At 65.7% G+C, this 57671-nt stretch carries 51 protein-coding genes and 3 pseudogenes (2 of these 54 running past the window's edge); 29 read left to right on the top strand and 25 right to left on the bottom strand.

Annotated elements, in window-relative coordinates; translation table 11 throughout:
* On the top strand, nt 1-269 hold the final stretch of the coding sequence (locus KHC28_RS03345; protein WP_512699544.1) for a sigma-54-dependent Fis family transcriptional regulator. 1591 nt of this gene lie to the left of the window's left edge; 269 of the gene's 1860 nt are visible here — the last part of the coding sequence; the start codon falls outside the window, past its left edge; its stop codon occupies nt 267-269.
* Between the two features lie 603 nt (nt 270-872).
* The gene (locus KHC28_RS03340) at nt 873-1772 is read left to right on the top strand and encodes an HNH endonuclease (protein ID WP_214006895.1); all 900 of its coding nucleotides are present in this window, start codon (nt 873-875) and stop codon (nt 1770-1772) included.
* A gap of 114 nt (nt 1773-1886) precedes the next feature.
* On the opposite strand, the gene KHC28_RS03335 is transcribed toward KHC28_RS03340, so the two are convergent.
* Both KHC28_RS03335 and KHC28_RS03330 read right to left on the bottom strand, forming a co-directional pair.
* Entirely contained in the window at nt 1887-2405 is a 519-nt protein-coding gene (locus KHC28_RS03335; protein ID WP_312893060.1) for a hypothetical protein, read from the bottom strand.
* 224 nt (nt 2406-2629) lie between these two features.
* A complete protein-coding gene (locus KHC28_RS03330; protein WP_214006941.1) occupies nt 2630-3379 on the bottom strand; it encodes an SDR family NAD(P)-dependent oxidoreductase in 750 nt (249 codons plus the stop codon).
* A 128-nt stretch (nt 3380-3507) separates the two neighbouring features.
* Between KHC28_RS03330 and KHC28_RS03325 the strand changes: the two genes are divergently transcribed.
* A complete protein-coding gene (locus tag KHC28_RS03325; RefSeq protein WP_214006894.1) occupies nt 3508-4410 on the top strand; it encodes a LysR substrate-binding domain-containing protein in 903 nt (300 codons plus the stop codon).
* 930 nt (nt 4411-5340) lie between these two features.
* On the opposite strand, the gene KHC28_RS03320 is transcribed toward KHC28_RS03325, so the two are convergent.
* Nucleotides 5341-6318, bottom strand: a complete 978-nt coding sequence (locus KHC28_RS03320; protein ID WP_214006893.1) for a LysR family transcriptional regulator — start codon at nt 6316-6318, stop codon at nt 5341-5343.
* Nucleotides 6319-6454: 136 nt separating this feature from the next.
* Between KHC28_RS03320 and KHC28_RS03315 the strand changes: the two genes are divergently transcribed.
* The 5 genes from KHC28_RS03315 to KHC28_RS03295 are packed head-to-tail and all read left to right on the top strand — an operon-like array spanning nt 6455 to nt 11196.
* A complete protein-coding gene (locus KHC28_RS03315; protein ID WP_214006892.1) occupies nt 6455-7435 on the top strand; it encodes an ABC transporter permease in 981 nt (326 codons plus the stop codon).
* A gap of 13 nt (nt 7436-7448) precedes the next feature.
* A complete protein-coding gene (locus tag KHC28_RS03310) occupies nt 7449-8243 on the top strand; it encodes an ABC transporter permease (protein ID WP_214006891.1) in 795 nt (264 codons plus the stop codon).
* 37 nt (nt 8244-8280) lie between these two features.
* Nucleotides 8281-9348 (top strand): extracellular solute-binding protein, encoded by a 1068-nt coding sequence (locus tag KHC28_RS03305; RefSeq protein ID WP_214006890.1) that lies wholly within the window; start codon nt 8281-8283, stop codon nt 9346-9348.
* Nucleotides 9349-9376: 28 nt separating this feature from the next.
* Nucleotides 9377-10495 (top strand): ABC transporter ATP-binding protein, encoded by a 1119-nt coding sequence (locus tag KHC28_RS03300; RefSeq protein WP_214006889.1) that lies wholly within the window; start codon nt 9377-9379, stop codon nt 10493-10495.
* A complete protein-coding gene (locus tag KHC28_RS03295; protein WP_214006888.1) occupies nt 10492-11196 on the top strand; it encodes an aspartate racemase/maleate isomerase family protein in 705 nt (234 codons plus the stop codon). The genes KHC28_RS03300 and KHC28_RS03295 overlap by 4 nt, the downstream gene beginning before the upstream one ends.
* 386 nt (nt 11197-11582) lie before the next feature.
* On the opposite strand, the pseudogene istB reads toward KHC28_RS03295, so the two are convergent.
* The 5 genes and pseudogenes from istB to KHC28_RS03270 all read right to left on the bottom strand — a co-directional run bounded on the left by istB (nt 11583) and on the right by KHC28_RS03270 (nt 15092).
* Nucleotides 11583-12381, bottom strand: a pseudogene (gene istB / locus KHC28_RS03290) (IS21-like element helper ATPase IstB).
* Nucleotides 12382-12406: 25 nt separating this feature from the next.
* A pseudogene (locus KHC28_RS03285) lies at nt 12407-12724 on the bottom strand (IS21 family transposase); the annotation flags it as partial.
* A gap of 56 nt (nt 12725-12780) precedes the next feature.
* Entirely contained in the window at nt 12781-13287 is a 507-nt protein-coding gene (locus KHC28_RS03280) for an IS3 family transposase (RefSeq protein ID WP_376772586.1), read from the bottom strand.
* A gap of 41 nt (nt 13288-13328) precedes the next feature.
* On the bottom strand, nt 13329-14087 hold the full coding sequence (locus KHC28_RS03275) for a class II aldolase/adducin family protein (RefSeq protein WP_214006887.1): 759 nt from the start codon (nt 14085-14087) through the stop codon (nt 13329-13331).
* 9 nt (nt 14088-14096) lie between these two features.
* Nucleotides 14097-15092, bottom strand: a complete 996-nt coding sequence (locus tag KHC28_RS03270) for a LysR substrate-binding domain-containing protein (protein WP_214006886.1) — start codon at nt 15090-15092, stop codon at nt 14097-14099.
* Here KHC28_RS03270 and KHC28_RS03265 point away from each other — a divergent pair.
* From KHC28_RS03265 to KHC28_RS03225, 9 genes are all read left to right on the top strand, one after another.
* On the top strand, nt 15085-15303 hold the full coding sequence (locus KHC28_RS03265) for a hypothetical protein (RefSeq protein ID WP_214006885.1): 219 nt from the start codon (nt 15085-15087) through the stop codon (nt 15301-15303). The two genes, KHC28_RS03270 and KHC28_RS03265, sit on opposite strands and share 8 nt — an antisense overlap.
* Before the next feature lie 39 nt (nt 15304-15342).
* Nucleotides 15343-16371, top strand: coding sequence for an ABC transporter substrate-binding protein (locus KHC28_RS03260; RefSeq protein ID WP_214006884.1), 1029 nt, complete (start codon nt 15343-15345; stop codon nt 16369-16371).
* The gene (locus tag KHC28_RS03255; protein WP_214006883.1) at nt 16371-17429 is read left to right on the top strand and encodes an ABC transporter ATP-binding protein; all 1059 of its coding nucleotides are present in this window, start codon (nt 16371-16373) and stop codon (nt 17427-17429) included. The genes KHC28_RS03260 and KHC28_RS03255 overlap by 1 nt, the downstream gene beginning before the upstream one ends.
* A gap of 11 nt (nt 17430-17440) precedes the next feature.
* Nucleotides 17441-18310 (top strand): ABC transporter permease, encoded by an 870-nt coding sequence (locus KHC28_RS03250; protein WP_214006882.1) that lies wholly within the window; start codon nt 17441-17443, stop codon nt 18308-18310.
* Entirely contained in the window at nt 18307-19104 is a 798-nt protein-coding gene (locus KHC28_RS03245) for an ABC transporter permease (protein WP_214006881.1), read from the top strand. The genes KHC28_RS03250 and KHC28_RS03245 overlap by 4 nt, the downstream gene beginning before the upstream one ends.
* A 231-nt stretch (nt 19105-19335) precedes the next feature.
* Complete coding sequence (locus KHC28_RS03240; RefSeq protein WP_214006880.1) at nt 19336-20802, top strand: 4-hydroxyphenylacetate 3-hydroxylase family protein; 1467 nt, start codon at nt 19336-19338, stop codon at nt 20800-20802.
* Nucleotides 20799-21464, top strand: a complete 666-nt coding sequence (locus KHC28_RS03235; RefSeq protein WP_214006879.1) for a DUF1028 domain-containing protein — start codon at nt 20799-20801, stop codon at nt 21462-21464. Before KHC28_RS03240 ends, KHC28_RS03235 begins: the two co-directional genes overlap by 4 nt.
* Nucleotides 21465-21477: 13 nt before the next feature.
* Nucleotides 21478-22626: an acetylornithine deacetylase gene (gene argE / locus KHC28_RS03230; protein WP_214006878.1), complete on the top strand. Its 1149-nt coding sequence runs from the start codon at nt 21478-21480 to the stop codon at nt 22624-22626.
* 20 nt (nt 22627-22646) lie between these two features.
* The gene (locus KHC28_RS03225) at nt 22647-23885 is read left to right on the top strand and encodes a M20 family metallopeptidase (RefSeq protein WP_214006877.1); all 1239 of its coding nucleotides are present in this window, start codon (nt 22647-22649) and stop codon (nt 23883-23885) included.
* A gap of 160 nt (nt 23886-24045) precedes the next feature.
* On the opposite strand, the gene KHC28_RS03220 is transcribed toward KHC28_RS03225, so the two are convergent.
* The 4 genes from KHC28_RS03220 to KHC28_RS03205 form a co-directional block, all read right to left on the bottom strand.
* Nucleotides 24046-24540 (bottom strand): DoxX family protein, encoded by a 495-nt coding sequence (locus KHC28_RS03220; RefSeq protein WP_214006876.1) that lies wholly within the window; start codon nt 24538-24540, stop codon nt 24046-24048.
* Nucleotides 24541-24550: 10 nt separating this feature from the next.
* On the bottom strand, nt 24551-25309 hold the full coding sequence (locus tag KHC28_RS03215) for an HvfC/BufC N-terminal domain-containing protein (protein ID WP_214006875.1): 759 nt from the start codon (nt 25307-25309) through the stop codon (nt 24551-24553).
* 21 nt (nt 25310-25330) lie between these two features.
* Nucleotides 25331-26215 carry an MNIO family bufferin maturase gene (gene bufB / locus KHC28_RS03210; RefSeq protein ID WP_214006874.1) on the bottom strand — a complete coding sequence of 295 codons (885 nt, stop codon included), beginning with the start codon at nt 26213-26215 and terminating at the stop codon, nt 25331-25333.
* An 81-nt stretch (nt 26216-26296) separates the two neighbouring features.
* On the bottom strand, nt 26297-26578 hold the full coding sequence (locus KHC28_RS03205) for a BufA1 family periplasmic bufferin-type metallophore (protein WP_214006873.1): 282 nt from the start codon (nt 26576-26578) through the stop codon (nt 26297-26299).
* A gap of 225 nt (nt 26579-26803) precedes the next feature.
* Here KHC28_RS03205 and KHC28_RS03200 point away from each other — a divergent pair, with 225 nt between their 5' ends.
* Both KHC28_RS03200 and KHC28_RS03195 read left to right on the top strand, forming a co-directional pair.
* The gene (locus KHC28_RS03200; protein ID WP_214006872.1) at nt 26804-27370 is read left to right on the top strand and encodes a sigma-70 family RNA polymerase sigma factor; all 567 of its coding nucleotides are present in this window, start codon (nt 26804-26806) and stop codon (nt 27368-27370) included.
* The gene (locus tag KHC28_RS03195) at nt 27357-27992 is read left to right on the top strand and encodes an NrsF family protein (RefSeq protein WP_214006871.1); all 636 of its coding nucleotides are present in this window, start codon (nt 27357-27359) and stop codon (nt 27990-27992) included. The genes KHC28_RS03200 and KHC28_RS03195 overlap by 14 nt, the downstream gene beginning before the upstream one ends.
* An 80-nt stretch (nt 27993-28072) precedes the next feature.
* On the opposite strand, the gene KHC28_RS03190 is transcribed toward KHC28_RS03195, so the two are convergent.
* A complete protein-coding gene (locus KHC28_RS03190; protein ID WP_214006870.1) occupies nt 28073-29383 on the bottom strand; it encodes an NtaA/DmoA family FMN-dependent monooxygenase in 1311 nt (436 codons plus the stop codon).
* A gap of 117 nt (nt 29384-29500) precedes the next feature.
* Nucleotides 29501-30862, bottom strand: coding sequence for an LLM class flavin-dependent oxidoreductase (locus KHC28_RS03185; protein WP_246564186.1), 1362 nt, complete (start codon nt 30860-30862; stop codon nt 29501-29503).
* Nucleotides 30863-31079: 217 nt separating this feature from the next.
* Here KHC28_RS03185 and KHC28_RS03180 point away from each other — a divergent pair, with 217 nt between their 5' ends.
* The 5 genes from KHC28_RS03180 to KHC28_RS03160 all read left to right on the top strand — a co-directional run bounded on the left by KHC28_RS03180 (nt 31080) and on the right by KHC28_RS03160 (nt 35896).
* Nucleotides 31080-31937, top strand: coding sequence for a substrate-binding periplasmic protein (locus KHC28_RS03180; protein ID WP_214006869.1), 858 nt, complete (start codon nt 31080-31082; stop codon nt 31935-31937).
* 45 nt (nt 31938-31982) lie between these two features.
* A complete protein-coding gene (locus KHC28_RS03175) occupies nt 31983-32699 on the top strand; it encodes an amino acid ABC transporter permease (protein WP_214006868.1) in 717 nt (238 codons plus the stop codon).
* Nucleotides 32700-32770: 71 nt separating this feature from the next.
* Entirely contained in the window at nt 32771-33523 is a 753-nt protein-coding gene (locus KHC28_RS03170; RefSeq protein ID WP_214006939.1) for an amino acid ABC transporter ATP-binding protein, read from the top strand.
* 77 nt (nt 33524-33600) lie between these two features.
* A complete protein-coding gene (locus tag KHC28_RS03165) occupies nt 33601-34911 on the top strand; it encodes an NtaA/DmoA family FMN-dependent monooxygenase (RefSeq protein WP_214006867.1) in 1311 nt (436 codons plus the stop codon).
* Between the two features lie 205 nt (nt 34912-35116).
* A complete protein-coding gene (locus KHC28_RS03160; RefSeq protein ID WP_246564184.1) occupies nt 35117-35896 on the top strand; it encodes a helix-turn-helix transcriptional regulator in 780 nt (259 codons plus the stop codon).
* Nucleotides 35897-35975: 79 nt separating this feature from the next.
* Here the strand turns inward: KHC28_RS03160 and KHC28_RS03155 are convergent, their stop codons facing one another.
* The gene (locus tag KHC28_RS03155) at nt 35976-37079 is read right to left on the bottom strand and encodes a LysR family transcriptional regulator (protein ID WP_246564182.1); all 1104 of its coding nucleotides are present in this window, start codon (nt 37077-37079) and stop codon (nt 35976-35978) included.
* A 292-nt stretch (nt 37080-37371) separates the two neighbouring features.
* On the opposite strand from KHC28_RS03155, the gene KHC28_RS03150 reads away from it, so the two are divergent.
* Nucleotides 37372-38682, top strand: a complete 1311-nt coding sequence (locus tag KHC28_RS03150) for an NtaA/DmoA family FMN-dependent monooxygenase (protein ID WP_214006865.1) — start codon at nt 37372-37374, stop codon at nt 38680-38682.
* 32 nt (nt 38683-38714) lie between these two features.
* Complete coding sequence (locus KHC28_RS03145) at nt 38715-39251, top strand: flavin reductase (protein ID WP_214006864.1); 537 nt, start codon at nt 38715-38717, stop codon at nt 39249-39251.
* 41 nt (nt 39252-39292) lie between these two features.
* Here the strand turns inward: KHC28_RS03145 and KHC28_RS03140 are convergent, their stop codons facing one another.
* From KHC28_RS03140 to KHC28_RS03115, 6 genes are all read right to left on the bottom strand, one after another.
* Complete coding sequence (locus KHC28_RS03140) at nt 39293-40057, bottom strand: amino acid ABC transporter ATP-binding protein (RefSeq protein WP_376772590.1); 765 nt, start codon at nt 40055-40057, stop codon at nt 39293-39295.
* Nucleotides 40057-40833 (bottom strand): ABC transporter permease, encoded by a 777-nt coding sequence (locus KHC28_RS03135; protein ID WP_214006863.1) that lies wholly within the window; start codon nt 40831-40833, stop codon nt 40057-40059. Before KHC28_RS03135 ends, KHC28_RS03140 begins: the two co-directional genes overlap by 1 nt.
* Nucleotides 40830-41561 (bottom strand): ABC transporter permease, encoded by a 732-nt coding sequence (locus KHC28_RS03130; RefSeq protein ID WP_214006862.1) that lies wholly within the window; start codon nt 41559-41561, stop codon nt 40830-40832. Before KHC28_RS03130 ends, KHC28_RS03135 begins: the two co-directional genes overlap by 4 nt.
* Before the next feature lie 25 nt (nt 41562-41586).
* Entirely contained in the window at nt 41587-42438 is an 852-nt protein-coding gene (locus KHC28_RS03125; RefSeq protein ID WP_214006861.1) for a transporter substrate-binding domain-containing protein, read from the bottom strand.
* A 44-nt stretch (nt 42439-42482) separates the two neighbouring features.
* On the bottom strand, nt 42483-43802 hold the full coding sequence (locus tag KHC28_RS03120; RefSeq protein WP_214006860.1) for an NtaA/DmoA family FMN-dependent monooxygenase: 1320 nt from the start codon (nt 43800-43802) through the stop codon (nt 42483-42485).
* Between the two features lie 376 nt (nt 43803-44178).
* Entirely contained in the window at nt 44179-51240 is a 7062-nt protein-coding gene (locus KHC28_RS03115) for an autotransporter outer membrane beta-barrel domain-containing protein (protein WP_214006859.1), read from the bottom strand.
* 125 nt (nt 51241-51365) lie between these two features.
* Here KHC28_RS03115 and KHC28_RS03110 point away from each other — a divergent pair, with 125 nt between their 5' ends.
* Nucleotides 51366-52238, top strand: a complete 873-nt coding sequence (locus tag KHC28_RS03110) for a helix-turn-helix transcriptional regulator (protein WP_214006858.1) — start codon at nt 51366-51368, stop codon at nt 52236-52238.
* 111 nt (nt 52239-52349) lie between these two features.
* Nucleotides 52350-52613: pseudogene (locus tag KHC28_RS03105) on the top strand (IS3 family transposase); the annotation flags it as partial.
* Nucleotides 52614-52717: 104 nt separating this feature from the next.
* On the opposite strand, the gene KHC28_RS03100 reads toward KHC28_RS03105, so the two are convergent.
* From KHC28_RS03100 to KHC28_RS03085, 4 genes are all read right to left on the bottom strand, one after another.
* The gene (locus tag KHC28_RS03100; protein ID WP_214006937.1) at nt 52718-53428 is read right to left on the bottom strand and encodes a L,D-transpeptidase family protein; all 711 of its coding nucleotides are present in this window, start codon (nt 53426-53428) and stop codon (nt 52718-52720) included.
* A 677-nt stretch (nt 53429-54105) separates the two neighbouring features.
* Nucleotides 54106-54882, bottom strand: a complete 777-nt coding sequence (locus tag KHC28_RS03095) for a class I SAM-dependent methyltransferase (RefSeq protein WP_214006857.1) — start codon at nt 54880-54882, stop codon at nt 54106-54108.
* Nucleotides 54883-55368: 486 nt separating this feature from the next.
* The gene (locus KHC28_RS03090) at nt 55369-56043 is read right to left on the bottom strand and encodes a pyridoxamine 5'-phosphate oxidase family protein (protein ID WP_214006856.1); all 675 of its coding nucleotides are present in this window, start codon (nt 56041-56043) and stop codon (nt 55369-55371) included.
* Between the two features lie 49 nt (nt 56044-56092).
* Nucleotides 56093-57094: an MBL fold metallo-hydrolase gene (locus KHC28_RS03085; RefSeq protein ID WP_214006855.1), complete on the bottom strand. Its 1002-nt coding sequence runs from the start codon at nt 57092-57094 to the stop codon at nt 56093-56095.
* 127 nt (nt 57095-57221) lie between these two features.
* Here KHC28_RS03085 and KHC28_RS03080 point away from each other — a divergent pair, with 127 nt between their 5' ends.
* Nucleotides 57222-57671, top strand: partial view of a LysR family transcriptional regulator gene (locus tag KHC28_RS03080; RefSeq protein WP_214006854.1) — the 5' portion only. The gene runs 447 nt beyond the window's last position; only the first 450 of its 897 coding nucleotides appear in the window; it begins with the start codon at nt 57222-57224; its stop codon lies beyond the right edge, outside the window.

Below are 57671 nucleotides of genomic sequence, written 5' to 3'. Positions count from 1 at the left end.
GGCCATGGCCGGGCAACATACGCGAGTTGCAGTCCTGGCTGCGGCGCGCGTTGATCGAAGCCGACGCTGAAAACATCAGCGATTTCGCTTGCGACGACGCGGTTTCTGCCACCGCGCAGACGTGCGCGCATTGTTCACGCAGCCCTTTGGACCGCACCAGATGCCGTCGCATCAGGGAGACCTATACGGCGACCGGCGGCAACATCCAGGCCACGGCGCGCCAGCTTGGGATCTCTCGTACCACCGTCTACAAACACATCGGCGACTGACGCCGACCTTGGCTTTCTCCCGGCGGCGGTAGCCGCAGTCAGAGTCTCTTGTTGGCAGGCCATCCCGAGGCAGTTTTTGGAGTACGCGTTTGTGGCAGCAGGCTCTCTGGAGCTCCTCGTAAGGAGGATGCCATGCGCGACAATCGATAGACCCGCCTGCAGCACGAAGCTTGGAACACGGGCCGGATCGTCGGCGCCACGCCTCCACTGGCTCAACACGACACCTGCACTCGCAGAGCCGGACGCACAGGCGGTAGGGGCAATGGTTGCCGATCGATATGCTGCCTATATGCGGGCGGCGACGGGACCGGCGACCGCGATGAAGCGGCTCTTCTTGACCTCCTGCTGCCGTGTAGCGAGTTCAACGAGGTTAAGGCGTGGGACCATGCGCGCGTCTATCACGAACCAAGTCTCCGATATCCTACGGCCTGAGAGTGAGTCCTGCGTTTTATCGATCCGCCCCCATGCGTTGATCACCAGAAGCCGACATTCGCCACAAGGGCCGGCAATGTCCGCCTCCCGGTAAGTCGCCAATGTCGGCTGTTGGGGCGACCCAGCTCCTTACGCCCTCGCCCGCGCGGAATAGCGCGGTAAGATCGCGCCATGGGATTCGGCGTTTTCATCCATCGTACCGATTCGATCTATGACGACAGTCCGGCAGAGCGGTACCAGTTCCCTCGGCAGTATCTCAGCCGCGTGGAGGCATGCGTCGGCGATTGGATCGTCTATTACGAGCCGCGGAAAGTGGCGGACACGCGCGGCTATTTCGCTATCGCCAAGGTGAAGCGCGTCGTGTCCGATATGACAGCGCCGGGCATGTTCCTCGCGCTGATCGAGCCCGGCAGCTATCTCGATTTTGCCTGCCCTGTGCCATTCAGCGAAGGCGACGGCGTTATCGAGCGCGGCGTCCTGAACGAGGATGGGCGGATCTCCGGCCGTGCCCAAGCCGCGGTTCGACCGCTCTCCCCGGGTGATTTCGACCGCATCGTCGCGCGTGGCCTCGATGACCGCGCGCCGCTGCTTCCGCGCACGGATGCGGATTTGCCTCCGAACGGATTCAACGAAGAACAGGCCCCTTTTGCGTTCGAGGAGATCCGGGAGCGTGTCAGCTATCTGTTGTCACGGATCGTCCGGGATCGCGTCTTCCGACGCATCGTACTGCGCGCCTATGACGAGCGCTGCGCCATCAGCGGGTTGAAGCTCATCAATGGCGGCGGGCGGGCCGAGGTAGCGGCGGCCCACATTCAGCCCGTTCAGTCAAACGGCCCGGATATCGTCAGCAACGGACTGGCTCTGTCAGGTACGGCGCACTGGATGTTCGACCGCGGGCTAATCAGCCTGTCGGATGATCTCGACGTGCTGATCTCCCGGCACGCCAACGATCCCGATGGTGTGCGTGCTTTCATCAACCGAAGCGGACGGGCCATTGCCCCGCAACGGGCGTTCGAGCGTCCGCATCCGCACTTCCTGCGTTGGCATCGGGAGCATTGCTTCAAGCAGTGAAGCCGACTCATTCGTGCCGGTGCAACTGCATCGAGCCCACGACATCCCTGCGGATGCGCCGCAATTCCGGCCAGGGAAACTGCCGCCCCTCGGCGCCATCGGCCCCGACGGCGATCAGCACGTGGAGCTTCCGGAGAGGCCGCGCAGAGGGGTGGCGTCCGCTGCACAGATGCGCGCCGCGTCCGAGCCGATAACCGCGACGGAGCCACCTTCGGGACCCTCCTCCCACCGAAGGACGCCGCGACCGTGATGGCCGACCGCCTTGCCGACCGGCGTGAAGCGGAAGGTCGGGCCGAACTGCCCGAGGAGTCGGTCAGCAACTTCCGAGATGGCCGCGCGTCCGTTCACGACGGCGGCAGGCTCGTACATCACCGGATCGGCGACGAAGAGTTCATCGATGGCCTTCGCGCGCTTGGCAGCATCGCGTTCATTGAAGACGCGCTCGATATCGGAGCGCTGCAGATGATCGTAGTCGGGTTCGGTCGTGGACATGGAAGCATTCCTCTGCGGGTAGAGGAGATCAGTCGATCTTGACGAGATCCAGTGCCGACAGCGGCCACCGGGGAACAGCACCGGCCGGCTGCCGACTGCGAGCCGGCTGAGATCGACGCCGTAGGAGCCGAGCGGGTCCATCAGCGCACCTATCCGCCCTTCGTGCGGGCATCGTCGCTGAATAGAACAGGACGCGCCGGCTCGCCGTCATGTGTCGGATCACCTGGGACGAGCGCCGGCTGAACGTGGTTGAACGCCTGCGGGGACGCGGCCAGGGTCTGGAGGTCTGCTGAGCGCATCGCCGCAGGGCTACCCCGGTAACGGCGGCCTGTGCCGCCGCTCCGCTTGCTCGTCGCCGCCGGTCGTCAGATCTGCGTCATGCCGCCATCGACGAAGAGTTCGGCACCGTTGATGAAGCTCGCGGCATCAGAGGCGAGGAACAGGACGGCTTGCGCGACGTCCTCCGGCTTGCCGACCCGACCGGCAGGAATGTTGGCGACCATGCCGGCCTTCACGCCGTCCGCCTGAGCACCCCCGCCGAACAGTTCGTTGAGGCCGGCCGTCTCGATCACGCCCGGGCTGACGACGTTCACTCGGATGTGGCGCTCCTTGAGGTCAAGGATCCAGTTCCGTGCGAAGTTACGCACCGCCGCCTTGGTGGCGCTGTAGACGCTGAACGCCGGATTGCCGGTCGAGCCGGTGACCGAGCCGGTCAGCACGATCGCGCCGCCATCGCGCAGCAGCGGCAAGGCCTTCTGCACCGTGAACAGCACGCCTTTCACATTGGTCGCGAAGATCTCGTCGAAATGCGCTTCGTCAATGGCACCGAGCGGAGCGAAACTGCCGCCGCCGGCATTTGCGAACAGGACGTCGATCTGCGCGTGCTGCTGCTGGACCGCATCGTAGAGCAGGTCAATGTCGGAGAGCTTCGACATGTCCGCGCGCACGCCGGTTACCCGACCGCCGATCGCCTTCACCGCTGCGTCGAGCGCCTCCTGCCGGCGGCCGGTGATGAACACCGACGCGCCGTCGGTCGCGAAGGCCTGCGCGGTTGCGAGGCCGATGCCACTGGTGCCGCCGGTGACCACGACGACCTTGTTGCTGAACTGAGCCATTGTTCGTCTCCTTGACTGTCTGGCGAGATCGTCTCGCACATGCAACAGAGATGAACCTGGAACGCTGGTGCGGATAGTCGGCGCTTGCGCCACACTGCGTTCCATGAATGGAACGATGGTGAGTGAATATGGCGGGCGATCTCAACGACTATGCCTTCTTCGCCGAAGTGGTGCGGCACGGAGGCTTTGCAGCGGCGGGCCGGGCGCTCCGGGTGCCCAAATCTCGCCTCAGCCGCCGGATCGCCGGGCTCGAAGCCCAACTTGGCGTTCGCCTGATCGAGCGGTCCTCCCGGCGCTTCCGCGTGACCGAGATCGGCGAGACCTTCTACGCACGCTGCCGGGCCATGCTCGAGGAGGCAGAGCAGGCCAACGCGCTGATCATCCAGGCCCAGAATGAGCCGCAGGGCCGCGTTCGCTTCAGCTGCCCCCATGGCATGGTCGCGGTGCTGTCTCCGGGCCTACCCAGATTCCTGTCCCGTTTTCCCAAAGTGCGGCTGCAGATGATCGCAACCGATCAGCCGGTCGATCTGATCGCCGAGCGTATCGATGTCGCTCTTCGCGTCCGGGTGGACATCACGACCGACGCGTCGCTCACTATGCGCACTCTGGGTCGGTCACGACGCATCCTCGTCGCGAGCCCGGCGCTGGCGAACCAGATGCAGGAAGGCATTGGCGCATTGGCGGGCCTGCCGACACTGGGCTCTTCCGATGAACCGGGGGAGATCGCCTGGGATCTCGAAGGGCCGCAGGGCACGCGTGTCAGCCACCGGCACGAACCGCGCCTGACATGCGGTGATTTCGCAGCGCTTCGCGACGCCGCGGCGGCCGGGCTGGGAGTGGCGCTCATCCCCGACCACATCTGCCGCGACGATCTCGCCAGCGGGCGCCTTACGCGTGTCTTCCCCGGATGGGGTGGGCAGAACGGCCTCGTGCACATCGTCTTCACCACACGGCGAGGATTGCCGCCCGCCGTGCGTGCTTTCATCGATCATCTCGCCAAGGTGTTCGGCGCCTTGAAGCTCGAGGAGTGATCGCTTCTGCCCCTCGCCTTAAGCACAATGTGCGAGTGCAGAAGCTGAAAGCACGCCGGAAGCGGATATCGGCACCGCTCCCATAAGCGGACACGCGCATCACGCCATCGGTGGTCAGGCTTCCACCTCGGTCCTTGATGAATTGCCCTTGACAAGGGCGGGGCCGGTTGGCCGTCCGGTCGGCGAGCCGCCTGCGGGCCCAGCGTCACATGGATTGGCCATGATGGCCGGCAGTCCCCCCTCCGTCAGATCGATGCTATGCATCACCTCGAAAAGGCTGGTACCGGGCCGCAATCACGATCCTACGGTGTTCACACCTGCAGCAACTTGCCCTCGGGCGCGTTCAGTGCCTCCAGCGTCACCAACTCGGTGCGGTCGTCGCGGAACGCGTGGATCAGAGTGAGTGGACACTTCCTGTCGGATATCATTCTCGCCGCCAGGAGCGGTGGACGGACGATGTCTCGGGTCCACACCGCAAAGCGCTTGCCACAGCGAGGTAGTCGTTCGCCATCGTGGTGAGCCTCCGCCATGCGCCATGCGGGACGAAGGTCCCACAGCGTGGCGAAGCGGCCCTGCCGCGTCGCTAAGGCGTTGGGCGTGGGTGGCGGAGTCGAGCTGTCGCAAGGCCGGCAATATTGGTTTCGCTTCACTGCCACACCGTCTCGGTTGGCGGCTTGGGCGCGACTGTCAGGTCGATCTCGATCAGGTTCCGCCGCCGCCACACCTACACGCGAACCGCTAAATCGGGATCGCTGCCCACATTGCCTCGGAGCGCGCTGACTGATCCTCGCTCTCCAGCGCCATCGGCTCGAAATCGTCCACCAGTCAGGTGCGGCTCTCGCCGCACGGCACATTGAGCGCCGGTAGCTCAGAATGGCGAACATCCATGCTGCGGGCTCACCGCTGGCCGGGTCAAAGCTACCGGCCTACTCACAGATCGGACATTCGCTCGCCCCGCACATTGCTAAGGCGGCTGGCATCAGCCGTCCGGGCGTTTCGCAGCGACGACTGTATTTCAGACGTCAGCATGTTCATTATGATTCCACCGATGCGTGAAAGCGGCTTCTTCGCATCGATGGCGATGGAAACGCTCTGCGGTTCGACGCTCTTGTCACGGACCGGCAAGAATCTGAGTTGGCCTGCCGCCAGTTCAGAGGCCGCGTCGAGCTCGGAAGTGAAGGCGACGTAGCGTCCGCCGCGCGCGAGTTGCTTGACCAGCTGGAGCGAATTGGTGACCAGCGCCTTCTGCGGGTCAGCAAACAGCCAACCATAGCGCGCGTCGAGATAACGTCGGATCATCAGCGCCCTGCTCTGTAGCGCGATGGGGTGCGCCACCACTTCCTGAAGGCTCACCGTCTCGGCTTTTGCCAGCGGATGGTTTGGAGCGACCACACAGCCAAAAGGCAGCTCCGCACTCCAGTGGACATGCACGTCGCGACGCGGCGTGAGATTGAAGATCGCCGCGATGTCGGCACTTCCGGCGAGCAGCGCGGTTACGGCATCGTCGGGGCTGGCGATCTCCACCTCCAGTGAGATGCGAGGCTGCTCGGCAGCGAGGCGCTCGACAAAGCGGGGGAGAAAGCCGTTGGCGTGGCTGTCCATCGCCACCAGCCGGATATGGCCCTGATCCACGCCCTGAAGCTGCTTGATCTCCGCCGCCACACGGCGTTCGTCCCCGCGCCAGCGCCGGGCGAGTGTCACGAGCGCATCCCCGGCAGCCGTAAGGCGCATGCCGCGCGGTAGCCGTTCGAACAGTTCGACGTCGAGTTCCTGCTCAAGCAGCAGGATCTGCCGATCGATCGCCGAGGCCGCAATGTTCAGCTCCTTCGCCGCCTTCTGGATCGACCCCGAGCGCGCCACCTGATCGAGGTAGCGCAGCGATGCGGGAACGAGAAAGGCGCGAGCCATTCGACCATCCTAATTATTCGAACGGATTGTTGCTTAATCTGCGCTGGACGGCAATGGCCGATTAACGGAACCTGACTTGCATGACGGGGCGGCAGTCCGCCACGCGACCTCCACCCGCCTGCAACGGGAAACGCCGATGAGCCATACCGAGAGCATCGACGTGCCCGAGCGCGTCACCCCGCATGTTACGAAGCTGAGAGCAAACGCAAAGGCGGGAGCCTTCGCGCAGCGCACGGCGAAGGTTTGGGAGCTCGCCACCGGCACCCGCATGGCGGGATATCTTCTCGTGGCGCCGGCCGTGCTCTTTCTCGCCGTCTGGTTCGTGTGGCCGGTGCTGACGATGGTGCATCTCAGCCTGACCAGCCGCGTCGTCGAGGGCGTGAGCGTCGAGGGTTTCACGCTGGAAAACTATGTCCGGCTGTTTTCCTCGGACCTCTACTTTCGCATCCTGCTGCGTACGGTGCGTATTGCGCTGCTCACCAGCCTGTTCGCGGCGCTGTTCGCCTATCCGCTGGCCATCGCCATCGCGCGGGGCGGCCCCACGCTCGCCCGACTGGTCACCATTACCATTCTCGCACCGCTGCTGGTGAACGTGGTGGTGCGCTCCTATGGCTGGCAGACCATCCTCAACAAGACCGGCGCCCTTGCCTGGGTCCTCAAGATGTTTGGCATCAGTAACCCGCCGGTGCTGCTCTACACAGAATGGGCGGTGCTGATCGCCTGCGTGCACGTCTATCTGCCGTTCATGGTGATGCCAATTGCCGGCGCTATCGGCCGGATTGACCGGTCGGTTGAAGAGGCCGCGCGTGTTGCGGGGGCGACGCGTCTTGCCGTCCTCATGCGGGTCATGCTGCCCCTCAGCCTGCCGGGTCTCGCTGTCGGTGCCTCGCTCGTGTTCTCGCTCAGCGCGGCGGCCTATGTCACCCCGCAGATCCTTGGCGGCAATTTCTCGCCGCTGCTCGGCACCCTCATCGAACAGCAGATACTCACCTTGAATGACTGGCCCTTCGGCGCCGCGATCTCGACCCTGCTCATTGCGCTCGTGCTCGCTTCTAACCTCATTTTCCTCAAGCTCGTCAGCCGGCGCTTCGCACGCTGGACGGCCGGCGCCCGGTGACGGAGACCGCGCGATGAACGAAACCGTCAGCCTGCCGCTCAAGATCACCGTGGGCATCATTCTCGCTCTGGTCGTCGCGCCGCTGTTCGTGCCGGTGCTGATGTCGATTTCCGACACGCCCTACATCGTGTTCCCGCCGCAGGGCTTCACGCTGAAATGGTACGGCGAAGTGCTCGCCAATCATGAAGCGCGTGGCAGCTTCCTGTTCTCGCTGGAACTCGCGACCATCGTCACCGTAGTGTCCCTGCTGCTGGGCGTGCCTTGCGCGGCCGGGTTGACACGCTACCGGGTGCCCGGACAGGACGCCGTGCTCGGTCTCATCCTCTCGCCACTGATCGTGCCGCTCATCGTCACCGGTGTGGCGCTGCTGCAGGTCTTCGCGCTGATGGGATGGCGCGCCACGCTCATGCAGCTCGTCATCGGCCACACCGTGGTGTGCCTGCCCTACGTGATCCGCTCGGTGTCTGCGAGCCTCCTGCTGGTCAACCGCAACCTCGAGGACGCCGCAGCCGTGCTCGGCGCCTCGCCCCATGTGGTGGCGATGAAAGTGATCTGGCCTCAGGTGAGGCCGGGCATCCTCGCCGGGGGCACCTTTTGCTTCATCGTCTCCTTCGACGACTACCCGGTCTCGATGTGGCTCGCCGACGGCAACCACTTCCCGGTGCCGCTTTATCTCTACACGGTCATTGAGCGCTCTTTCGATCCGTCGATCGCGGCCATCGCCTCGCTGATGATCTTCTTTGCGCTCCTCCTCGTGCTCGTCATCGAAAAGGTCTTCGGGCTCAGCCTTGCGCGCCTCGCGAGCTGACGCCGGCTCACATCAAATCAGAATAGGGGAACAGGTCATGACACAGATTTCGCGTCGTACGTTCGGCAAGCTTGTCCTCGGCGCCGGTGCGCTGGCGCCCTTGGGATACGTCCGCAACGGCTGGGCGCAGGGCAAGGAAATCCAGATCGGCATCTGGGGCGGCTCGCAGGGCGAGTTCGTGAAGAAGAACATCATCCCGGCCTTCGAGAAGGATTTCGGCGCCAAGGTCACGGCGGAGGAGGGCTTCACCCTCGCCAATGTCGGCAAGATGCGGGCCACCAGGGCCAACCCGAAATTCTCCGTCATGTTCATCGACGACGTCGCAATCCCGATCTGCAAGGCGGAAGGCCTGATCGAGCAACTGCCGGCGGGCGATATGCCGGCGCTCGCTAACCTCTATCCCCTCTTCGGTTTCAATGGCTGGGGCACGGCGCTGGCGATCTCGGTGGCCAGCATGTTCAACAACACCTCGATCACGCCGCCGGATAGCTATGCCGAGCTGTGGAAGCCGGAATTCGCCGGCAAGCTGAAACTCGTCAGCCCGAAGAACACACCTTCTGTGTTCTTCCTCATCGTCGCGGCGGCGGTGAAGTCGGGCAAGCCGTTCGCCGAGGCGCAGTACCTCGTCGATGACAGCTTCGATAAGGTCGCCGAGCTCAAGCCCAACATCATGAACCTCTTCGACAACGGCCCGCAGGCCGCGAATGAGGTGGCGCAGGGCCAGGCCGATATCGGCCTGCTGGAACTGTCGAAGTACATCTATCCCTACACCGCCAAGGGCGCGCCGGTGACGATGAGCTTCCCGAAGGAAGGCTCCTTTGCCGGCAACAACTGCCAGGTGCTGGTGAAGGGCGGGCCTAACCGCGACCTCGCCGTGGCCTTCATGAACCGGATGCTGGAGCCCGCCGTGCAGAAGGCGTTCTCCGAATATGCCTACACCGCCCCGCCGGTCTCCGGCATCGAGTTCTCGCCCGAGACGCTGAAATACATCGCCTATCCGGTTGAGGAGATGGACAAGCGCGGCCTGTTCACGCCGGACTGGGAATACATCAACGCCCGCCGATCAGGCTGGACTGAGAAGCTCAACGGCATCTTCGCCGTCTGAGCGACAGGCACCTCATCGGGAGATCGACATGGCAACGACAAGCGTTTCGGGGGGCGGCGAAGTCCGCCTCGCCGGCATCAGCCGATCCTACGGCGACACCCAGGTCGTGCGGAACGTCAACCTCACCGCCGCGAGCGGCAGCATCCTCGCTTTGCTCGGCCCTTCGGGTTGCGGCAAGACCACGACGCTGCGCATGGTCGCGGGCCTTGTCCAGCCATCGGCCGGAGACATCCTCATCGATGGTGTCTCTGTGACCGGCCAACCGGTGCACAAGCGCAACCTCGGCATGCTGTTCCAGAACTACGCGCTGTTCCCGCATCTCACGGTGCTGGAAAACGTCGCCTTCGGTCTCGCCATGCGCAGCGTCCCGAAGGGCGACACGGTGCGACGCGCCAAGGAGGCGCTGGCCCTCGTGCGGCTTTCCGGCTTCGAGGACCGCATGCCGGCGGCGCTGTCCGGCGGCCAGCAGCAGCGCGTCGCCATGGCCCGCGCCATCGCCTACCGCCCTCGCGTCCTCCTGCTCGACGAGCCGTTCGGCGCGCTCGACAAGAAGTTGCGCGAAGAGATGCAGATCGAACTGCGTCAGCTTTGCAATGAACTCGGCCTGACCACCATCCTCGTCACCCATGATCAGGAGGAGGCTCTGATCCTCGCCGATCAGATCGCGGTGATGCGTGGCGGGCGCATCGAGCAGGTCGACAATGCGCGGGCGATCTATGAGCGGCCCGTCTCACACTTCGTCGCTGATTTCATCGGCACGTCGAACTTCATCCCGGCCAGCATCGTCGACATGCGCGATGGAAGCATGACACTGCGCTCGACCGCCGGCCATGTGTTCGAAAGCACCGTTCCCAACGACTTCTCGATACAGGAGCGGGTCGCGGTGGCTATCCGCCCCGAAAGCATGCGCCTGACACCTGGCGAACTGCCTGCCGCAGCCAACATGCTCACCGGCACGATCGTACGCAGCCTGTTCAAGGGGCAGGTCCTCTCCGTTTGGATGAAACCCAATGGACAGGCGGAACTCCAGCCGGAGCTTCAGGTCTCAATCCCGATAGAAGACGCCGCCCGCATGAGCCCGCAACCCGGCGAAACGTGGAGTGCGCACTGGTCCGCCGCCCGCACGCTGGTGGTACGCGAACAGTGAGCCAGCCCCTGCGTTTCCCGCGCGCAATCGGGATTATCCTGCCGTCATCAAATCGCGTGGTGGAACGAGTGGCGCGATCGATTCTGGACGAACAGCCCGGCATCGATGCCTGTTTCACTCGTGTGCCGTATACCGGCCATCCACCGGACGGCTACGATATGCCTGCGTTCCACCGCGCGGCGGAAATGCTGGCCCAGGCGCGCCCCGATGTGATCCTGTGGAACGCGACGCGTGGCGCGCTGATCGGTTTCGAGCCTGATCGGCGTCTGGCTGCCTTTGTGGAGAAGGAGACCGGCATTCCCTGCACGACCACGGCGCTTGCGACGGTGGACTATCTTCGACGACGCAATCTCCGGCGCATTGGTCTGGTGGCTCAGGGTGCTGACTGGGAGGGGCCGCGGCTGAAGCAGACATTCGGCGCCGAGGGCATCGACATCGTTGCGGGGCACTGCCTCGGCATTGGAGATAATTTTGAAGCCGCTGGGATAACGCCTGAAGAGATTCGCTTGCACGCGATGCGGCTGGCATCGGTTCCCGATCTCGACGCTGTTCTCGTATGGAGCACCAATCTCGCAGGGCACACGCTTACAAGGCTAACGCTGAATGAAACCCACGTCCCTATGCTCGATTCTACCACCGTCGGATTCGAAAGCGCGCTTGACCATATGACGGGGTCATTTCGACCATTGGCGCATGCCTAAGGGAATGATTGCGCCAGGGACTGACGTCGGCATTCCTCCAGAAAGACGACGTTCAGGCTCCGTCGGCCGGAGGTGCTGAGGTGAAACTTTGAGCAATTGTTGCGGAGCAAGCGGTGTGTTACGTCACACCATTGAGGAAAACCTTTCAGGGCACGCAGACGGGCGCGGGGTCCAGTAGCGCGGCGTCTTCTTCCGAGAGCTTGGCCACACACCGCACCCATTCCTTATCGCGCCAGACACCTAGCTCCTGCAGCTTTTCGAGTGAAACCTTCGGGCGGTCCTCACGTTGTTTCGACATATGGGCAATGAATGAGTCGAGGTCGTTGAAGTCAGTGTTGGTGCCCGGCCTCCAAAATCTTGTATAGTCGACGGCTTCAAAATCGTTCTTAGTGCTCACATTCCGAAAGAAGTCTTAGAGTGTCGAACGGCGTTGAACGGGCTCTTTGATCGGCATGGACGCCGGGAAGGATCAGCGGCCGAGGTCGGATACTGTTCTTGAAGCGCCAGTTCTCGTTACCTATCTCGATGATGTTGCAGTGATGGGTGAGCCGGCCGAGGAGAGCCGTGGTCATCTTGGCCCCGCCGAACATTGACGGCCATTCGCCGAAGGCTAGGTTGATGGTGACGATGACCGAAGCCTGTTCGTAGAGCCGGCTGATGAGGTGGAACAGGAGCCGGCCGCCGGACTGGACGAAGGGCAGGCAGCCGAGCTCGTAGAGCACGATGAAGTCCATGCGGCCGAGATAGTCGGCCATGCGGCCCTGGCGCCCGGCGCGAGTTTCCCCTTCGAGTTTGTTGATGAGATCCACGACGTTGAAGAAGCAGCCACGAGCACCGCCTGGATACAGCGCGGGCGATGGCGATGGCCAGCTGGGTCTTGCCGGTCCCGGTGTCGCCGATCGGCACGGCGTCGCGCCGATGGGTGAGGAAGTTGCCGGAGGCGAGGTGGCGCACCAGGGTTTCGTTGATCGGTGTGTCGTCGAACACGAAGTCGTCGATGGCGCGGGCGAGCGGCAGCTTGGCGATGGTGATCTGGCACCTGATCGAGCGGGCCTGCTTCTCGCTGATCTCGGCGTTGAGGAGGTCGCCGACGACACGCTGAGGCTCATGCCGACGCCTCTCGGCGGTTGCGATGATCTCGTCGAAGGCGACCTTGCGGAATTCCCCCTCGTCGAGCGCCTCCAGGCAGGCGCCTCGACGGCGGGTAAGCCAGCCAGGCGTTCAGCTCCTCATAGCTCTTTACCCGCAGGCGCGGTGTGAGGAAGCGCTCGCGCATCGGGCCACAGGGTCGACGAGGTAGTGGCCGCACATCTGCAGAACGCGCCGATTATAGGCTCGTTCGCGCCCGACGAAGATCGTCTCCACCGCGGTCTCCATGTTGTCGTCGATGCCGCGCGTGCAGGCGCCCTTCAAGAAGGCGAACGCCCGGTCGTGAGCGTCGAACGCCATCTCCTGGGTCGCGCGCGGATACCCGCACGAACAGCGGGCGCTAGTGCCAGAGCCGGACATGGGCGACCGTCACCGTCGTGCCGGTGATCTGTGAGCCCCGCCGTCAGAGGGGTCCCGTTTGGACGCCGATCCCCCCTAGAACGGGTTCCTTATTCCACGCCGATTCACACTGTAGACCTCGCAGGTTGTCCACTCGGCCTTGAGCAACGAGAAAAAGCTTTCCATCGGCACATTGCCCCAGACATCGCCAGCCCGGCTCATCGAACAGGTGATGTCGTGGTCGGCCATCAGGCGCGGGAACTGTTCGCTGGCGTACTGGCTGCCCTGGTCAGAGTGGTGCAGCAGGTTGTCCGGCTTGCCTCCGCGCCGGATCGCCATGGCGAGGGCGCCAGTGACGAGCGGTGCCGTCATCCCCGCCTTCATCGCCCAGCCGACGACACGCCGTGAGAACGGGTCGACGACAGCGGCAACGTAGAGCCAGCCCTCGTCGGTCCAGATGCAGGTGAAGTCCGCCACCCATCTCTGGTTTGGGGTCGAGGCCTCGAAAGCGCGGTCGAGCAGATTGTCCGACGGGACCGTCCGCACGCCGATATCCTTCGGTAGCCCACGACGACGCGGACGGCGCGCGCAAGGCAAGACCAAGCCAGCGCAATCCCGCCTTCAGGGTGCCGCCCACCACCTTTTCAATCGATATAGTCCGGCTCGTGCCGATCGAGAATCCGGCGCACCTCGGCGAGGTGCGTGAAAGACGAATCCGTGAAGCTCTCCCAGTCGCGGGCGGTCTGCTCCGCCACCCCGTCGGACAGGACGGCGAGTTCCCGGCCGCTCGCATAGGCGAGCATCAGCGTGCGGCAGGCACGCTCCAGATGGTAGAGCGTGTCATAGGCCTCGGCGGTGCTCTTGCCGATGACGAGCACGCCGTGGTTGCCCATCATCATCACCTCGTTGCCGCCCAGCACATGGGCGAGGCGCATGCCTTCATCCACCTCGTCGGCCATGCCCGTATAACCGGTGTCGATGCTCACACGGTTGAAGAAGCGCGCGGTCGTCTGGTCGATGGGCAGGATGCGCGGGTCCTTCAGGCAGGACAGGGCGGTGGCGTAGGGCGAGTGGACGTGCAGGATGCAGCGGGCGTTCGGCAGAACGCGATGCATGGTGCCGTGGATCGCCCAGGCGGTCGGGTCTGGTGCCTCCGTGCCGGTCATGACGCTCGCATCGTCGGCGTCGAGCAGCAGGAGGTCGGATGCCGACATCAGCGAGAAATGGCGCCATTTCCGGTTCATCAGGAAGCGGCGGCCGGGGCCGGGCAGCGCCACGCTGAAATGGTTGGCGATGCCTTCATGCCAGTCGAGGCGGGCTACCATGCGAAACACCGCGGCGAGGTCGGCCCGCAGCGTCTGTTCACTGGAATCCATGTTGCGGAGCCGTGTCAGCGTATTCATGCAAACCTCTTATGACGAAATTTTCGCTTGGCTCGGCTTGCTGGTGAAGCCGGGGGGAATGGGGGCGGCGACATAGCCTTCCGGCGGCGCGATATGCGCGGGGATCTCGATATGGCTCTGGCAATGGTGCAGGAAGGTGCGGGTCAGCCGCGTCAGCGCCGTCGAGCCATGCCACGCCATCACGGTGCGCGATGGGATCATCCGGTCGGTGAGCGGGATGGTGACCACTTCCCGCCCATCGAAGGTCATGCCGTGCGGCGGCTCGGTGACCAACACGGAAAATCCGAGGCCCTGCCCGACCAATCCCCGCACCAGTTCGATCGACGGTACCCGATAGGCAACGCGCGGCGCGACGCCGGCCTCGTCGAACAAAGTGAGGAAATATTCGTTGCTCGGCCAGATATCGAGCAGGATCAGGTCGTCGTCGGCCAGCATGGAGAGCGACAGGCTGGTCCGCGAGGCGAAGCGATGGCTCCGCGGCAGCACCGCGCGCGGGTACAAGTCCGGCAGCAGCGCGACATGGTCGATGCTGGCGCTCAATCCCTGCACGTAACAGATCGCCAGATCATAGGCGCCGGAACGCAACCCCTCGATGATCTTCTCCTGCGCGCCGATGTGGAGCCGGATGGTGACGTCCGGGTAACGCTCCCTGAAGGAGGCGATCAGCCCTGGCGCGTAGAGCGGCGCCAGCGTCTCGAAGCAGGCCAGCGATATCTCGCCGGCGACGATGTCGTTCTCCCCGAGGGCGCGCTGCTCGAACTCCCGGGCATGTTTCAGAAGTTGCAACGCATGCAGATAGACCCGCTGCCCTACCGGCGTCAGCGTCATGCCGGAGGAGCGCTGCCGCACGAACATCTGCATGCCGAAGCTCATCTCCAGTTCCTTCACCGCAACGGATACGGAAGGCTGGGAGATGTTGAGGTGCCGGGATGCCTGCGCCACTCCCCCACCTTCGACCACGGCGACGAAATAGCGAAGCTGTCGCAACGAGTAGTTGGTGGCCAAGATACGCCTCACGGCTTATGCGCAGAAAAAGAGCAGGTCTAAAAACAGATCATTTACCATGGAGCGTCACGGGGCAAACCATAAAAAATCTAAGCCGCACTGCGGAAAATCCGTTGAGCCGAAAGCCTTGCCTCGTCTGGTCAACCCCCTTTGGTTCTGTAAGGATTTTTACGCAACAGATGGCCATGCGGCGCTCGCGCCTTCCCGCTGAGCTGCGCGGGCACATCCAAAAATCCAGAAGGGCCCCAATATGATGCAGTCCATTTTGCGGAAGTCCGCTTCCGCTCTCGCCGTCGCCGCGTTCGGCCTCGTCTCGGCCTTCGCCGGGCCTGCCGCCGCCGCCGACAAGGCAATCACCGTGCAGGCGTGGGGCACCACCTGGGAGCAGGGCCTCCAGGAAGTGGCTGATGGCTTCGAGAAGGAAACCGGCATCCATGTCGTGCCGGTGACGCAGTCCGGCTCCAGCGACGGCCTCGCGCGGCTCCAGTCGATGGCCGACGCGCCGAAGATCGACGTGTGGTTCTCCACCTCCTCGCTCGCCGCCCGCGCCACGGCCGACCGCAAGCTGTTCGCGCCGATCCCGGCGGACAAACTGTCCAATGCCAAGGACCTGATCGACGGCGCCAGGATGGACGCCTATGTCGCGGCCTACTACTACCCGCTGTCGATCATCTACCGCCCCAGCCTGGTCAAGAAGCCGATCGCCGGCTGGAAAGACCTGTGGGATCCGGCGTTCAAGGACTCACTGGCGACGCCTGATGTCGAGACCTATGCCGGCCGCATGCTGCTGGTCGCGGCGCTGCTGAACGGCGGCAGCATCGACAATGTGGAGCCGGGCTTCAAGGCGTGGAAGGAACTGCGTCCCAACATCGCGATGTTCTACGGTTCGGATTCGGACTCCCGCCGGGCGCTCGCCCAGGGCGAGGTGACCGTGCTGGTCGGCCCGCCCTCGCAGGCCGCGCCGCTGCGTACCGACGGCGTGGATGTCGCCGTGCTGAGCCCCAAGCCGGCGCCGGTGATGTTCGACGTCATGACGCTGGTGAACACGCCCAAGCAGGACATGGCATTGAAGTTCATCGACTACGTGCTGTCGCCCAAGGCGCAGGAGATCATCTCCACCAAGATCGACATGGGTCCGGTGAACAAGTCGGTGAAGCCCTCCCCGGCCCTCGCCGCCGTGCTGCCCGCCGTCGCCGATCAGGTCTCCTTCGACGAAGCCAAGGTCAACGCCGACATCGGCACCTGGAACGAGCGCTTCAAGGCTGAGATCGCCCGCTGATGCCTGCCGACGTCACTGCCCTCGAACTCGCCGGCCTGCGCAAGAGCTATGGCGGCCAAGCCGCCGTACGGGAGGTCGACCTGCGACTGCCGCGCGGCGCGCTGCTGACCCTGCTCGGCCCTTCGGGCTGCGGCAAGAGCACGCTGCTGCGCATGATCGCCGGCTTCGTCGAGCCGAGCGGCGGCGACATCCGGATCAACGGTCGCAGCGTGCTGGCGCTGCGGCCGGAGCGCCGGCCCACCGCCATGGTGTTCCAGAGCTACGCGCTGTTTCCCCACATGACGGTGTTCGACAACGTGGCCTTCGGGCTGCGGCTGCGCGCAACGCCGCGTGTGGAGATCGCCGACAAGGTGCGGCGCGCCCTTGCGCTCGTGCGCATGGATGCCTTCGAGGCGCGCTTTCCCTCCGAACTGTCCGGCGGACAGCAGCAGCGCGTGGCGCTGGCGCGCTGCCTCGTCGTCGAGCCGGAGATCCTCCTGCTCGACGAGCCGTTCGGCGCGCTCGATCGCCACCTGCGCGAAGAGATGCAGGTGGAGATGCGCAAGCTGCAGCGCCAGCTCGGCGTCACCATGGTGGTGGTCACCCACGACCAGGAGGAGGCGCTGGTGCTCTCCGACTACATCGCGGTGATGCGGGCGGGCGCCATCGAGCAGTTCGCCGAGCCGATCGAACTCTTCGACCGGCCAACCAACCGCTTCGTCGCCAGCTTCATGGGCGTCTCCAATCTCGTCGACGGCATCGTCGAGCGGGATGGCGAGGTGTCGTTCCGCTTCCCCGGCGGCGCGCGCCTGCCCGTGGTCAGCGATCTGCCGGCCGGCCCGGCGACGCTGGCGCTGCGGCCGGAGGCCGTACGGCTGTGTGCGCCCGACGATGCCGCCTGCCGGCTCACCGGCACCGTGGCGTTCACCTCGCTGGTCGGCAGCCGCATGAGCTGCGAGATCAAGGTGGGCGAGACGGTCGTCACCGCGCTGGTGCCGCGCCACGGCAGCGGCCCCGCTATCGGCGAACGGGTCGGGATGGCGCTCGCCGCCGAACAGCTCCAGCTGTTCGCGCGGTGAGGAGCGGTATCATGAGAGGCGGCGCGATGCCCTTGCTGATGCTGCCGATGGCAGTGCTGATGGCGCTGTTCTTCGGTGCCTTCGCGGTGTTCGGCTTCGTCAGCTTCCTGCAGCCGGCCTCCGGCATGCCGGGCTACCAGGGCCCGTTGGGGCTCTCGAACTATCTGCGCTTCCTCACCGATCCGGCGGCGCTCGCCATTCTCGGCGAGACCATCGTCTTCGCCATCGTGGTGACCCTCGCCTCGATCCTTCTCGGCTATCCGCTCGCCTACATCATGGCGCGCTCGCCCTATCGGGTGGTGCGCAGCCTGCTGCTCGGCGCGCTGGTGCTCACCTTTCTGTCCGGCAGCATCAACCGCGCCTATGGCTGGCTGATCCTGCTCGGGCGACGCGGGGTGGTGAACGACGCGCTGCTGGCGCTTGGTCTCGTCGACCGCCCGGTGGCGCTGGTCTACAACTGGACCGGCGTGTTCATCGCGCTGCTGCACTTCACCCTGCCCTATTTCGCCCTGACGGTGTTCGGCAGTATCCGTTCGGTGCCGGTGCAGGTGGAGGAGGCAGCGCGCGACCTCGGTGCCGGCCCGCTCTCCACCTTCTTCCGCATTACCGTGCCGATCACCGTGCCGGCGATCATCAGTGGCGCGGCGCTGGTGTTCTCGCTCGCCATCAGCGCCTTCGCCTTCCCGCTGCTGCTGGGCGGCGGCCGGGTGCGGCTGATCTCCAACTACATCTACGACCAGTTGTTCGTGGCCTTCAACCTGCCCTTCGCCGCCGCCAGCTCGACCATCTTCCTCGTCGTCGCCATCGCCACACTCTGCGCGTTCTTCTGGCTGGAAGGGGCGGTCACGCGGCGACGCGCCGCCAAGCGGGGGGCGGCATGAACCGGCTGGCCTCCCACACTTTGTGGACGCTCTTCGGCGCGGCGATGCTGGCGTTCCTATTGGCGCCGACGCTGTTCACCCTGCTGTATTCGTTCAGTGAGGCGCGCTATTTCAGCTTCCCCGTGCAGTCCTATTCACTGCGCTGGTACGTCGCCTTCTTCAGCGCCGCGAAATTCCAGAAGGCGGCGATCGAGACCGGGCTGCTGGCGCTCATCGTCGTGCCCTGCTGCCTCACGGCAGCACTCTGCACCTCCCATGCAGTGGCGCGCTGGGAGTTCCCCGGCCGGCGCCTCGTCGATGCGCTGATCCTGTCGCCGCTCATCGTGCCGGGGGTCGTCACCGGTGTCGCCTTCCTTAGCCTGTTCCGCATCCTGCACCAGGATATCGGCCTGGTGCGGATGGCGATCGCCATGATGGTGGTGTGCCTGCCCTATGCCGTGCGGGCGCTCGCCGCCAATTACGGCGGCGTCGACCGGTCCACCGAGGAAGCCGCGCGCGATCTCGGCGCCGGCCCGCTACAGGCCTATCTCAAAGTGACGCTGCCGCAGCTCAAACCCGGCCTGCTGGCGGGTGGGGTATTCGTGCTGGTGGAAGTCATCGACAATTTTGCGGTGAACGTCTTCCTGGTCGATCTCGACAGCAACACGCTGCCCATCGTCGCCTATCAGCACATCCGCGATTTTGACGACCCGGTCGTGGCGGTGATGTCGACCCTGCTGTCCGCCCTCGCGCTGACATTGGTGGTCGTCTTCAACCGTATGGTCGGCCTCGAGAAGCTGTCGCAGTCCCGCTGAGGAGGGCATCGGAAACTCCTAAGCACGGCTTCATCAAGAACAAATTGCCGGCGCCCCGTCCGGACCGCACAGTCCCGAAAAGCCTAGGGAACCCACCGGCGAACCGGCAACGGGGCGTCCCGTCCCTCCCACCGCCCACGACTCCCGCGACGGCCTCCCATCACCCGACCCGGCGCCTCCTGCAGACGCCCCGGCCATCGCCCGGCCGCTTCAGAGATTGGACAATCGGACATGCTTCGTACCGGCGCACAATATCGCGACTCCATCCGCGACGGACGTCGCGTGTGGATCAATGGCGAGCGCGTGACCGATGTCGCCGCGCATCCCGCGTTCCGTCCGCTCGTCGATATCCGCGCGCGCATCTACGACATGCAGCATGCCCCCGCGACCCGCGACGTCATGGTGACGCGCGATGCGCGGGGGCGCGACGTCGCCACCGGCCTCGCCTTGCCCTATGCCAAGTCCGACTGGCACGCCAAGCGGCGGGCGGTCGACACCATGATGGACGAGTTCGGCGGCGTGGTGTCGCGGCTCGGCGACGAGACCATCGGCGAGATGTGGTCGCTGCATGACGGCGCCAAGGTGTTGACCTCCATCGACACCCATTTCGCCGGCAACATCCAGCCGCATATCGACCGCATCCTCGACCAGGATCTGTTCCACGTCTCCGCCAACACCGATCCGAAGGGCGACCGCTCCAAGCGCCCGCAGGAGCAGGACCCCGACATGCTCTTGCACGTCGTGAGGGAAACCGATGCCGGCATCATCGTGCGCGGCGCCAAATACGAGACCGCCGCCGCCTATGCCAACCAGGCCTTCGTCAAGCCGACCATCGCCAACTGGGGCGATGCCAAGCTGTCGGAATATGCGGTGGGGTTCATCTCCAACTTCTCGGCGCCGAACATGAAGTTCATCTGCCGCGGCGGCTTCGCCGGCAAGGGCTCGCCGGAGGACTACCCGCTGTCGAACCGCTTCGACGAGATCGACACGCTGGTGATTTATGACGACGTGCTGGTGCCGTGGGAGAACGTGCTGTTCAACCGCCACACGGCGGCAGCGGCCTTCATACGCTCGACGCTGCACCGCTACGCGGCCTTCCCGTTCCTGCAGCGCATCCTGCGCTTCGCCGACCTCCTGATCGGCACCGCACTTTTGAACGTGCGCCAGACCGGCCTAGACAAGCAGCCGGCGGTGCAGGAGAAGCTCGTTCAGCTCGCCCGCTACCGCGAGGGGATCGAGGCGCATCTCATCGCCGCGGTCGAGGCGGCGCAGGAGAGCCCCGGCGGCCTGTGCATGCCGAACCAGTCGCTGCTCTATACCGGCCGCCTGCTTGGCTGCGGCGAAATGCACAACGCCGTCCACATCGCCCGTGAGCTGTGCGGCGGGCAGATCTGCGTCACCCCCGGCGCCGCCGACTTCGCCAACCCGGAAACCGCGGACTGGCTGAACAAGTTCTACTCGGTCAACGAGAACTGGCAGGCCGAGGATCGCCGCAAGCTCCTCGCCTATGCCCGCGACCTGATGAACTCGGACTATGCCGGTCACCGGCTGACCTTCCATTTGTTCGCGCAGAGCCCGCCCTATGCCCAAGCCGGTGCGGTGTACCGCAACTTCGACTGGGACCGTTCGGCCGGCATCGTCGCCAGGGCGGCGGGGCTTTCCGAAGCCGTCGACGGACGTAAGGAGGTGGCGGCGTGACCTTTACCCTCGTCGCCCGCTGCCGTGACACCGGCATGCTCGGGATCGCGGTCTCCTCCTCCTCGCCGGCGGTCGCCTCGCGCTGCATTCATGCCCGGGCGGGCATCGGTGCGTTCGCGACGCAGAACTTCACCGACCCGACGCTCGGCCGGCGCGGCCTCGACCTGATGGAGAAAGGCGCCAGCGCGGCGCAGGCCATCGACATCGTGTCGGCCACCGCCTCCGACGCGCCGTTCCGTCAGCTCGCCGCCATCGGTCTCGCCGGTGTTCCGGCTGGTTTCACCGGCGCGAGCTGCCTCGACAAGACCGCCGAGTGTGTCGGCGCCGACTGCGTCGCCGTTGGCAATCTCCTGTCCTCGAACCGCGTTCCCGCCGCCATGGTCGCCGCCTTCGAGGCAGCGACCGACCATCTCGCCGGCCGGCTGATCACCGGTCTCGCCGCCGGTCTCGCGGCGGGCGGGGAAGTGGAGATGGTGCGCTCGGCCGGCGTAATCGTCGTCGCCGACCTGCCCTGGCCGGTAGCGGACCTGCGCGTGGACTGGCACGAGGACGACCCCATCGCCGAGCTCGGCCGGCACTGGGCGGTGTGGGAGCCGCGCATGCCGCTCTACCACGCTCGCGCCCTGCGCCCCGCCGAGGCTCCAGCCTCCGACGACGTGTGAGGGGCGCCCGCCGATGAACGCCATCCCCGCCAGCATCGACCTGCTCGCCGACCTCGTTGCCTTCCCGACCATCAGCGCCGACAGCAACCTGCCGCTGATCGACTATGTGGAGGCGTTCCTCGCCGGCCACGGCATCGCGGCGACGCGCATTCTCACCGAGGACGGGGAGAAGGCCAATCTCTTCGCCATCATCGGTCCGGCCGAACGGCCCGGCGTGATCCTGTCCGGCCATACCGATGTGGTTCCGGTCGCCGGTCAGCCCTGGCTCGACGATCCGTTCCGGCTGCGCGTGACCGAGGATCGTGCCATCGGCCGTGGCGCGGCAGACATGAAGGGCTTCGTCGCCTGCGCGTTGCGCATCATGGCGAAAGCGGCAGGACGTCCGCTGACGCGTCCGCTGATCCTCGCTTTGTCGCATGACGAGGAGATCGGCTGCGTCGGGGTTCGCCGCATGCTGCCGGCACTCGCCGGGCTGGAGCCGAGGCCGGATCTGTGCATCGTCGGCGAGAATACCGGCATGCGGGTGCTCACGGCCCACAAGGGCAAGGTGATGGGCACGATCGAGGTGACCGGCGTCGCCGGCCATTCCAGCGAGCCGGACAAGGGCGTCAACGCCATCCTGCTTGCCAGCGACATGATCCAGATCACCCGCGGCATTCAGAAGCGGCTCAAGGCGGCGGCGCCGCCGGACCTGGAGCTGTCGGTGCCCTACACGACACTGCATGTCGGGGTGATCGCCGGCGGTACCAAGGTGAACATCATCCCGCAGCACTGCTCGGTCAGCTTCGAGATTCGCAACCGGCCCGAGGATGACCCGGATCTCATCCTTGCCGAGCTTGCCGAGGCAGGCCGGGCCCTCGCCGCCCGCCATCCCGGCAGCGCTGTCGAGGTGACTGTGACCAACCGCTATCCCGGCCTCTCGACACCGGCGGACGAGCCGGGCGTCGCCTTCGTGCAGCAGCTTGCCGGCGCGAACCGCACCGGCAAGGCCGCTTACGGCACCGAAGCGGGTCTGTTTCGCGAGGTGCTCGGCATCACGACCGTGGTGTGCGGTCCGGGCGACGTCGCCCAGTGCCACACGCCGGAAGAATATCTCGTCCTCTCCCAGATCGCCGCCTGCGACGACTTTCTCGACCAGCTGGTCGACAGCCTGTCGATGTAAGCGACAAGGAACCCGCGCCGATGACCGTCTCCGCCACCCAAGCCGCCGCCCTCTCGCTCGTCACTCGCGACGATCTCGTTCGCCTCACCGGCGAACTCGTCGCCATCCCGAGCTTCAAGGGCGAGGAAACCCCGCTGGCCCACCACGTCGCCGAATGGTGCGGCAGCCGCGGCTATGAGGTCGAGCTCGACGAGGTGGAGCCCGGCCGGCTGCAGGTGGTCGCCACGCTGAAGGGCGGCGGTGGCGGCAAGAGCCTGATGTTCAATGGCCATCTCGACACCAATTCGCTCACCCGTGGCTGGCAGCGCGATCCCTTTGCCAGCTGGGTGGACGGCGACAAGGTCTATGGCCACGGCGCGCAGAACATGAAGGGCGGGCTTGCCACCTTCATGGTGGCCGCCGAGGCGGTGCGGCGCTCGGGCGCCACGCTCTCGGGCGACCTCGTGCTCGCCTTCGTCGTCGGCGAGACGCAAGGTGGGGAAGGCATGAACCACCTGATGAACCGCGGCTTTCGCACCGACATGGCGGTGATCACCGAGCCGTTCGGCGCCGACAACATCGCGACCATCCATAGCGGCATCATGCATTTCGCGATCCATGTGATCGGTCGCTCGGGGCATATGAGCCAGGTGGAGAACACCGTCCACGCCGTCAACAAGATGGCGAAGGTGCTGCTGGCACTCGACGACATCCGCTTCGACTGCGTGCCCTACCCGCCGCTGCCGGCGCTGCCGCGGCTGAATGTCGGCAGCATCATCGGCGGGCGCGGCGAGACCTACCGCTCCGAGCCGCCCTACATTCCCGACATGTGCACCATCGTCGTCGACGTACATTTCGTGCCGACGCAGACCGTCGACGACGTACTGCGTGACGTGCGCAAGGTGCTCGACGGGCTGAAGGCGCAGGACCCGGAACTTGAATACCGCATCGAGATGCCGGTTCCCGACTTCATCGAGGGCCGCCGCCGGCTGGTGATGGAGCCCGTAGACTTGCCGGTCGATGCACCGATCGTTCAGGCACTGGCCCGCGCCTATGAGCAGCTCGAAGGTCGTCCGCCCCGGCAGATCGGCGCCATCCTGCCCACGGCCTATTCCGCCTGTGACACCTCGTGGCTGTGCAAGGCCGGCATTCCCGCCGTGAACTACGGTCCGACCGCCGCCTTCGCCGCCGGCGGGCCCGATGGTGCCTATGTGGTGCTGAGCGAGATGGAGAAGGTCGCGCAGGTGCTTACCGTAACGGCGCTGGATGTCTGCCGCTGACCTCGTGGACGAGGTGGCTCGGACCGACCTTCGGCGGGTGCCCCTCGCCCAGCTGGCCGACCGCCCGACAGGCCCGGCGTTGATCATCCGGCGACAGCGGGCACGTGCCTCGCGGAGGAAGGCCTTCGCGAGGCACGCCGCATGGTTGCGGATCCTTGATTCACGATGGTCGTGAGCCTGGACCGCGGACGAAACGCTTGGCAGCCAGGTAATCGAGCGACCCCCGCCCCGGTCCACGCGCGATGATGATGAGCAGGCAGGTGGCCCAGGTACCGTGGGTCGGCCAGGCATCCGGATAAACGAAAACCTCGATCACCAGCGTCATGCCGAGAAGCGCCAGCGCAGAAAGGCGACTACCGAGCCCGACGACGAGCAGTACCGGGAAGAGGTGCTCGGCAAGGGCGGCCAGGTGCGCGGCCCACCATGGGTCGATTAGCGGCAACCGATACTCGCTCTCGAAGAGGTAGATCGCGCCGTCGGTGACATGCCAGCCCTCCACCTTGGTCTGGCCTGACTGCCAGAAGACGGCGGCGATGGAGATGCGGGCGATCAGAGCGATCAGGTCGTGCGGGATGCGATCGAGGAGCCCGAAAAGCGAGCGGAAACGGCTCGGGCGCGACAGGTACCCGGCTGCGACAACGGCATTGTCAGCCATGATGGCCTCCCTAAAGACGAATGGCGGTGAAAGCCCCGCTTGCGAGCATCAGCGCGAGATGAGCGGTGAGATCGAAGTCATCCGCCTCCGCCGTGGCGGCGCATGCGGCATCGCCCAACGGCCTGCCCTGCACGAGTGTGGTGAAGAACGCCGCGCCTCCGGCACCGAGCCGATGAACCTCGACGGTCATACGCGGTCGCACCACCAGCACATCCTCGCCGCGCCACTCCATAATCGGCTGAGCATCGGCTCTCCCGGCATTCATCTCCCAGATGGTGACCACGGGATGCGGCGAACGCAGCACGCATAAGGAGGGGTGAGGAAGCAGCATCGCCTCTTCGAGATACCTGGCATCGATCTCCGCCAACAGAGCCGCAGCGAGCGGGGCAGCGTCGGCGGCGTGATAGGCGTTGCCCCTCGCCGCCTCCAGACGTGCGACATCAGGCAGATAGGCAAGCTCCTGCACTGGCTCAAAGCCAGCTAAGAACTCGGCGAAATCCGTGCCATAGGACAGCAGTACCGGCGAGCGCGGCGGATGTTTCGCAACATAGACTCCGGCCATCGCGGCGAAGAACTCGGCGCCGACGATGCGCTCAGTGGCCGGGTAACGCTCGGCGAGCGCCTGTCGCAGGCTGGCAGCCACGTTGTTGCGGTAGACGGCGAACCGACGAGGCGACGGCTCCCCGTTCCATGCCGCAAGACCGTGCGGCACCGGCGCGGTCTCGTCGCGGAGGGCAGTGGCGAAGCTGGCTTGGGTGATGATTGCCATCGCTGCGCTCCTGACCGCCGCTCACGCCACCTGGCGCGCGACGGTGTCCAGCAGTAGGGCATTGGCGGCCTCTGCCTCGGCACGCAGCACCGGCCATTCCGGAATGTCATTGTCCCATTCGATCAGCGTAGCGACGGGGCCGATGCGCCCGATGACCTCCTCGTAGAGCGACCAGACGGGGTCCCTGACGGGGGTGTCGTGGCTGTCGATCAGCAGCGGCGCCCCATGATCGTCGACGGTCTCGGAATGGCCGCTCAGGTGAATTTCCCGTACCCGGTCCAGCGGGAAGCGGGCGAGATAGGCCCATGGGTCGAGGTGATGGTTGGTCGCGGCGACAAAGACGTTGTTGACGTCCAGCAGCAGGCCGCAGCCGGTGCGGCGCGCCACATCGGCGAGGAAATCCGTTTCCTCGATCGTGCTCTCCTCAAACAGAAGATAGGTGGCCGGGTTCTCCAGCAGCATCTCCCGACCGAGCGCCGTCTGCACCTCGTCGACATGCGCCGCGACAACGGCGAGCGTCTCCTCGGTATAGGGCAGCGGCAGCAGGTCGTTGAGAAACACTGTGTCATGGGTGGACCAGGCGAGGTGCTCGGAGAAGCTCTCCGGCTGGTAGCGCTCGCAAAGCGCCTTGAGGCGCGCCAGATGCGTACGGTCGAGCGGCTGCATGGCACCGATCGACAGTCCGACACCATGGATCGACAGGGCGTAGTCCGCGCGCAGGCGCGCGAGTTGCGCATGCGGTGGCCCGCCAGCACCCATGTAGTTCTCGGCGTGAACCTCGAAGAAGCCGACGGGCTGGGGCTCGATGTCGATGGCAAGGAAGTGCTCGGGCTTGAAGCCGACGCCGGCACGGCGCGGCAGCCGAGAGGCCTCGAGGCGCAACACCTCGATGTGCGAAGCCTTCATGGTGTATCTCCGGGATAGGCAGGAGGGCGGGCGACACAGCAGGCTGCGTCGCCCTCAGACATCGGTGAGGTGCCCGCGGCGTCAGGTCGGCGCCGGCCCCTGCTTCAGCGAGCCCATGCCCTTGGGCGTCTTCATCGTCATACAGGAGCCGGCTGGCACCAGCTTCCAGGCATTCTTCTGGTAGTCGATCTTCGAGGTGCCGGCGCAGGTGGTGCCCGGCCCGGCGGCGCAATCGTTCTGGCCCTTGAGGGCAACGCCGTAACACTTCTCCTTCTCCTGCGCCTGAGCGGAAGTCACCGCGAGGGTGGCGAGCGCGGAGGCAAGCGAACCGGCCAGCGCGAGGGTGATGACGCTGTTCTTCATTGGGACGTCTCCGTTGACGTCAGTCCGGAAGTGACTGACACAACGACTACGGCGACGCGCCGGCAAACGTTACAGGGCACGGGAGGGAAAATTCGCCGCCCGCTCTTGCCCGCCGGCGATGCTCGGCGGAGAAAGGCCACCCGCAGATATTTTGCGGCGACGCGGCAGATATTGCAGGCTGCACTGTAACAAGGTCGTGCGCATCCGCGTAGAGGATTTCGTCGGGTGGATCGCCAGCGTCGCGAGCAGCAATGGACCGACTGGATGCGCAACGCCATGGACGGCGATGTGCAAGCCTATCACCGGTTCCTGACCGACGTGACGCCGCAGCTTCGCCTTCTGGCGCTCCGCAGATGCCGTGAGTTCGGCGCGCCGGCCAGCGACGCGGAGGACATCGTGCAGGAGGTCTTGCTCGCGGTGCATCTGAAGCGCGGCACCTGGGATGTGTCGCGCCCCATCGGCCCGTGGCTGTCGGCCATCGTCCGCAACAAGCTGATCGACGTGCTGCGACGGCGGGGACGGCAAGGGAGCGTGCCACTCGACGACGTGATGGAAACCCTGGCTGCCGAGGAGAAGGCAGACACGACCGACCGGCTCGACGCCGAGCAACTGGTAGACCAGCTCAAGCCACCGCAGCGCGATATCGTGCGCGCCATCTCGCTGGAAGGCGCCGGGGTACGGGAAACCGCGCAGAAGCTGAACATGAGCGAGGGGGCCGTGCGAGTCGCGCTCCATCGTGCTTTGAAGGCACTCGCTGCGCTTTATCGGAGTGATGTACGTGAAGACCGATGACCTGATCAGCCTCCTCAGCGCGGACGCCTCAGTCCGCCAGCGGCTTGGCCGCGCGCTGGCGCTGGCGCTCGTCATCGGCGTGCTGGTCTCGTTCATCCTGCTGATCGGCACGGTCGGGCTACGCCACAATCTCGTCAGTGTGTTCGAGACGGCGCGTGTCCTGTTCAAGATCGGCTTCACGCTGCTTCTGGCGGCTATCGCGACGGCGCTGGTATGGCGCATCGGCCGCCCTGGTGTGTCGGCACGGCTTCGGGCCTGGCTGCTTCTGCTGCCGCTCGGGGTGCTCATGGCCGGGGTCGCCGTCGAGCTCGCCGTGCTGCCGCGGGACGCCTGGATGGCGAAGTGGGAAGGCGCTCATGCCGCCTTCTGTGTCTTCTTCATCCCGGTGCTGTCGCTGGCGCCGCTTGGCGGGCTGATGGCGGCGCTTCGCGATGGCGCTCCCGCCAATCCCGGGCTCGCGGGTGCCGTCGCTGGGCTGGCGGCGGGAACACTCGGCAGCGCGCTCTATGCGTGGCACTGCCCCGACGACAGCCCGCTCTTTGTCGCGACCTGGTACCTCCTCGGTATCCTGATCGTGACGGGGGTCGGTTATCTGTGCGGGCGCCGTCTGCTGCGCTGGTGAAGTGTGCCCGGCCGGGGGCCGGCAGGCTGCCGAAGCGCAGCCCCTCCCCGCCGAAAGCCTGAGTCCACCTCGCCCCGCGCCTAGAACTCCAGCAGATTGTCGCGCAGATGCGCGTGCTCATAGGCCTTGCGCGCCAGGCCCCGCCGCTGCAGGGCCGGCACCAGCCCGTCGGTGATGGTGGCGATGGAGCGGCGGCTCACATCCGGCAGCACGATGAGGAATCCATCGCCGCCGACCTCCTCCATGATCTCGCGCATCTGGTCCGCCGCGCTGTCCGGCGTGCCGACCACATCCACGCAGTAGCCGACGCTGCTATTGGCGATCACCGCCTCGCGCAGCGTGTTCTTACCCGCGCGGATGAGGAAGTTCTGCAGCGTGGATTGCGTCCCGTTGGTGCTGAGTTCGCCGACCGGCGCGTCGAGGTCGAAGGCGGAGAAGTCGATGTTCACCGCCCAGCCGAGACGCGCGAGGCGCGTCTCGATGCTCTGCGCTGCCTGGATGCCGCGCTGGTCGGCGTGCCAGCGCGCCTGTTCCTCCGTCTCGGCGATGATCGGCGAGAGCAGGAACAGCAGCTTGCAGCTGTCGGGATCGCGTCCCATCGCCGCCATCTGCGCCCGGACTTCCTGCCGGTAGCGCTTCATGTTTTCGATGCCGGTCGGCGCGGCGACGATGGTGTCGGCATGGGTGGCGGCGAAGGCTCGCCCGGTCGAGGATCCCCCGGCCTGGGCGATGACCGGTCGCCCCTGCGGGCACGGGCCGGAATTCAGCGGCCCGCGCGAGCTGTAATATTTTCCGGCATAGTCAATGGTGTGCACCTTGGTGGGATCGATCAGGATGCCATTCTCACGGTCGTCGCGAATGGCGCCAGGCTCCCACGAATCCCACAGCTGCTTGACGATGGCGACGTACTCGTCGGCCATCTGGTAGCGCTCTTCATGGTCGGCCATGCCGTCGAGGCCGAAATTGCGCGCCGCAAGGTCGGCGAAGCCGGTCACCAGGTTCCAGCCGGCACGGCCGCCGGAAATCTGGTCGAGCGAACCGATGATGCGCGCGGTGAGATACGGCGCATAGGCGAAGGTGGACAGCGTCGGCACGATGCCGAGCCGCTTCGTCGACGCTGCCAGCAGGGTGGCGACGACTGAAGGCTCCTGGCGCGGCACGCAGATGCCGTTCTTCAGGAAGATGTCGCGTGAATTGTTCCAATTCTCGCCGATGAAGATGGAATCCTCGATCAGGAGATAGTCGAAACAGGCCCGTTCGATGGCCCGCGCGAGATCGACGAAGATCTCGGCGCTCATCCAGTCGCTGCCGATATTTCCCGTCCACGGTTCGCCCCAGGCCTGCGCGCTCGATCCCTGAAGAAACCAGGACAGATGAAACGGGGACGGCATGACCTTCTCCTCACTTGTCGGCCGGACGCACGCGCAGCGGCGGGGTCCGAGGAATGCGACTGTCGATGGGGGTGTCTGGAATGGCGGGCGGAGCGAGGCGGCGATGACGGCCGGACTTCAGGGTTTCGCGGCGACCTGCGCCGACCGGGCGGTGGCATGGCGACTGGCCGGCCGGCGCAGACCGAGATTCTCCCGCAATGTCGTGCCTTCATAGTCTGTGCGGAAAAGGCCTCGGCGCTGCAGTTCGGGCACCACCTCGGCGGTGAACTCCGCCAGGCTGTCCGGCAGTACCGGGAACGCCATCATGAAGCCGTCGGAGGCGCCGCTCTCGACCCACGCCTCCATCTGGTCGGCCACCTGGACGGCGTCGCCGAAGAAGATGGCCTTGCTGCGGTTGTAGCGCTTACAGACCTCGCGCAGGGTCAGCCCCTGCCGGATGAGGCCGACGATCTCCTCGAAATAGACCTGATGGTGGTTCGAGGAAGCGGGGATCCGGTCGAGCGGCACCGGCTCGTCGAGCGGCAGGTCCGACAGATCGGTCTCGAGATCGGTCTTCAGATAGAGGAGGCCGATGTCGATATGCACGTTCTCCTGCCAGAAGGCCCATTTCTCCCGGGCCTGCTGCTCGTTCTCGCCGACCACGATCGAGACGCCGGAGAGGATCTTCAGTTCGTCCGGGTGGCGCCCGAACTTCGGCATGCGCCCCTTCAGGTCCCGATAGAACTGTATGGCCTCGTCGCGGGAAGCCCCGGTGCCGAAGACCACCTCCGCCGTCTCGGCGGCGAGTTCCTTGCCGGCCTCGGAGGCGCCGGCCTGGAAGATCACCGGGCTGCCCTGCGGCGGGCGCGCCATGTTGAGCCCGCCATGCACCTTGAAGAACTCGCCCTCATGGTCGAGCACGTGGAATTTCTCGGGGTCGAACATCCGTACATTCGCCTTGTCGTAGATGAAGGCGTCGTCCTCCCAGGTGTCCCAGAGCCCGCGCACGATCTCGAAGAATTCCCGTGCCTTGGCATAGCGCCGATCATGCGGCGGCAGCCGGTCGAGGCCGAAATTGCGGGCGGCGTAGTCGTTCGCCGAGGTCACGACGTTCCAGGCGGCGCGGCCATGACTGATGTGATCGAGTGACGCGAACAGGCGCGCGACGTTGTAGGGCTCGTAGAAGCTGGTGGAAGCCGTCGCCCCGAGCCCGATATGCGAGGTCGCCCCAGCGATGGCGGACAGGAGCGTGATCGGCTCCATCATGTTCATGTAGAGCGGGCCGCGCGTCCAGGCGTCGAGGTTCTCGGTGCGGGCGGCGGGCGTGTCGGCCAGGAAGAAGAAGTCCAGCTTGCCGTCTTCCGCCATGCGGACGATCCGTCGGAAGTAATCCACGTCGGTCGGCGCGCGGTCCTGCGCGCTCGGCAGCAGCCAGGCCGAGGAATGATAGCCGTTCGCCTCGAATAGGCCTCCGAGAACCATCTTCTTGCGCGACGACATCGCATTCTCGCTGTTCGGACATGGGGTATGAGGCATTCAGCCGAAGCGCCCGTGGCGACCGGCCCGGCGCCCACGGTAGCCATGTCGCGACGCGGGCACAGTACCTAACTAGGGTTATTGTTCCCCCACGCCCCACCCCTGTGAAATGCCTCACCAATCGCAGCCGGCGTCTCAACCCGCCGCTGCGCACCAACGAGACCAGCCAGGGGTTCCCGCCATGAAGTCATCGATCGGAAAGGCCGTGCTCGCGGCCGTCATGCTTGTCTCGGCCGTCTCCGCCGGGCAGGCCAACTGCCTTGACGATATCAAGAAGGCGGGCGTCATCACCGCCGGCAACGGCCTGCTCGGCACCAAGCCGTTCGTATGGAAGAACGAGGACGGCAGCTATGCCGGCTTCGAGTGGGAGATGTTCCAGGAGCTCGGCAAGCGTCTCGGCGTTCCCAAGCAGGACTATGTGATCACCGAATGGACTTCGCTGATCCCCGGCCTGAAGGTCGGCCGGTGGGACATCATCCTGTCCGGCATGGCCGCTACCCAGGAGCGAATCCAGGGCGCCGGCATCACCTTCTCCAAGCCGTACTTCCTGCTTTACGACTATGTGATCGTGCCCAAGGACTCGCCCATCAAGTCGATGGACGACCTTAAGGGCAAGACGCTGGCCTCGACGCTCGGCACCATGGATTCGCTGAACGCCCACAACCTCGTCGCCCAGGGCAAGGCCGCCAAGGTACAGGACTTCAACGATTTCGGCGCCCCCTTCCTCGCGCTGCGCAACGGCCAGGTCGATGCTGTGGTGATGGACCAGGCGACGATGCAGGCCCAGATCGAGACGATGGGCGACCTGCGCCAGCTCGGCGAGCCGATCTTCTACCAGTCCAAGCCCGAATGGGCCGAGGCCGAGGCGAAGGCGGACTACATCCTCGGCGGCACCTCGATCGGCGTGCGCAAGGAATGCCCGGAGCTGCTGGCGGCGGTCAACGACGCCCTCACCGCGATGGATGCCGACGGCACGCGCAAGGCCATTCTCTCGAAGTACGGCGCGTGGGCGGAGTACCAGGCCAAGACGACCAAATGATGCGACACGCAATGCAACGCGGCATGCGAGCGGAGAAGACCATCCATGTATGAGTTCTTCTTTGTGCTGATCCCGCGCTACTTTCCCTTCCTGCTCGAGGGTGCGGTCGTCACCCTCGAGCTGTCCTTCCTCAGCATGGCCTTCGGGCTGGTGCTGGGGATGGGGGTCGCGCTGGGCCGGCTGAGCGGGCGCAAATGGCTCGAATGGCCACTGGCCGCCTATGTCGAGATCTGGCGGGACGTGCCGCTCATCGTGCAGTTGCTGGTGATCTATTTCACCCTGCCGAGCATCGGCCTCACCCTGCCCGCTTTCTGGGCCGGTGTGCTCGGCCTCGGGCTCAATCTCGCCGCCTATCTTTCGGAGGTGTTCCGCGCCGCCATTCTCTCGATCGATCCGGGCCAGCGCGCCGCCGGCCTCTCGATCGGCATGTCGCGGCTGATGATCTTCTACCGCATCACCCTGCCGCTAGCGCTGCGGATCGCAATCCCGACGGTCGGCGGCTATTTTATCGCACTCCTGAAGGACTCGTCCCTCGTTTCGTTCATCTCCGTAAATGAATTGCTGCGGAACGGCACGATCGTCATTTCAAATACATTCAGGAACATGGAAGTCTACATGATGGTGGCGATCATCTATTTCGTGATGAGCTTCGTCGCCTCGGTCCTTGTCCGCCATATCGAGCAGCGGCTGACACCCCGTCATCTCAGGCGGAAGCAACGTAGCGGCAAGGCACTCACGGCCCGCCCGGCGGTGATGCCATGAGCGCGCGGATCCTCACCACGGAAGCGCCGGCTCCCGGCGTCCCCACCGCCGAGACGGTGCCGGCGAAGCCGCTGCTGCAGGTGCGAGCCCTGCATAAGTCGTTCGGCGCCGTCAACGTGCTGAGGGGCGTCGACCTCACCGTCAATCCCGGCGAAGTCTCGTTCGTGATCGGTCCGTCCGGCGGAGGAAAGTCGACGCTGATCCGCTGCATCAACTTCCTGGAGACGCCCAATGCGGGCGAGATCATGTTCGACGGGCGCCTGCTGTGCCGGGAGGAAGGCAACGTCTTCAAGGTGGAGCCGGAGCGCATCCTGCGCGCCGCGCGCAGCGAAATGCCCATGGTGTTCCAGCACTTCAACCTGTTCTCCCACCGCACCGTGCTGGAGAATGTGATCGAAGGCCCGGTCATGGTGAAGCGCTGGCCCCGCGACGAGGCCATCGCGCATGCCGAGAAGCTGCTCGCCGAGGTCGGCCTCGCCGACAAGGCCGATCGCTATCCCGACGAGCTGTCCGGCGGCCAGAAGCAACGAGTCGCCATCGCCCGGGCGCTCGCGATGCGGCCGAAGCTGATCCTGTTCGACGAGCCGACCTCGGCACTCGACCCCGAGCTCGTCTCCGGCATCCTGGACACGATCCGCGCCCTCGCCGAGCAGGGCATGACGCTCATCATCGTCAGCCACGAAATGGGCTTCGCCCGGCGTCTCGCCGACGTGGTGCACTTCATCGCCGACGGCACCATCGTAGAGTCGGGGCCGCCTGCCCGGATCTTCGACAATCCGGACAATCCCCGTCTCGCCACCTTCATCCGCTCCATCCTGCATTGAGGCGGCGCGCCGTTGCGCGTGCCTCCTTCTGTTTGCCGCGCCTCGCCGGCCCGGCCCAGCATTCGGAAATTCTCGACATGTCGCAGCCCTTTCACCTCGGCCTGTTCCTTCAAGGCTCCAGCATCCAGGCGTGGGGTACGCCGTGGACCGGCCGCATCGCCGAAACGTGGATGAAGCCGGACCTGTTCATCGATGTCGCCCGCGCGCTGGAGCGGGCGTGCTTCGACTACATCCTGCTGGAGGACGGTCCCTATATCGGCGAGAGCTTCGGCGGTTCGCGCGAGATCTATCTGCGCAACGGCATCTCGGTTCCCCGCCAGGACCCGGCGGTGGTGGCTGCTCTCATGACGGCGGCGACCCGTCATATCGGCATCGTGCCGACGCTCGCCACCTACGTGCACCACCCCTTCGTCGTCGCCCGGCAGATCGCCACGCTCGATCAGGTTTCCGGCGGCCGGGCCGGCTGGAACATGGTCACCGGCAGCTCCAAATTCGCCTTCCAGAATTTCGGCTATGAGGAACTGACCAAGCACGACCTGCGCTACGAAATGGCCGACGAATATATCGACATCGTCGAGAAGCTCTGGGGCTCGTGGGATGCCGACGCCATCGTCGCCGACGAGGCCAACGGTGTGCTGGTCGACCATGAGCGGGTCCGCCAGATCGACTACAAGGGCAAGTATTTCAGCTCCCGCGGCCCGCTGAACTGCGGGCCGGCCCCGCAGGGACGCCCGGTGATCGCGCAGGCGGGCGGCTCGCCGCGCGGACGGCAGTTCGCCGCCCAGCACGCCGACACCGTGGTGACGAGCGTGGTCGGCGTCGACGACATGCGTGCCTATCGGGACGATGTGCGCCAGCGCATGGTGACCGCCGGCCGGGATCCCGACACCTGCAAGGTCATGTTCCTCGTCACGCCGATCATCGCCCCCAGCATGGCCGATGCGCGGGCGATCCAGGCCGAGCGGCGGGCACAGGCCGTCAAGCAGAGCGACCTGAAGCTCGCCTTCCTCGGCAAGATCACCAATATCGACTTCACCAAGCTCGACCTCGACCAGCCGGTGGGCAACCTGACCACCGAGGGTCACCAGCAGTTGCTCGACGACTTCATCCGGCAGGCCGGCAAGAAGACGCTGCGCGAAGCGATCACCGCCTTCACCCATGATGGCGACGGCGTCGAGTTGCTCGGCTCGCCGGACGATATCGCCGAGCAGATGGGCGAGGTGATGCGGGCGGTCGGCGGCGACGGCTTCCTGTTCTCTCTGCCCAATCTCCACCGCCGCACCGTCGCCGAAATCGAGGACGGCCTCGTACCGGCGCTGCAGAAGCGCGGCCTGATGCGCAAGGCTTACACACACGCACATTTTCGCGACAATCTGCTGGAGTTCTAGACGTCTTCTTGACCAGACAGTCGATCCACCGGGACGGATCGAGGACCGGCGAACCGGCACCTCGACCCGCCCCGGCATGACGCATGCGGCGGTGGTCTGCTTCTTGCCTTGCTCCGTCCGTGCCGCATGTGAGGATCGCATGACCACGGATCGGATACAGAGCAGCGGGACGGCATCGCAATTTGCCGTCCGGGACGAGGCGTTGATGCGCTTTCCCGAAGTGTTCGGGGAACTCGTCGACCAGCTGGGCACGCCGAATTTCCATCCGACGCTCAGGTCGGCGCTCTACGCCATCGCCCACTTCAACAGCTGCGTCATCCTCTCCTTCCAGGAGGAGAAGGAGCCGACGGTGCTTGAGCGCTGCTCGATCATCAATCCCGACCGCTTCCGTCACTGCTATGTGAAGCAGGCCTACCGGCTCGACCCCTTCTACCGCGCGGCCATGGAGAATCGGCCCATCGGGGTGAGCCGCTGCGGCGAGCTGTCCGGTCCGGACTTCACCGACAGCGCCTATTTCAAGTCGTACTACAAGGACATCCCGCTGGTCGACGAGATCGGCCTGCTGTGCCCGATCGAGCGCGGCCATACGGTGCACATATCGCTCGGACGCTGCATCGGTTCGGACTGGTTCGACGGCGCCACCATTGCCGACCTGCACAGCATGGAGCCGCTGATCGCCTCGCTGGTGCGCCGCCACACCATGATCGAGGCGCGGTTCGGCGCCCCCCTCGACCGACCCGCGGAACCGCCGGCCCCGGCGTCCCCCAGCGAACTGACATGGCTGCGCGAGTTCCACGCGACACAGCGCGAGGTCGAGGTCGCCTCGCATGTGCTCAACGGCTACACCAACCCGTCGATCTCGCTGCGGCTCGGCATCTCCGAGCACACGGTGAAGGTGCACCGCAAGCGGCTGTACGGTAAGCTGTCGATCTCGTCGCAGGCCGAGCTGTTCCTGATGCACATGCGGCACCGGCGCCACAATTAACCGTTACCGGGGCGGCCGACGACGGGCCTCGCGTCCCGGGGGGCCGGCCACCACTCCCGCTCAAGCGGGCAGCCGGCGATCACGTCGCGGAAACGCCATCGGCGACGTGCCCCTCGCGGGCAGATGCCTGCCCACGGCGTGACAGGGCATCGTCAGGAGCGAACCGCTCGGCGGGCTTCGCCGAGGGCAAGACCACGCAGACGCCGTCCCGCTCGACCAGCGTGCCGCAGCTGGTGGCGAAGGCCGGCCGTGGCAGCACCCTCCCCTGGCCGAGTTCCATATGCACGTCGACCAGGCAGTCGACGAACCTGCGCGCGAGCTTGAAGTCGGCCACGCCGGGACCCATCATCGCCGTGACCGGGTTGACGATGCGCACCAGGTCCGGCCGCAGCGCGCGCAACGAGCCGGCGGCGATCAGCGGCTCGGCGGTGTGATCCAGCACATAGCCGATGTTCCGGCCGGACAGAATGAGGGCGAGCTGCGACTGGATGCCGAGCCCGATATCGCCGCAGGTGACGCCGTGGCGGGTGCGCTCGGGGTGGTAGTATTCGAGATGCCCCCGGTTGCAGTATGCCGCCGACTCGATGTCGTCGAGCGTCAACTCGTCATCGGGCACCGCGAAGAGCGGATGCTTGTCGCTGCAGGACATGTAGCCCTGCTCGTCGAACAGGTGCTCATAGGTCAGCTGGGGGAACTGGTCGTTCACCAGCCCGATGCCGACATGCACCATGCCGTCGGCGACGCGGCCGGTCAGCTGGAAGCCGAGCATGACCTCCATGCGGAAGCGTACATTCGGATAATATTCCGAGAAGCGCCGGATGGCGTCGTGGATACGCGCAGAGGGGTTCTCGACGATGCCGTCCTGGATGCCGACGACAAGCTCGTAGCCGGTTCCCTGATTGAGATTGGACGCCTTCTGCTTGAAGGTCTCGATGGAGGCGAACAGCTCCTTGGCCGCCTGATAGACCGCCTCCCCCTCCCGGAACAGCTTGAATCCCTTGGGACCGCGCCGGCACAGCCGTGTGCCGAGCCGGATCTCGAGCGATTTGAGGTTTTCGCTCAGGGTCGACTGCGAGAGATTGAGCGCCGCCTGCGCCGCGGTGAAGCTCTTCTGCTCGACGATGGTACAGAAGCAGCGGAGCAACTTCAGGTCGACGTCGTAGATCTGGCTGATGTTCGACATTACCTCACCTCTCCTGACACACCCCCTGCGCCCCGCCCGGACGAACGGTGTCTTTGCAAATTGCGCGCCGTCCGAGCCACGCTCCTTCCCCGGTCGGCGACCGAAATCGATGGTGCGCATATTTTCATCACCGGAGGCGATTGATCAACAATCCATCAGTTGTGTCGGCAATGCCCAATATGGTGCCGTCCCCCGGCGGGAACATCGCTTGGGGTTTTGGCGATGGTCCCGCGTCGACGCCCCGCTCTAGGCTGGCGCATTCGGTGAGTGATCAGGCGTATCGGGGCAATTCATGAGTGCACGGCCATTCCATCTCGGATGGTTCACCAATTTCGCCGTCGACGAATGGACGAAGACGTTCACCGGCGGCGGCGATCCGTGGGACGGCAAGTTCTACATCGACATGGCCCAGGCCATGGAGCGGGCATGCTTCGACTACATCATGCTCGAGGACACGCTGATGATCTCGGAAGCCTATGGCGGCACCAATGAGATCTACCTCAAGCACAACATCATGGGACCGAAGGCCGATCCCTCGCCGATGGCCGCGCTGATCGGCGCCAACACCAAGCATATGGGCGTGGTCGCGACCTTCTCGACCATGGCCTATCCGCCCTTCATGCTGGCCCGGCTGTGCTCGACGCTCGACAATATCTGCAAGGGACGGTTCGGCTGGAACATCGTGACCACCGGCGAGGACCTGGCGGCTGAGAACTTCGGCATGGACAAGCTGCCGCCCCGGCAGGCCCGCTACGACATGGCCGACGAATATGTCGAGCTGTGCAAGCAGCTCTGGGGTAGCTGGGAGCCGGATGCCGTGGTGCGCGACCGCGCCACCGGCACCTATGCCGACTTCACCAAGGTGAAGCCGATCCACTTCGAGGGCACCTACTACAAGAGCCGCGGTCCGCTGAACTGCGTGCCCTCGCCGCAGGGCCGTCCAGCCTTCGTGCAGGCCGGCGGTTCGCCGCGCGGCCGCCAGTTCGCCGCCATGACGGCCGACAGCATCATCGCGCCGTCGATGGGCGTCGCCGGCCTGAAGGCCTATCGCGACGACGTGCGCGCCCGGGCGGCGGCCGGCGGACGCGACCCGGACGAGATCAAGGTGCTGTTCGTCGTCGCCCCCATCCTCGGCGAGACCGAGGAAGAGGCCAAGGCCAAGGCAGCCCGCATCGTCGAGGCACCCGATTATTGCGAGAAGGCGCTGGCGCTGATTGCCGCGATCACCGACATCGACTTCTCCAAATTCGATCTCGACGCGCCGCTGCCGCACCTCACCACCAATGGCGAGCAGGGCTCGCTCGATGCCTTCCAGCAATGGGGCACCGGCAAGACCCTGCGCCAGCTCTGCGCCGACCAACTCGGGCGCGGCCTCGACGGCCTTATCGGCACGCCGGACCAGGTGGCGGAGCGGATGGGCGAGGTGATGGCGGAGGTCGGTGGCGACGGCTTCCTGATCACCCGGCCGTTCACCTCCAACATCAGCCGGCAGTATATCAACGACATCTGTGAGGGCCTGGTGCCGGCGCTGCAGCGCCGAGGACTAGCGCGCACGAGCTACACCGAGGGGGCCACGCTGCGCGAGATGCTGCGCGAGTTCTGATCCCCGCCTCTTCCTTGCCGATCGGAGAACCCATGAGCGCGACCGCGTCGCATGCCGCCACCCCGGCCCCGGCCGATGCGCCGGAGGCGGTGAACCGGGACCTCTACCGCAGTGGCATGGCCAAGCTGCCGGCAGCGGTGAACATCATCACCAGCCTTGGCGAGGAAGGCCGTTACGGCTTCACCGCCTCGGCGGTCTGTTCGGTGACGGACAGCCCGCCGACGCTGCTGGTGTGCGTGAACCGCACCAACCAGTCGCATCAGGCGATCACGTCGAGCCGGGTGCTGTGCGTGAACACCCTCGCCGGCCCGCATCACGAAGCGCTCTCCATGAGCTTCGCCGGCGGCGCGAAGACCATGGACGAGCGTTTCGCGGCCGCCGGCTGGACGACGCTCGTCACCGGTGCACCGGTGCTGTCGGAGGCCACCGTCGCCTTCGACTGCCGCGTGACGCAGGTGGCCAGCGTCGGTACTCATGACGTGATGTTCTGCGAGGTGCTCGGCCTGCACGAGGGCGGCGCCAGCGAGGGATTGGTCTATTTCGGCCGCAAGTTCCACCACCTGACCTGACGGCCGCCACAAAACGCGGCCGCCGACCAGCCTCGTCAGCGTCAGCGCAGGATCCGGGCGAGGAAATCCCGCAGGCGCCCGCTCTCGGGCGCCTGGAAGAAGGTCTCCGCCTCGCCGTCCTCGACGATTTCGCCATGGTCCATAAAGACGCAGCGATCCGCCACGCGGCGGGCGAACCCCATCTCGTGGGTGACGCAGATCATGGTGACGCCGCTGGCGGCCAGTTCCTCCATGACCCCCAACACCTCCTTGACCATTTCCGGGTCGAGCGCCGAGGTCGGCTCGTCGAACAAGAGGATGCGCGGCTCCATGCAAAGCGCGCGCGCGATCGCCACCCGCTGCTGCTGGCCGCCGGACAGGCGGGCGGGATATTTGCGGGCGTGATCGGCCAGATGCACCCGCTCCAGATAGTGCATGGCGAGCTTCTCGGCCCGCGCCTTGGCCAGCCCGCGATTGAGCCGCGGCGCCAGCATGCAGTTTTCCAGCGCGGTGAGGTGCGGAAACAGGTTGAAGTGCTGGAACACCATGCCGACTTCCTGGCGGATGTCCTGCACCGCGCCCTCGTCGGCGGTCAGCTTGATGCCGTTCACCACGATGGAGCCGCCATCGTGGCGCTCCAGCGCGTTGATGCAGCGGATCAGCGTCGACTTGCCCGAGCCGGAAGGGCCGCAGATCACGACCTTCTCGCCGCGCCGGATGTCGAGATCGATGCCGTTGAGCGCGCGGTGGTTGCCATAGTGCTTCACCAGCCCGGTAATCGCGATGGCGGGTCCGCCTGTCTCGGCGGTATCGGCGGCTTGCACGATCACGGCGTCACCTGTTTCAGATCCGAAGCGGGACGCAGCGACGGTCCCCTCCCCGGCGCCACCGCATCGGCCGCGACGTCCTCGGCATTGTGGCGGTTCAGCCACCGCCCCCACAGGTCGAAGCCGATGCGCACGAGGTTGACGAATGCCCAGTAGAATGCTGCCGCGCAGAGGATCGGCGTGAAAGGGTCGTAGGTCTGTTCGAAGATGGAATTAGCTACCGCCGTCAGGTCGGTGATCGTCACCACCGAGACGATCGCGGTGCCCTTGATGAAGCTCACCACCTCGTTCTGGTAGGCCTTCAGCCCGTAGCGGATCGCCAGCGGCATCTTCACCCAGATGAAGACGTTGCGTCGGCTGATGCCGAGCGCCTCGCTCGCCTCGACGATGCCATGTGGCACGGCGAGCAGGCTGCCGCGCAGCACCTCCACCATGTAGGCCGCGTGATTGAAGCTGAGCGCGACGATGGCGCAGCCGAAGGGCGAGCCGAACAGGATCCAGAATGGGCCCTTGCGTAGAGCCTCGATCTGGCCGAGGCCGTAATAGACCAGATAGAGCAGGATCAGCAGCGGCGCGCCGCGGAAGAAGGTGACGAAGGCCTCTGCCAGAAAGGCCAGCCAGCGGCGATCGGACATGCGGGCAAAGCCGATCGGGAAAGCCAGCGCGAGACCGAACAGCAGCGGCAGCGCGGTGAGGATCGCCGTCATCTTAAGCCCGTCGAACAGCGCCGGCAGGCTCTCCCAGGCCAAATGGAGATCGATGGGCAGCCCGTTCATGCCGCAGCCCCGGAGGGGGAGCGGACGGCCGCCTCGCGGCGGTGGCCGCGATCGAGCCGGATTTCCAGCCAAGTCGCCAGCTTGAACGACACCGCGCTGAAGGCGATGAAAACGAAGGCGGTGGCAATGAAGAAGATGAAGGGCTCCTTGGTCGCACCGGCCGAGATCTTGGCGGCGGCGACCAGATCCTGCAGGCCTGCGAGCGAGACCAGCGGCGTCTCCTTCAGCATGAAGCTCCACACATTGACGAGGCCGGGCAGAGCGAGCCGCATCACCTGTGGCAGGATCACCTTGCCCCACATGATGACAGGCGGGATTGCCAGCGCGCGGGCGCCCTCGAACTGGCCCTTGGGCAGGTTGCCGATGGCGCCGCGCACCAGCTCGGCGATATAGGCGGCGTAGACGACGGTGAAGGCGGTGACGCCGGCGCCGAAGGGCGAGACGTCGATCCGCGCGCTGAACTCGCCGAACACCGCCGCCAGCATGGCGCTGCCGCCGTAAAAGGTCAGGAAGATGACCAGCAGCGACGGCACGCCCATGAAGATCGACGCATAGACCCGCCACACTGCCTGCACGATGCGGCTGCGCGACAAAGTCACGATGCCGATCAGCACGCCGAAGGCGAAGGCCAGGGTGAAGCTCGCGGCGAACAGCTCCAGCGTGATGAGCGCTCCCTCGCCGAGCTGGCGCATGTAGCCCGCCAGGTCGGCGAGGGAGAGGTTGGTCATCGGCCGGTCTCCGCGTCGTTCGGGCTCAGTTCACGTTGGCGCAGGCGGCTTCGGCGGCGAGCGTCTGGACCGGCACGTACTTCTTGCGGATCTTGGTGTAGGTGCAGTCCTTGATCATCTCGGTCAGCGCGGCGTTGACGCGCTTGACCAGCGCCTCGCTCTTCTTCGGGAAGATCCAGCTGTAGCCGCGCTCGGCCTCCGGGATGGCGGGGTCGCCGAGCCAGTGGTCGCCGCCGGCGAGCTTGTAGTCCTTGCCCTCGGGCTTGGCGATCAGCTCCAGCGTCCAGTTGATCTTGGAATCGAAGACGAGGTCGAGCCGGCCGGCCAGCAGATCGAGCTTCATCTGGTCCGGATTGTCGTAATAGACCTCGGTGAAGGTGTCCTTGCCGAAGTGCTTGTGGATGTAGGGCACCATGGAGGCGCCGCGCTGCAGCGCGATGCGCAGCCCCTTGCCGGTGACGCCTTCCTTGGTCAGCGTGTAGTCGCTGTCCTTCCGGACGATGAAGGTCGCCGGATTATAGACGATCGGCATGGCGAACAGTGCCTTCTCGACCCGTTCCGGCGTCGGCGAGATCTGCGTGACGATGCCGTCGAACTTGCCCTGCAGCATCGAGGGGATCAGCGCCTTGAAGTCCATGACGACGATCTCGCAATCGGCGTCGATGCGCTTGCACATCTCCCGCGCCAGCTCCGGCTCCATGCCGGTGAGGTTGCCGGAGGAATCGACCATGGAGAAGGGCGGGTAGACGCCCTCATTGCCGAGACGGAGCTTCTCGGCCGAGGCGGCCGACAGGCCGGCGGCAAGCATGAGCACACCAAGCGCAGCACCGCCGGTGCGGAGCGGACGGTGCAGGAAGCGCGGTCGGAGCAGGTTCATCGGCATCGTCCTGTCTTGAGGAAGGGATCGCGGAAAAGCGGCGGTCAGAAGTCGAGCAGGTTGTCGCGCAGCTGCTCGTGGGCGTAGGCACGGCGGGTCAGGCCACGGCGCTGCAACACCGGCACGAGGCCGTCCATGATGGTGGCGACCGAGCGGCGGCTGACGTCGCCGAGCGCGATGAGGAAGCCGTCGCCGCCCACCTCCGCCATGATCTCCTCCATCTGGCTGGCGACGCTGTCCGGCGTGCCGACCACGTCGACGCAGTAGCCGCAGCTCACATGGTCGATCATCGCCTCGCGCAGCGGCTTGTCGCCGGCGCGGGTGAGGAACTGCGAGAGGCTCGACTGGTGGCCGTTGGTGGTGAGGCTCAGCTGGCTCACCGGCGTATCGAGGTCGAGGCTGGAGAGGTCGAGATTGGTGCTCCAGCCGAAGCGCGCCATGCGGGTGTCGAGATTGGCCGCGGCCGAGACGCGGCGCTGCTCGGCATACCACTTCGCCTGGTCCTCGGTCTCGGCGACGATTGGCGAAAGCAGGAACAGGATCTTGCAGCTGTTCGGATCGCGTCCCATCGCCGCCATCTGGGCGCGGATGTCCTCGCGATACTGCTTCATGTTGGCGACCCCGTTCGGGGCGGCGACGATGGTGTCGGCATGGGTGGCGGCGATGGTGCGACCACTCTTCGAGCCGCCCGCCTGGGCGATCACCGGCTGGCCCTGCGGGCACGGCCCGGAGTTCAGCGGCCCGCGCGAGGCGTAATATTTGCCCTTGTAATCGATGGTGTGAACCTTGGCGGGATCGATCAGCACGCCGTTCTCGCGATCATCGAGGATGGCGCCCGGCTCCCAGGAGCCCCACAGGCCCTTAACGATGTCGATGTACTCCTGAGCCATGACATAGCGCTCGTCATGGTCGGGCAGCTTGTCCATGCCGAAATTCTGTGCCGAGAAATCCGACGAGCCGGTCACCATGTTCCAGCCGGCCCGGCCGCCGGAGATCTGGTCGAGCGAGGACACGATGCGCGCCGTCAGATAGGGATGGTAGGCGAAGGTGGAGAGCGTCGGCACGATGCCGAGGCGCTTGGTGGCCGCCGCCATGAGCGTCGCGACCACCGAGGGCTCCTGCCGCGGCGCGCAGATGCCGCCCTTCAGGAAGATGTCGCGCGAATTCTGCCAGTTCTGGCCGATATAGATGGAATCCTCGATGAGGATGTAGTCGAAGCAGGCGCGTTCCATCGACCTTACGAGGTCGAGAAACATGTCGGCGCTCATCCATTCCTGCGCAATGTTACCAGTCCACGGCTCTCCCCAGGCCTGAATGCTCGAGCCCTGAAGAAACCAGGCGAGATGAAACGGATTTGCGGGCATTAACGCACCTAACTCCTTGTGACCGCGCCGGAGAGTCGCCAGCGCGGTGCAGAAAGTAAGGCGGCCTGCGGGAGGGGAAATATCGCCAACACACGAAGCTTGGCGGGTATGCTTGCGATATAGGCGAGCCTATAAGATAGGCAAATTCGAGCGATGTGACCGCTTCCGGTCGGTTGTGGGGTTCTCTCGGGTGGCAAGGAGCCCTGCTAGCGTGCCTGCCGCCAGCAGGGACACACATCCAAGGGCCGGTCGCCGTCGAGCCGCCACTGACCTGCCGACGAACGAAGGCCCCGGTGTTTCGGCGACATGAATCGGACGGCGCAGACCGCACCCGCCAATGTGCGACGCGACCGGCCGAGGCAGACAATCCGATGCACTAGAAATGGTAGGCGAAACGCACGCTGGCCGACTGGCTGAGATAATCCTCGCCGATATCGGCCGTGTAGCCGACCTTAAGCTCGATGCCGTTGGCCCTGAAATATTGCAGCCCCAGATCGAGGCGCCCCAGCACCTCCGGCGTCTCGATATAGGTGAGGAACGTGCCGTTATTCGCGGTGGCGTTGATGAAGCTGCTCTCGAAGGTGCGGGTATTGTCCGGCAGATAGCTGACGCCGACACTGGCATAGGGCCGGAGCGTCGTCGCCGCGTCGAGGTTCAGCCGGCCGCCGACTTCCATCATCAGGGACAGCTGAACATTGGTCTTGCTGCTACCTTCGACGTCGAGCGCATAGATCGAGGTGCCGGCTTCGGTGACGCCGGGCAGGTTGGTGTAGAATAGGTCGACGTCGCCATAGGGCCGCAGATACCAGTCGCCACGGGTGAATTCGTAGCCGGCCCGCAGCCGCCCGCCCACAAGGAAGATGCTGGGGTCGCTCTCCAGCGTCTCGGCGGCGAAGGGCAGGTTGATCCGGCGGTAGGAATCGAAGGAGCCATAGGCCATGGCGAGCGAGCCGGCGACGAACCACGGGCCCTTCACATGTTTCAGCGCCACCGAGCCGTCCAGCGTGTAGCCGTCGCCCCAGGAGCCGTTATCCGTCGACGACGAGGTGTCGCCATAGGCGAAGGAGCCGCCAAGATACCACTCCGGCGCGATCTCGTGCTGGGCGCCGATGCGGTAGCTGGTGGTGTCGACCTCGTACCCCTGGATGTCGCGGGTGGTGTCCTGATCGGTCCAGCGTCCGGAGATGGTCGCCCAGCTGCAATTGTCCTCGCCGAGCAGTACGCCGTTGCCGACGAAGACCGGGCAGCTCATCGAGGCGCCCAGTATCGACCCCGCCGAATTGGCCAGCGCCAGCGATTGCGCCTGGATGTCCTGGCCGGACAGCTGGTTCAGCATCGTCGTGTAGCCGGTGGCGGTGCCGATCCCCGACATGTCGGCGAACTGGGTGGCGAAGGCGGCGTCGGCATTGTCCCAGGCGCGGGTGAAATAGTTGGCAAGCGAGAGCTGGCTGCGATTGAGCGCGACGCCGGCCGGCGTGAAGTCCGAATGCGGCGTCAGTGTCAGCGTGTTGCCGCGCTGCTCGGCATCCCAGTCGAACAGCAGCGAGTCCTGCGCCTGTGCCGAGGAGGTCATGCTGGTGGCAGTCACCACCGGCACCGTCCCGGGCAGCAGCGAGATCACCGTCGGGACGATGACGCCGCCGATGACGGCCGAACCGTCGATCTCCAGCCTGTCGGCGGAGCCGGCGAGCGAATGGATGGTGACGCCAAGCCGGCCATTACTCGTCTGCACGAAGTCGCCGGTGACGTGGGTGGCGCGGATCTCGTCGAACAGGCCGATGTTCAGCACGCCGTCATTGGCGACGTCGCCGTCATTGATGCTGCCGGTATTGTGGGTGCCGCCATTGACGTTGTTGAACGTGCCGCCGTTGAGATAGGCGGCGCCGGTAACCGTGCCGGAATTGTTGACGGTGGTGACGCCGCCTCCGGTCTGCAGGATCGCCGTCCCGCTGGTGCCGAGCCCGGTCGTAAGCGTAGCCCCGGTATTGACGGTAACGGAGTTGGCGGAACTGTCGCCATCGATCCAGACGCCGGCGGCTCCGGATTGCGAGGTGGTGGCGGCGGTGCCGCTGCCACCCGTCACGGTCGCGGCGACGGTGACGGCGACGGTCCCGTTATAGCCAGGCGTGCCCTGGCTCTGCGCGAAGAGGCCGATGCCGTTGGTACCGGTGGCCGAGACATTGCCATTGGCAATGACAGTGACATCGCCGCCGCCGGTGCAGGAATCCATGCAGATACCGGAGGTCGATGCCGCCGAGCCGGCGAAGATCGAGCCGTCGCTCACAAGAATGCCGCCGCCGCCGCCAAGCGACTGAGCGAGGATACCGACCGCCCCCGCGCCGCTGACGGTGACGCCGCCGCCGATCAGCGTGATGTTCACGTCGCCGCCGCTTCCAGTCCCTTGGGTGAGGCTGTTCGAATCGGAGGCGTTCCAGGTGGCGGTCAGCGAAGGCGTCGCCGCCGCCGTGGTGGTGCTGGTGTCGTTCACCCGGATATAGCCGCCGCCGCCGCCGATCGACTGCGCGACGATGCCGTGCGCGGCAACGCCCTGCGTGCTGAGGTTGACGTTGCTGGCGTTGATAGTGACCTCGCCGCCATTGCCGCTCGACATGTCGCCACCGAGATTGGCGGTCACCGTCTCGGCGGTCGGCTGGACGCTGATCAGGCCGCCGCCGCCGCCGATCGACTGCGCCAGCAGACCGATCGAATAGGCGCCGGTGGTAGAGACGTTCAGTATCGCGTCAGTCGCGCCCTGCCGCACCAGCACCGTGCCGCCATCGCCGCCGGAGCCGGAATTGCCGCCAGCGGTCAGCTCCCACTGGGTGGATTGCTGCGTCGCGCCGGCAAACAGGCTGCTGCCCGCGCCGCCGATGCCGCCACCGCCGCCGACCGATTGCAGGATGATGGCATCGGCCGCGACGCCGGTGGTGGCGACGGTCGAGCCATTGGTGTCGCCATATTCGAGCTGCACCGGGCCGCCGGCACCACCGCTGCCGGCATTCCCGCCCTCGTCCTGGCCGAGCGTCACGATACCCGTCGCACTGTCCGAGCCATCGGCTCCCATGCCGCCGCCACCGCCGACGCTCTGCGCGATGATGCCGCTCGCGGCATAGCCGGCGGTCTGGATGACGGCGTCGCCCTGCTGCAGGTCGATGAGCACCTCGCGGCCATTGTTGCCCGAGCCGCCGCTGCCGCCGAGCGCGACGGTGGAATTGATGGTTATCTCGGGAAGGCCGCCAGTGCCGGTCGCCGCCGCCGTGCCGCCCTTGCCGCCGCCGCCGCCGATGGACTGCGCAACTACGCCGCTCGCCCAGTCGCCGCTGGTGGTGATCGGCGCCGATATGGCGACCTCGACGTTCCCGCCCGTGCCGCCCTGCGCGCCCGTGCCGCCGATGGACAGCGTGAAGCTCGTATCGATGGAGGGAATGTTGCTGCCGTCGTTGTCGCCCTGGAAAACGTTCTGCAGGAAGTTCGAGACCTCGCTGGAGAATTCGCGCTCGGCATAGCCGTTATTGGTGGCGACGATCGGGTTGTCCGCCGAGCCGTCGGAGCCCGCCGATCCGACCGTTCCACCGCCGCCACCGATCGACTGCGCGAGAACGCCGACCGCGTCGCCGCCATGGGTGGTGATCGGCGCCGCGACGTCGATGTTCAGGTTGCCGCCATTGCCGCCGGTAGCGGTGGAGCCGAGGCCCAGATTGACCGTCACGCTCGGCTTCAGCGTCGCGCTGTTCTGGCCGGTGCCGATGGTCTGCGCCAGGCTGTACGAGCCGCCTTGCGAGGTGCCACCGCCACCGCCGATCGACTGCGCCAGCAGGCCGACCGAGCCGGAGCCCCAGGTAGTGATGCCGTCGCCGGGGCCGATATAGGCGTAGATCTGGCCGCCGTCTCCGCCCGCGCCGCCCTGCGAGCCCAGCGTCACCGAGATCGATGTGCTGCTGCCGGTGCCGAAGGACTGGGTGTTGCCGGCGCCGAAGCCGGCATCGCCGCCGCCGCCGCCGATCGACTGCGCCATTATGCCATTGGCATAGTCGCCATAGGTGGTGATGGAGGTCGCCGCGCTGCCGGCCGGGTCGGCGGTGAAATTGCCGGAGCCGTCGAGCGTGCCGCCGAGCGCCACCAGCACCTCGCCGCCCGCCCCGCCGCTGCCGCCCGTTCCTCCCATGGAAACGGTCGTCGTGACGGCGACCGAGGTGGCATCGCCCGGCACGTCATAGCCGAGCACGGCGGCATTGGCGGAGGAATCGCCGCCCACGCCGCCGCCGCCGCCGATCGACTGCGCCAGCACGCCGGCAGAACCCTGGCCATAGGTTGCGATCGTGCTGCCCTGCGTCTGGAAGAACTGCGCCGTGCTGCCGTCACCGCCATCGCCGCCTGAACCGCCCACTGCGAGGCTCACGGACACCCCGATCTGGTCGCCGCTCGGCGTCGGGATCGCCAGCACCAGCGATTGCGCCGTGGCGGCGCCACCCATGCCGCCGCCGCCGCCGATGCTCTGCACGACGACGCCGTAGCTGTCGACCGGCAGCATGTTGCAGGTCGCGTCCGTGCAGTGCGACTGGTCGAGCACGATGCCCTCGCCCAGCAGCATGATCTGCAGTCCGGTCAGTACCGAGGTGCCCGCAAGGGTGACGGTCGACGTCGAGGCGTCTCCGCCGGTGCCCCCGGCGCCACCAATCGCCGAAGCCACGCCGATGCCTGCCGACACCGCTGTCGAGATTGCCCAGCCGCCCGCGCCACCGCCGCCGCCGATCGACTGCGCGAGAATGCCGGGCGCCTTGGTGCCGGCGGTGGTGATGGAACTGTCATAGGCATTGACAGTGACCGCGCCGCCGTCGCCGCCACCGCCGGCCTTGCCGCCGACCGCCGCCGCCGTGAAGATGCTGTCGGCGCTGGCATTGCCTCCATTGCCGCCGCCGCCGCCGATCGACTGCATCACCACGCCGGCCGAGCCATCGTCCAGGGCGAGGATCTCGGTTCCGGCGTTGAGATGGGCTGTGACCGTTCCGCCGGTGCCACCTGCGCCGCCATTGCCGCCGATGACCACATTGCCGCCGGCCGCGCCGCCGCCATCGCCGCCACCCCCACCGATCGACTGGCCGAGCACGCCGAACGCCCCGAAGCCGTCGGTGACGATGCTGCCACCGTCCGAGGTGAAGAGCACATCGCCGCCATCGGACTCATGGGGTGTGTCGCTGGCGCTGCCGCCGATCGTGTCGAAGGAGCCGCCGGCCTGGCCGCCCGCGCCACCGCCGCCACCGATGGATTGCAGCAGCGCGCCATGCGCGTTCGATCCATAGGTGGTGATGGTGCCGCTATTGCTCACGGAAACGCTGCCGGTGGTGCCCGCCGCCGCGCCGGTGCCGCCCGTGCTCTTGAATACGCCGTAGGAATAGCCGCCGCCGCCGCCCGAGCCGGCGATCGACTGCGCGACGATGCCGCGGGCCGAGGCTCCGTGCGTGGTGATCGCGCCGGCATTGTCGACGCTGACATTGCCGGCATTCCCGCCACTGCCGCCTGTGCCGGCATGTGCATGCCCGCCGCTCGCGTCGCCGCCATCGCCGCCGCCGCCGCTGATGCTGGTCGCCACGATGGCCGAGGAGGACAGCCCATAGGTGGTGATCGCCGAGTCAGGATCGAGCGTGACCGTCAGGTCCCCCGCCGAACCGCCGTCGCCGCCGTCGCCGCCATGTTGTTCGATGGTACCGCCATCGGCCAGGCCGCCAGCTCCCCCGCTGCCGCCTTGCGAGAGAAGATAGATGCCGACCGACTGATCTTGCAGCGTGGTCACGGAGGCGGCCGTCAACCGGACATTGATGGCGCCGCCATCGCCGCCATTTCCGCCGGCACCGGCGGTGATGCTGTCGAGGCTGTTGGCCGCCTCGGCGCCCGCGCTCCCTTCGCCGCCGAGGCTTGACGCGGAGATGCCCGGAGAATTGGTGCCCTGCGTCAATACGGCGAGCGGCTGGTTGGCTCCGGTAAGGCCGATGTTGAGAGTGGCGTGGACATTGCCGCCCGCGCCTCCCGCACCGGCGGTGCCGGAGGCTGGCAGGAGACCGCCGGCGGCGCCGGTGCCGCCCTGCATCAGTGCCAGGATGCCGGCGGAATTGTCACCATTGGTCGAGATGGTGACCGGAACGGTGTTCGCGACGATCTGGATGCTGCTATCCGCGTTGGCGTAGACGTCGCCGCCCGCGCCGCCATTGCCCTCGGGGCTGTACGTGCCGGACTGCCAAAACGAACAGTCGTTGAAGCTCTGGCAACCGGAGACCCCGCCGGCCCCGGCCTGCACCAGCAGCGCGAGTGCCGGCAGTCCGCTACCGGTGGTCGTCACGCTCGCATCCTCGATCGCGATGCGGACCGGTCCGCCCTCCGCGCCGTTGCCGCCGGGTTGCTGGTAGCCGAAGCCCGACCCGCCATTGCCGCCGAACGTCGCCGCGAACAGGCCGGCGCCCTGCAACGAGGTGCCGGGGGATACGGCGTTGAGGATCGAAAGGCCGGGAACCGCGACATCTCGCGGGGTGCCGTTTGCAGTGACCGTCACGTCGCCGCCGGCGTTCAGCACGATCCCGGACGCCCCGGCCGGTATGCCATCGCCGCCGGTCCCATATTGCGTCGACGTGAAGCTCACGCCGTTGCTGCCGGTCGAGATCGCCTGGATGCCGAAGACGCCGCTGTTGTTGCCGACATTCTGCCACGTCCAGTCGACGGTCACCGGCGCCGCGTTGATCACGGAGACGATGCCTCCGAATCCCGAATCGGAACCGGCGGTGCCCAGATAGGCGCCGATGGAGAAGGCGTCGATGCCGGCCGCGCCCTGCTGGCCGATGGCCGTCACGGTGATCGCGCCGTCATTATAGACGGAGGCGCCGTAAGAGTTGCCGAAGGTCGCCCCGCCCTGGTCGCTCACCCAGATGCCGAAAGCTTCCTCCACCTGGATGGCCGACGACGGGGCGAGAGTGATGCTGTTGTAATTGAACACCTCGGCGGCCGCCGTGGTGGAGCCGAGCCCGCCCGCCGCCTGCTGCGCCCAGATGCCGAAGATGCTGTAATCATAATAGGCCGACGCGCCGTCCCCGAGCGTGATCGCCCCGGTATTGACGACAGTCAGGCCGGAGGCGTCGCCGGTGTTGACCGCGTTGTCGCCGGTGAGCGACGCGCCCAGGGCATAGACGCCGACCGAGGATGTCGGGGCTGTACCGACGCCGATGTCGATGGCGCCGGCATTGTTCACGGTCAGCGCCGTGCAAGAGGGCGCGTCGCCCGGCTCCGTGACCGTAATGGGCGAAGAATAGCTCCCGCCGGGAATGGAGCAGCTATAGCCGCTGCCCGACGCCTCGCAGGTCGCCTGCGCCGCAGCCGGTCCGGGAGCAGCAATCCATCCCGAGGCGATCAGCGTCAACGGCAGTCCGGTTATGACGGTCGTACGCGATGCCATTTCTCAACCCGCCAGCACATGCACATGCGACCGGATGACCGGCGCAGTTAACCCATCGTGCGTTCCGCGTGCGCTATTATATTTCGGGGCGCGCGCGAGGAATCTTCGCTCAAGGTGATAATGCGATGCTGACCGAGAACACCGCCATTACCCCGAAGAGTAAACTGGCCGATACTGAACTGGCCGACGAGATCGTCGCGCTGTACGAGGCGGAACCTGATCTTCTCACCTTGCCGAGGGTGTTGTTCACCGGCATCGGCCGCCTCATCGACGCGGAAGTGGTGACGTATTCCGAGTTTCACCATTCGAGCGGCGAGTTCCGCTCAATCGTGTCGATCGAGGACGATCCGGCGCGACGCGCCAGCGCGATGGCGGCATTCGCACGACACATGAACAGCCACGCCTTCTGGCGCGGCGATCCCGCCTTCTTCGGCGAACGGGCTCTGCGCGAATCCGATTTCTTCAGCGAGAAGGAATTCCCTACCCTGCCCATAGCGCAAGAAGTGTTCCTACCCGCCAATGCCCGGCGCGTAATGTCCATCGTCATGCAGCACGACGATTACGTGCTGACCATCTCCGGGCACCGGATCGTCGGCCGGCCGCCGTTCAGCGACGCGGAGCGCGACCGGCTGGAGGCCCTGCGCCCGCATCTGTTGCGCAGCTACCGACAAGCCCGCGAGCGCACGCTTGCCGCGCTGACGCCCGCCGACCGGTTGCGCATCGCCTTCCCGGAACTGACGCCACGCCAGCTCGAGGTCGCCTCCTGGATCGCCCGCGGCAAGTCGAACGAGGACATCGCCGCGATACTCGACGTCGGCATCGATACCATCAAGGCGCATGTGAAGGCGGTGCACGCCAAGATCGGCGCCAACGGACGCCTGGCCATCGCCGTGATGGCACACACCATCCCGCCTTTCGCCCGCATGCCGCCGCTTTGGCGCATCGGCGAGGATGTGTGGGCCGGCAGCGCCCGGCGCGAGCGCAGCCGGTCGACCTGACGGATCGACGCGTATCGCCTCCGACGACGGAGCCGCGTCGCTGCCGGCTTCGCGGATACCGGGACAACGTGTCGAAGGGACCGGAAGACGGGAATGCGACGACGGAGGCTCAGCCCATACGCCAACGAACGGTTTCAGTGCCGAATGGCCGATCTCGGCATCACCTTCTCGATGAACCACACGGGCAACGTCGGGGACAATAATGCTGCAACGGAGAGCCTCTTCTCGTCGATCAAGACCTTGCGCACGGCGCGCAAGGTCTACAGGAAGAGGGGCGACGCGAGAGCCGACGTGTTCGACGACATCATACGCTTCCACAATCGCCGGCGCAGGAACCCGACGCTGGGCTACCTGAGCCCCGTCGAATTCGAGGAAACAGAACCGGCCGCAGGCCAAACGTCCGGTTCAGACGAGTTCCCAATGTCCGTTCATGGCACGTTGCCCGTATCGGCGACGCCTGAACCGACGGCTGATAGCTGCTATGCCGGCAGGACGACCACCTTCGTCTTGACCGGCGTGCGATCGTACAGGTCGATCATGTCCTGGCTCAGCAGGCCCACACAGCCGCTGGTGACCCCTGAGCCGATCGATTCGGGATCGCTGGTGGCGTAGATGGTGTACAGCGTGTAGACGCCGTTCTGATAGAGATGAAGCGTGCGGGCGCCGAGCGGGTTGTCGAGGCCGCCCGGCATGCCGCGGGCGTATTTGGCGGCCTCGGGCTGGCGCTGGATCATCTCCTTGGGCGGTGTCCAGGTCGCCCATTCGCTTTTGCGCCCGACATAGGCGTCACCGCTCCACCGGAACCCGTCGCGGCCGACATTGGCGCCATAGCGTGTGGCCTGCCCATCCTCCTCGACGCGGTAGACGTAGTAATTGCCGGGATCGACAATGATCGTACCGGGCGCTTCCTCGGTCTCGTAGCGCACGGTCCGGCGGTAATATTTCCGATCGACCTTGGTGACGTCGACCGCCGGGATCGGGAATTTCTCCTCGGGCACCGGACCGTAGAGTTTCTGCGCCTCGGCGAGGCTCATGCCGTCGGGCGTCGCGCAGCCTGCCAGTCCGAATGCGCCGAGGCCGACGGCCGAGCCGGCCAAAAACGACCGGCGGCTGAGAAGCCCCGTCCGGCGTCCGGGCAGGGTACTTGCGTCGATCCCGCCGGCATCGCCATTCCCACCGTCCATATTCATGATCCTGGACTTCTCCTGTCCTTCTATCCGACGAAACGACACCCCGACATATATCCGCGAGCGTCCTGTTGAGCGGACATTGCCGACACACGGCTCGCCTGACAAGCGGGTGCTTCCGCCATGCGGAGGTCGCACTGCACCGGAACCGGCAATGTCCAGGCGATCCCACCGTCCGCCCCGCACCAAAACATGTAGGCCCGCAACGTCAGCGACGCCTCGGCACGTTCGATGGCCCTCCATGCGGGAAAAGCGCCGCCGACATTCGGCCGAAATTTAGTTGCCGATCAACGCAGCGGCCCGCTCAAGCGCTGTAAGTCGCCTGTGCCGCTTGTGACCCGCGAGCTGTTTCAGCAACGCGGACATGTAAAGGGAGAGGGGCCTACTGATGTGGGTGCGGCGTGTGATCGACGATCACTGCCACGAGAGGCACATCCGCACTATCGCGCGCAGTCAAGCCGCGCTTTGCGGGAGCAAGGCTCGCCGACCTCCCTGATGACGCGCTGAAGTGGGTGCCGAGCCCAGTCCACTCGGCGGCGGCAGCTTTCCCTCTAAGCTCGAGATCGCCTCGCAGGTCATCGGCCAGATCGGGGAGCCTGCGTGAGCCCTCCCCTCGAGCCAGGCGGCGAAGGACGAAAACTGAAGTTGGCAACCCGTGGTCGCCGCCGGCATCCTGCCGCTTAGTCGGTGCGCTGCCCCCAGATGGCAACACCGCCACCACCGAAGGCCCAGAAATCCGGTGAACTGAGCAGACCTACCGCCTCGTCGAGCCGCGCTTCAGTGATCTCTCCAGAGGCGACCATGCGTTCGCGCATCTGCTCGGCCGTGAGGATGAAGAACTCGGCCGTGGGCGATCCGCCCTGGATAATCGAGAAATCGCCCTCGCCGGCTACGCTTCGCAACCCTTGGCGCGCCACCATCGCGGGAAGGGCGCGAGCCCAGAAGCAGTCGCGACCCGACGCACGGACCACATTGTCCGTAAGAGCGACCATAAATCGCGTGTAGGTCTCGCTATCCGAGGCGTGAACGGGAAAGAAGTCCACCTCCTCAAGCATGAGCCAGCCGCCGGGCCGGAGCACGCTGATCATGTTCCTGATCGCCTGCTCAGGATCGGGAAGGTGGTGGAGCAACCAACGCGCATGGACGAAATCGAAGGGACCGCCGGGCGGGCCTCCAGCAAGGATATCGTGCACGATGGTTTCGACATTGTCCGCTGCCAGCCCCTTGAGCAGGCTGATATTGATGTCGGTCGCAACGACACGGCCGGTCTGCCCTACGCAGTCCGCCAGCCACCGTGCGACCGATCCGCCGCCTGCACCAATTTCAAGGCAATGCGCTCCGCCCGCAACGCCAAGCGCTGCCAGGCGGCGCTGCGTCATGGGATCGAGATGCTGCTCCAGTAACGAAAGGCGTCGCTCGGCCTTGGCCCAGGAATTGTCCAGTGCATAGCCAGTCATTCCCCCAGCCTTTCGACCGTCAGAGCAGAAACGACCCCACTTCGAACCTATAGTTGCAGCGTATCACGCATCCGCCTACCGCGCGAGAAATTCCCAAGGCTATGATTGGCCGATTTTGGCAGTTGGCGCGATGTCCGCAAATGGCGCGTTGCGCTTGCGAGGCGCGGTTTTCGACCAGGCGTTGGTGCTAACTTTCGCGGGACCAGGCGCTCCATCGACACATTGGGCAGCCAGGCGGGCCTCGACCGGAGGATTACGACACGGATAGCTTGCGGTGGACAAAGGCCTCCTGCCTTTACGAGCGGGCGGGGAACTCCGTGCCTGCCAGCTTCTGCCCAGCCATACCAAGCTCGATAGCACCCTGCGGCATCTGGGAATCGAGGTCGGCGGTGCCTAGAGCCTATTGGAGCAGACGGAAATCTGAGGCTCCGTGCGACCGCTCTAGCCATCGCGGCGACCAGGTGCGCATGACATGCTCGTCACGCTTCAACTCGCGCTTCCCGCGTCATCTCCTCGACGTCTCGCGACGCTCTGCAGTTCGCGGTGCAGACGTTCATTCTCGCGTCGCAGGACGGCGAGTTCGTCGCGTACGGGGGCGAGCGCGACCTCGAACTCGTCCTGCGTGAAGCGCGGTGTGATGTGCTGCGGGCAGTTCCAGTCGAACGCCTCCACCGCGATGAGGGCGAGCCGCTCTACCCGGCCGGGATAGCCGGGCACGGCCAGCTTCGCCGTCAGCGCCGGGTCGTCCAGGGCGTCGATGATGGTCATGCGGCCGAAGATCTTGAGGCGCCGCCGGTGCGCATAGTCCATCAGAAACAGCGAGACTCGGTCATTCGCCTGCACATTGCCGGTGGTGATGTATTGCCGGTTGCCACGAAAATCCGCGAAGCCCAGCGTTGATGGGTCGATGGTGGCGAGAAAACCCGCCGGCCCGCCACGATATTGCACGTAGGGCCAGCCGGTCTCCGACACGCTGGCGAGATAGAAGCCGTCGCACGCAGCGATGAAGGCCTGTTCCGGCGGACCGAGGCGCTGGCGCCTACCGGCATCGTCGGGCTCGCCACGCGCTCCTATCCGCGCCCATTGCTCCGCGCTGCCATAGTGCTCCTGCGCGGCGGCAACGGAAGGCGTCGTGGCGATATCGAGATATCTTGTGGCCATGTGAGTCCTATCTCCGCGGCCGCCGGAGCGGAGCGCGCGGCGGCGAATCTCAGTTCTGCAAGGCCCAGTCCGCTACCTGCCAGCGCATCTGACCGCGATCATTGACGATCCTGCCAAGCCCAGGGAAGGGCATGTGCGTCGCGGCGATGAGCGCGCCTTCCGAGGCGGCGCGGGGAAAGAAGCGGTCGCGCATGGCCTTGGCCGCCGCGCGGTCCTGCTCGAACAGGAAGAAGACATCGGTCGCCCCAGGGTGCACGACCGGAAAGATCATGTCGGAGACCATGATCAGGCTCTGGCCGCCATCCTCGACCCGTACGCCGATATGGCCGGGGGTATGGCCGGTGAGGTCGACGATGGAGACGCCCGGCACGATCTCACGCTCGCCGTCTATCGCCTGCAGTTTCGGGTAAAGGCGCACGACCTCGCCCGCCATGCGGAAGCTTGTCTGCAGATAATCAGGCGCTCCGTTGCGCTTAGCCGGATCCGTCCAATAAGTGACGTCGCGCCGGTCGATATAGAGTTCCGCCTTCGGGTAGTTGTTCTTACCCCCGGCGATAAGCCCGCCCATATGGTCCTGGTGCATATGCGTGACGATCACCGCGTCGATCTGGTCGCGTTGCAGGCCGAGCGCGCCAAGCGCCCGCGGCAGCGCGCCGGTCTGCCCGATCGACCCCGCCGGACCTGCGTCGATCAGGATGCGGCGCTCGCCATCCTCGACGAGATACTGGTTGAACAGAAACCGCACGCCGCTCGGCCGGGCGGTGAATTGCGCTTTTGCCGCCTGCTCGACCTCGGTGGCGTCGCGTCCCGGGAAGAAGGTGTAGGGCATGTCGGCATACCCATCCGTCAGCGCGGTCACGGTAAAGCGGCCGATGCGGATCTGCGCGAGCGGCGTCACGCTGGCCGGCGTCGCGGACGTCGCCGGAGTATCTTGCGTCGCGCCGAAGGCCGGCGTTGGTCCGCCACCGCTCAGGCCTCCCCAAAGGAGACTCCCTCCGACGAGGCCGAAAGGAAGGCCGCTGGCAAAGGCACGACGAGACAGCTGAGACACGGCACACTCCCCCGATCATTGACATAGGAGAGCCGGTCAGTCCTCCCAAGAGCAGGCTAGGGCATCCGAATTTGACGAGGTATCCTGCCATTTCGGAAGGTAAGCTCTCAAATTTCGGAAGGACGCCATGGATCGTTTCGAGGCGATGTCGGTACTGCTGGCGGTAGTCGAGGCCGGCAGCCTCTCGGCGGGGGCACGGCAACTTCACGCACCGCTGGCCACGGTCAGCCGCAAGGTCGGCGACCTTGAAAAGCACCTTGGCGTGCGTCTGCTTTTGCGCACCAGCCGCGGCCTCGCGCTGACAGAGGAAGGGCGTGCCTTCGTCGCCGCGTCACGTCGCATCCTGGAGGACCTGGAGGCAGCCGAACGGCAGGCCTCCGGCGACTATGGCGCGCTGCGTGGAGGGCTGCACGTGACCGCGCCGATCACCTTCGGCGAACGCCATATGCTGCCGATCGCGCTTGAGTTTCTCAGGGAGCAACCGGAAATCAATCTGCGCCTCACACTTGCCGACCGCCAGGTCAGCTTGGCCGACGAGCATATCGACGTGGCCCTGCGTATCGGGCATCTGGCGGAC

The sequence above is a fragment of the Ancylobacter sonchi genome (assembly GCF_018390695.1).
Classification (GTDB): Bacteria; Pseudomonadota; Alphaproteobacteria; order Rhizobiales; family Xanthobacteraceae; genus Ancylobacter; species Ancylobacter sonchi.
The sequence above is the reverse complement of the archived record's forward strand: the minus strand, read 5'-3'. Positions and strand labels throughout refer to the sequence as shown.

Coding starts and splice junctions, on each gene's coding strand:
- KHC28_RS03205 (WP_214006873.1), bottom strand. CDS start 26,578: ATGAAGAACAGCGTCATCACCCTCGCGCTGGCCGGTTCGCTTGCCTCC.
- KHC28_RS03215 (WP_214006875.1), bottom strand. CDS start 25,309: ATGGCAATCATCACCCAAGCCAGCTTCGCCACTGCCCTCCGCGACGAG.
- KHC28_RS03125 (WP_214006861.1), bottom strand. CDS start 42,438: ATGAACCTGCTCCGACCGCGCTTCCTGCACCGTCCGCTCCGCACCGGC.
- KHC28_RS03155 (WP_246564182.1), bottom strand. CDS start 37,079: ATGTCGAACATCAGCCAGATCTACGACGTCGACCTGAAGTTGCTCCGC.
- KHC28_RS03220 (WP_214006876.1), bottom strand. CDS start 24,540: ATGGCTGACAATGCCGTTGTCGCAGCCGGGTACCTGTCGCGCCCGAGC.
- KHC28_RS03260 (WP_214006884.1), top strand. CDS start 15,343: ATGATGCAGTCCATTTTGCGGAAGTCCGCTTCCGCTCTCGCCGTCGCC.
- KHC28_RS03300 (WP_214006889.1), top strand. CDS start 9,377: ATGGCAACGACAAGCGTTTCGGGGGGCGGCGAAGTCCGCCTCGCCGGC.
- KHC28_RS03115 (WP_214006859.1), bottom strand. CDS start 51,240: ATGGCATCGCGTACGACCGTCATAACCGGACTGCCGTTGACGCTGATC.
- KHC28_RS03255 (WP_214006883.1), top strand. CDS start 16,371: ATGCCTGCCGACGTCACTGCCCTCGAACTCGCCGGCCTGCGCAAGAGC.
- KHC28_RS03130 (WP_214006862.1), bottom strand. CDS start 41,561: ATGACCAACCTCTCCCTCGCCGACCTGGCGGGCTACATGCGCCAGCTC.
- KHC28_RS03315 (WP_214006892.1), top strand. CDS start 6,455: ATGAGCCATACCGAGAGCATCGACGTGCCCGAGCGCGTCACCCCGCAT.
- KHC28_RS03100 (WP_214006937.1), bottom strand. CDS start 53,428: ATGAATATGGACGGTGGGAATGGCGATGCCGGCGGGATCGACGCAAGT.
- argE (WP_214006878.1), top strand. CDS start 21,478: ATGAACGCCATCCCCGCCAGCATCGACCTGCTCGCCGACCTCGTTGCC.
- KHC28_RS03305 (WP_214006890.1), top strand. CDS start 8,281: ATGACACAGATTTCGCGTCGTACGTTCGGCAAGCTTGTCCTCGGCGCC.
- KHC28_RS03340 (WP_214006895.1), top strand. CDS start 873: ATGGGATTCGGCGTTTTCATCCATCGTACCGATTCGATCTATGACGAC.
- KHC28_RS03330 (WP_214006941.1), bottom strand. CDS start 3,379: ATGGCTCAGTTCAGCAACAAGGTCGTCGTGGTCACCGGCGGCACCAGT.
- KHC28_RS03250 (WP_214006882.1), top strand. CDS start 17,441: ATGAGAGGCGGCGCGATGCCCTTGCTGATGCTGCCGATGGCAGTGCTG.
- KHC28_RS03225 (WP_214006877.1), top strand. CDS start 22,647: ATGACCGTCTCCGCCACCCAAGCCGCCGCCCTCTCGCTCGTCACTCGC.
- KHC28_RS03275 (WP_214006887.1), bottom strand. CDS start 14,087: ATGAATACGCTGACACGGCTCCGCAACATGGATTCCAGTGAACAGACG.
- KHC28_RS03180 (WP_214006869.1), top strand. CDS start 31,080: ATGAAGTCATCGATCGGAAAGGCCGTGCTCGCGGCCGTCATGCTTGTC.
- KHC28_RS03240 (WP_214006880.1), top strand. CDS start 19,336: ATGCTTCGTACCGGCGCACAATATCGCGACTCCATCCGCGACGGACGT.
- KHC28_RS03325 (WP_214006894.1), top strand. CDS start 3,508: ATGGCGGGCGATCTCAACGACTATGCCTTCTTCGCCGAAGTGGTGCGG.
- KHC28_RS03175 (WP_214006868.1), top strand. CDS start 31,983: ATGTATGAGTTCTTCTTTGTGCTGATCCCGCGCTACTTTCCCTTCCTG.
- KHC28_RS03160 (WP_246564184.1), top strand. CDS start 35,117: ATGCGCTTTCCCGAAGTGTTCGGGGAACTCGTCGACCAGCTGGGCACG.
- KHC28_RS03090 (WP_214006856.1), bottom strand. CDS start 56,043: ATGGCCACAAGATATCTCGATATCGCCACGACGCCTTCCGTTGCCGCC.
- KHC28_RS03320 (WP_214006893.1), bottom strand. CDS start 6,318: ATGGCTCGCGCCTTTCTCGTTCCCGCATCGCTGCGCTACCTCGATCAG.
- KHC28_RS03165 (WP_214006867.1), top strand. CDS start 33,601: ATGTCGCAGCCCTTTCACCTCGGCCTGTTCCTTCAAGGCTCCAGCATC.
- KHC28_RS03095 (WP_214006857.1), bottom strand. CDS start 54,882: ATGACTGGCTATGCACTGGACAATTCCTGGGCCAAGGCCGAGCGACGC.
- bufB (WP_214006874.1), bottom strand. CDS start 26,215: ATGAAGGCTTCGCACATCGAGGTGTTGCGCCTCGAGGCCTCTCGGCTG.
- KHC28_RS03335 (WP_312893060.1), bottom strand. CDS start 2,405: ATGGACCCGCTCGGCTCCTACGGCGTCGATCTCAGCCGGCTCGCAGTC.
- KHC28_RS03135 (WP_214006863.1), bottom strand. CDS start 40,833: ATGAACGGGCTGCCCATCGATCTCCATTTGGCCTGGGAGAGCCTGCCG.
- KHC28_RS03120 (WP_214006860.1), bottom strand. CDS start 43,802: ATGCCCGCAAATCCGTTTCATCTCGCCTGGTTTCTTCAGGGCTCGAGC.
- KHC28_RS03310 (WP_214006891.1), top strand. CDS start 7,449: ATGAACGAAACCGTCAGCCTGCCGCTCAAGATCACCGTGGGCATCATT.
- KHC28_RS03110 (WP_214006858.1), top strand. CDS start 51,366: ATGCTGACCGAGAACACCGCCATTACCCCGAAGAGTAAACTGGCCGAT.
- KHC28_RS03190 (WP_214006870.1), bottom strand. CDS start 29,383: ATGCCGTCCCCGTTTCATCTGTCCTGGTTTCTTCAGGGATCGAGCGCG.
- KHC28_RS03245 (WP_214006881.1), top strand. CDS start 18,307: ATGAACCGGCTGGCCTCCCACACTTTGTGGACGCTCTTCGGCGCGGCG.
- KHC28_RS03145 (WP_214006864.1), top strand. CDS start 38,715: ATGAGCGCGACCGCGTCGCATGCCGCCACCCCGGCCCCGGCCGATGCG.
- KHC28_RS03185 (WP_246564186.1), bottom strand. CDS start 30,862: ATGTCGTCGCGCAAGAAGATGGTTCTCGGAGGCCTATTCGAGGCGAAC.
- KHC28_RS03150 (WP_214006865.1), top strand. CDS start 37,372: ATGAGTGCACGGCCATTCCATCTCGGATGGTTCACCAATTTCGCCGTC.